Source organism: Phaeobacter sp. JH20_26 (genome assembly GCF_048056275.1).
Lineage (GTDB): Bacteria > Pseudomonadota > Alphaproteobacteria > Rhodobacterales > Rhodobacteraceae > Phaeobacter > Phaeobacter bryozoorum.
Window position 1 is genome coordinate 1 of record NZ_JAYMWL010000019.1, and the last position, 54339, is coordinate 54339.

Annotated in this window: 67 protein-coding genes, 1 tRNA gene and 1 pseudogene (1 of these 69 only partly in view); 53 read left to right on the top strand and 16 right to left on the bottom strand. The window is 60.0% G+C overall.

The window, feature by feature from the left end; genetic code table 11:
- Window positions 1-321 precede the first annotated feature (321 nt).
- The 11 genes from VWY60_RS15260 to rplP all read left to right on the top strand — a co-directional run bounded on the left by VWY60_RS15260 (window position 322) and on the right by rplP (window position 7953).
- Window positions 322-978 (top strand): hypothetical protein, encoded by a 657-nt coding sequence (locus VWY60_RS15260; RefSeq protein ID WP_416541066.1) that lies wholly within the window; start codon window positions 322-324, stop codon window positions 976-978.
- A 223-nt stretch (window positions 979-1201) separates the two neighbouring features.
- Window positions 1202-1516 (top strand): 30S ribosomal protein S10, encoded by a 315-nt coding sequence (rpsJ, locus tag VWY60_RS15265; RefSeq protein WP_008563081.1) that lies wholly within the window; start codon window positions 1202-1204, stop codon window positions 1514-1516.
- Between the two features lie 17 nt (window positions 1517-1533).
- Window positions 1534-2247 carry a 50S ribosomal protein L3 gene (gene rplC / locus VWY60_RS15270; RefSeq protein WP_102870588.1) on the top strand — a complete coding sequence of 238 codons (714 nt, stop codon included), beginning with the start codon at window positions 1534-1536 and terminating at the stop codon, window positions 2245-2247.
- The gene (gene rplD / locus VWY60_RS15275) at window positions 2244-2861 is read left to right on the top strand and encodes a 50S ribosomal protein L4 (RefSeq protein ID WP_340546591.1); all 618 of its coding nucleotides are present in this window, start codon (window positions 2244-2246) and stop codon (window positions 2859-2861) included. Before rplC ends, rplD begins: the two co-directional genes overlap by 4 nt.
- A complete protein-coding gene (locus tag VWY60_RS15280; protein WP_102849743.1) occupies window positions 2858-3154 on the top strand; it encodes a 50S ribosomal protein L23 in 297 nt (98 codons plus the stop codon). Before rplD ends, VWY60_RS15280 begins: the two co-directional genes overlap by 4 nt.
- A 164-nt stretch (window positions 3155-3318) precedes the next feature.
- The gene (locus tag VWY60_RS15285) at window positions 3319-5025 is read left to right on the top strand and encodes an ATP-dependent nuclease (RefSeq protein ID WP_416541067.1); all 1707 of its coding nucleotides are present in this window, start codon (window positions 3319-3321) and stop codon (window positions 5023-5025) included.
- Between the two features lie 286 nt (window positions 5026-5311).
- Window positions 5312-6154: a 50S ribosomal protein L2 gene (gene rplB / locus VWY60_RS15290; protein ID WP_008561157.1), complete on the top strand. Its 843-nt coding sequence runs from the start codon at window positions 5312-5314 to the stop codon at window positions 6152-6154.
- 3 nt (window positions 6155-6157) lie between these two features.
- Window positions 6158-6436 (top strand): 30S ribosomal protein S19, encoded by a 279-nt coding sequence (gene rpsS, locus VWY60_RS15295; RefSeq protein WP_005980699.1) that lies wholly within the window; start codon window positions 6158-6160, stop codon window positions 6434-6436.
- 3 nt (window positions 6437-6439) lie between these two features.
- Complete coding sequence (gene rplV, locus VWY60_RS15300) at window positions 6440-6820, top strand: 50S ribosomal protein L22 (protein ID WP_340546592.1); 381 nt, start codon at window positions 6440-6442, stop codon at window positions 6818-6820.
- The gene (rpsC, locus tag VWY60_RS15305) at window positions 6820-7527 is read left to right on the top strand and encodes a 30S ribosomal protein S3 (protein ID WP_024095828.1); all 708 of its coding nucleotides are present in this window, start codon (window positions 6820-6822) and stop codon (window positions 7525-7527) included. The genes rplV and rpsC overlap by 1 nt, the downstream gene beginning before the upstream one ends.
- Before the next feature lie 12 nt (window positions 7528-7539).
- Entirely contained in the window at window positions 7540-7953 is a 414-nt protein-coding gene (gene rplP / locus VWY60_RS15310; protein WP_008559969.1) for a 50S ribosomal protein L16, read from the top strand.
- A 120-nt stretch (window positions 7954-8073) separates the two neighbouring features.
- On the opposite strand, the gene VWY60_RS15315 is transcribed toward rplP, so the two are convergent.
- Window positions 8074-8541 (bottom strand): DM13 domain-containing protein, encoded by a 468-nt coding sequence (locus VWY60_RS15315; RefSeq protein ID WP_416541068.1) that lies wholly within the window; start codon window positions 8539-8541, stop codon window positions 8074-8076.
- Window positions 8542-8665: 124 nt separating this feature from the next.
- Here VWY60_RS15315 and VWY60_RS15320 point away from each other — a divergent pair, with 124 nt between their 5' ends.
- The 13 genes from VWY60_RS15320 (at window position 8666) to rpmD (ending at window position 14511) form a co-directional block, all read left to right on the top strand.
- Window positions 8666-9286 (top strand): TIGR02466 family protein, encoded by a 621-nt coding sequence (locus tag VWY60_RS15320; RefSeq protein ID WP_416535606.1) that lies wholly within the window; start codon window positions 8666-8668, stop codon window positions 9284-9286.
- Between the two features lie 287 nt (window positions 9287-9573).
- On the top strand, window positions 9574-9933 hold the full coding sequence (locus tag VWY60_RS15325) for a type II toxin-antitoxin system death-on-curing family toxin (protein WP_416535605.1): 360 nt from the start codon (window positions 9574-9576) through the stop codon (window positions 9931-9933).
- 209 nt (window positions 9934-10142) lie between these two features.
- A complete protein-coding gene (rpmC, locus tag VWY60_RS15330) occupies window positions 10143-10343 on the top strand; it encodes a 50S ribosomal protein L29 (protein WP_014876000.1) in 201 nt (66 codons plus the stop codon).
- Window positions 10344-10355: 12 nt separating this feature from the next.
- Window positions 10356-10586 carry a 30S ribosomal protein S17 gene (gene rpsQ, locus VWY60_RS15335; RefSeq protein WP_005621877.1) on the top strand — a complete coding sequence of 77 codons (231 nt, stop codon included), beginning with the start codon at window positions 10356-10358 and terminating at the stop codon, window positions 10584-10586.
- Window positions 10587-10686: 100 nt separating this feature from the next.
- Window positions 10687-11055: a 50S ribosomal protein L14 gene (gene rplN, locus VWY60_RS15340; protein ID WP_005621870.1), complete on the top strand. Its 369-nt coding sequence runs from the start codon at window positions 10687-10689 to the stop codon at window positions 11053-11055.
- A 2-nt stretch (window positions 11056-11057) separates the two neighbouring features.
- Window positions 11058-11369, top strand: a complete 312-nt coding sequence (gene rplX, locus VWY60_RS15345; protein ID WP_014875998.1) for a 50S ribosomal protein L24 — start codon at window positions 11058-11060, stop codon at window positions 11367-11369.
- Window positions 11362-11925 (top strand): 50S ribosomal protein L5, encoded by a 564-nt coding sequence (gene rplE / locus VWY60_RS15350; protein ID WP_340546596.1) that lies wholly within the window; start codon window positions 11362-11364, stop codon window positions 11923-11925. Before rplX ends, rplE begins: the two co-directional genes overlap by 8 nt.
- Window positions 11926-11943: 18 nt before the next feature.
- On the top strand, window positions 11944-12249 hold the full coding sequence (gene rpsN, locus VWY60_RS15355; RefSeq protein WP_008561382.1) for a 30S ribosomal protein S14: 306 nt from the start codon (window positions 11944-11946) through the stop codon (window positions 12247-12249).
- 13 nt (window positions 12250-12262) lie between these two features.
- Window positions 12263-12655 carry a 30S ribosomal protein S8 gene (gene rpsH, locus VWY60_RS15360; RefSeq protein WP_014875996.1) on the top strand — a complete coding sequence of 131 codons (393 nt, stop codon included), beginning with the start codon at window positions 12263-12265 and terminating at the stop codon, window positions 12653-12655.
- A 12-nt stretch (window positions 12656-12667) separates the two neighbouring features.
- The gene (rplF, locus tag VWY60_RS15365; RefSeq protein ID WP_340546597.1) at window positions 12668-13201 is read left to right on the top strand and encodes a 50S ribosomal protein L6; all 534 of its coding nucleotides are present in this window, start codon (window positions 12668-12670) and stop codon (window positions 13199-13201) included.
- 11 nt (window positions 13202-13212) lie between these two features.
- Complete coding sequence (rplR, locus tag VWY60_RS15370) at window positions 13213-13572, top strand: 50S ribosomal protein L18 (RefSeq protein ID WP_340546598.1); 360 nt, start codon at window positions 13213-13215, stop codon at window positions 13570-13572.
- A 171-nt stretch (window positions 13573-13743) separates the two neighbouring features.
- Complete coding sequence (rpsE, locus tag VWY60_RS15375) at window positions 13744-14310, top strand: 30S ribosomal protein S5 (RefSeq protein ID WP_340546599.1); 567 nt, start codon at window positions 13744-13746, stop codon at window positions 14308-14310.
- A 12-nt stretch (window positions 14311-14322) separates the two neighbouring features.
- A complete protein-coding gene (gene rpmD / locus VWY60_RS15380; RefSeq protein ID WP_008559881.1) occupies window positions 14323-14511 on the top strand; it encodes a 50S ribosomal protein L30 in 189 nt (62 codons plus the stop codon).
- Between the two features lie 207 nt (window positions 14512-14718).
- On the opposite strand, the gene VWY60_RS15385 is transcribed toward rpmD, so the two are convergent.
- Entirely contained in the window at window positions 14719-14937 is a 219-nt protein-coding gene (locus VWY60_RS15385) for a hypothetical protein (RefSeq protein WP_061049066.1), read from the bottom strand.
- A gap of 448 nt (window positions 14938-15385) precedes the next feature.
- Here VWY60_RS15385 and VWY60_RS15390 point away from each other — a divergent pair, with 448 nt between their 5' ends.
- The 18 genes from VWY60_RS15390 to VWY60_RS15475 all read left to right on the top strand — a co-directional run bounded on the left by VWY60_RS15390 (window position 15386) and on the right by VWY60_RS15475 (window position 32252).
- Window positions 15386-15601: a DUF1127 domain-containing protein gene (locus tag VWY60_RS15390; RefSeq protein WP_340546600.1), complete on the top strand. Its 216-nt coding sequence runs from the start codon at window positions 15386-15388 to the stop codon at window positions 15599-15601.
- A 662-nt stretch (window positions 15602-16263) separates the two neighbouring features.
- Complete coding sequence (rplO, locus tag VWY60_RS15395; protein ID WP_260089702.1) at window positions 16264-16734, top strand: 50S ribosomal protein L15; 471 nt, start codon at window positions 16264-16266, stop codon at window positions 16732-16734.
- A 110-nt stretch (window positions 16735-16844) separates the two neighbouring features.
- Entirely contained in the window at window positions 16845-18209 is a 1365-nt protein-coding gene (secY, locus tag VWY60_RS15400) for a preprotein translocase subunit SecY (RefSeq protein ID WP_340546601.1), read from the top strand.
- Window positions 18206-18853, top strand: a complete 648-nt coding sequence (locus VWY60_RS15405) for an adenylate kinase (RefSeq protein ID WP_340546602.1) — start codon at window positions 18206-18208, stop codon at window positions 18851-18853. The genes secY and VWY60_RS15405 overlap by 4 nt, the downstream gene beginning before the upstream one ends.
- A gap of 339 nt (window positions 18854-19192) precedes the next feature.
- Window positions 19193-19561 (top strand): 30S ribosomal protein S13, encoded by a 369-nt coding sequence (gene rpsM, locus VWY60_RS15410; RefSeq protein ID WP_340546603.1) that lies wholly within the window; start codon window positions 19193-19195, stop codon window positions 19559-19561.
- Between the two features lie 15 nt (window positions 19562-19576).
- Window positions 19577-19966, top strand: a complete 390-nt coding sequence (gene rpsK / locus VWY60_RS15415) for a 30S ribosomal protein S11 (RefSeq protein ID WP_014875982.1) — start codon at window positions 19577-19579, stop codon at window positions 19964-19966.
- 117 nt (window positions 19967-20083) lie between these two features.
- Window positions 20084-21100: a DNA-directed RNA polymerase subunit alpha gene (locus tag VWY60_RS15420; RefSeq protein ID WP_014875981.1), complete on the top strand. Its 1017-nt coding sequence runs from the start codon at window positions 20084-20086 to the stop codon at window positions 21098-21100.
- Window positions 21101-21233: 133 nt separating this feature from the next.
- Complete coding sequence (rplQ, locus tag VWY60_RS15425; RefSeq protein WP_340546604.1) at window positions 21234-21656, top strand: 50S ribosomal protein L17; 423 nt, start codon at window positions 21234-21236, stop codon at window positions 21654-21656.
- Between the two features lie 193 nt (window positions 21657-21849).
- On the top strand, window positions 21850-23247 hold the full coding sequence (locus VWY60_RS15430; protein WP_416541069.1) for a trypsin-like peptidase domain-containing protein: 1398 nt from the start codon (window positions 21850-21852) through the stop codon (window positions 23245-23247).
- Between the two features lie 2 nt (window positions 23248-23249).
- On the top strand, window positions 23250-24572 hold the full coding sequence (locus tag VWY60_RS15435; protein WP_416538159.1) for a replication-associated recombination protein A: 1323 nt from the start codon (window positions 23250-23252) through the stop codon (window positions 24570-24572).
- Between the two features lie 135 nt (window positions 24573-24707).
- The gene (gene crcB, locus VWY60_RS15440) at window positions 24708-25088 is read left to right on the top strand and encodes a fluoride efflux transporter CrcB (RefSeq protein ID WP_416541226.1); all 381 of its coding nucleotides are present in this window, start codon (window positions 24708-24710) and stop codon (window positions 25086-25088) included.
- Window positions 25085-26131, top strand: a complete 1047-nt coding sequence (locus VWY60_RS15445; RefSeq protein WP_416541070.1) for an RluA family pseudouridine synthase — start codon at window positions 25085-25087, stop codon at window positions 26129-26131. The genes crcB and VWY60_RS15445 overlap by 4 nt, the downstream gene beginning before the upstream one ends.
- Window positions 26132-26143: 12 nt before the next feature.
- Window positions 26144-26812, top strand: coding sequence for an HAD-IA family hydrolase (locus VWY60_RS15450; protein WP_340546607.1), 669 nt, complete (start codon window positions 26144-26146; stop codon window positions 26810-26812).
- 4 nt (window positions 26813-26816) lie between these two features.
- A complete protein-coding gene (locus VWY60_RS15455; protein ID WP_416541071.1) occupies window positions 26817-27524 on the top strand; it encodes an ATP12 family chaperone protein in 708 nt (235 codons plus the stop codon).
- Window positions 27525-27753: 229 nt separating this feature from the next.
- Complete coding sequence (locus tag VWY60_RS15460) at window positions 27754-28770, top strand: amino acid ABC transporter substrate-binding protein (RefSeq protein ID WP_340546609.1); 1017 nt, start codon at window positions 27754-27756, stop codon at window positions 28768-28770.
- A gap of 143 nt (window positions 28771-28913) precedes the next feature.
- Complete coding sequence (locus tag VWY60_RS15465; RefSeq protein ID WP_416541072.1) at window positions 28914-30146, top strand: amino acid ABC transporter permease; 1233 nt, start codon at window positions 28914-28916, stop codon at window positions 30144-30146.
- A 3-nt stretch (window positions 30147-30149) separates the two neighbouring features.
- Window positions 30150-31448, top strand: a complete 1299-nt coding sequence (locus VWY60_RS15470) for an amino acid ABC transporter permease (protein WP_416535598.1) — start codon at window positions 30150-30152, stop codon at window positions 31446-31448.
- A 12-nt stretch (window positions 31449-31460) separates the two neighbouring features.
- The gene (locus tag VWY60_RS15475; RefSeq protein WP_340546612.1) at window positions 31461-32252 is read left to right on the top strand and encodes an amino acid ABC transporter ATP-binding protein; all 792 of its coding nucleotides are present in this window, start codon (window positions 31461-31463) and stop codon (window positions 32250-32252) included.
- Between the two features lie 149 nt (window positions 32253-32401).
- Here the strand turns inward: VWY60_RS15475 and VWY60_RS15480 are convergent, their stop codons facing one another.
- The 4 genes from VWY60_RS15480 to argB all read right to left on the bottom strand — a co-directional run bounded on the left by VWY60_RS15480 (window position 32402) and on the right by argB (window position 35406).
- Window positions 32402-32863 carry a DUF411 domain-containing protein gene (locus VWY60_RS15480; RefSeq protein ID WP_416538244.1) on the bottom strand — a complete coding sequence of 154 codons (462 nt, stop codon included), beginning with the start codon at window positions 32861-32863 and terminating at the stop codon, window positions 32402-32404.
- 272 nt (window positions 32864-33135) lie between these two features.
- Entirely contained in the window at window positions 33136-33633 is a 498-nt protein-coding gene (locus VWY60_RS15485; protein ID WP_340546614.1) for a SixA phosphatase family protein, read from the bottom strand.
- Window positions 33630-34421, bottom strand: a complete 792-nt coding sequence (locus tag VWY60_RS15490) for a ferredoxin (protein WP_416541073.1) — start codon at window positions 34419-34421, stop codon at window positions 33630-33632. The genes VWY60_RS15485 and VWY60_RS15490 overlap by 4 nt, the downstream gene beginning before the upstream one ends.
- A gap of 124 nt (window positions 34422-34545) precedes the next feature.
- The gene (argB, locus tag VWY60_RS15495; RefSeq protein ID WP_416535594.1) at window positions 34546-35406 is read right to left on the bottom strand and encodes an acetylglutamate kinase; all 861 of its coding nucleotides are present in this window, start codon (window positions 35404-35406) and stop codon (window positions 34546-34548) included.
- Between the two features lie 229 nt (window positions 35407-35635).
- Here argB and VWY60_RS15500 point away from each other — a divergent pair, with 229 nt between their 5' ends.
- Complete coding sequence (locus VWY60_RS15500) at window positions 35636-36364, top strand: SDR family NAD(P)-dependent oxidoreductase (protein WP_416541074.1); 729 nt, start codon at window positions 35636-35638, stop codon at window positions 36362-36364.
- 94 nt (window positions 36365-36458) lie between these two features.
- Here VWY60_RS15500 and yihA read toward each other — a convergent pair whose 3' ends face one another.
- The 9 genes from yihA to rpmH all read right to left on the bottom strand — a co-directional run bounded on the left by yihA (window position 36459) and on the right by rpmH (window position 44550).
- Window positions 36459-37109 (bottom strand): ribosome biogenesis GTP-binding protein YihA/YsxC, encoded by a 651-nt coding sequence (yihA, locus tag VWY60_RS15505; RefSeq protein WP_340546618.1) that lies wholly within the window; start codon window positions 37107-37109, stop codon window positions 36459-36461.
- Window positions 37109-37861, bottom strand: a complete 753-nt coding sequence (locus VWY60_RS15510; protein ID WP_416541075.1) for an MOSC domain-containing protein — start codon at window positions 37859-37861, stop codon at window positions 37109-37111. The genes yihA and VWY60_RS15510 overlap by 1 nt, the downstream gene beginning before the upstream one ends.
- Window positions 37858-39675: a membrane protein insertase YidC gene (gene yidC, locus VWY60_RS15515; RefSeq protein WP_416541076.1), complete on the bottom strand. Its 1818-nt coding sequence runs from the start codon at window positions 39673-39675 to the stop codon at window positions 37858-37860. The genes VWY60_RS15510 and yidC overlap by 4 nt, the downstream gene beginning before the upstream one ends.
- Before the next feature lie 639 nt (window positions 39676-40314).
- On the bottom strand, window positions 40315-41859 hold the full coding sequence (locus tag VWY60_RS15520; protein WP_416541077.1) for a putative bifunctional diguanylate cyclase/phosphodiesterase: 1545 nt from the start codon (window positions 41857-41859) through the stop codon (window positions 40315-40317).
- Between the two features lie 66 nt (window positions 41860-41925).
- Window positions 41926-42813, bottom strand: a complete 888-nt coding sequence (ttcA, locus tag VWY60_RS15525; protein ID WP_340546622.1) for a tRNA 2-thiocytidine(32) synthetase TtcA — start codon at window positions 42811-42813, stop codon at window positions 41926-41928.
- A gap of 107 nt (window positions 42814-42920) precedes the next feature.
- Complete coding sequence (locus VWY60_RS15530; protein ID WP_340546623.1) at window positions 42921-43154, bottom strand: hypothetical protein; 234 nt, start codon at window positions 43152-43154, stop codon at window positions 42921-42923.
- Between the two features lie 386 nt (window positions 43155-43540).
- Complete coding sequence (gene yidD / locus VWY60_RS15535) at window positions 43541-43798, bottom strand: membrane protein insertion efficiency factor YidD (protein ID WP_340546624.1); 258 nt, start codon at window positions 43796-43798, stop codon at window positions 43541-43543.
- Window positions 43799-43939: 141 nt separating this feature from the next.
- Window positions 43940-44389: a ribonuclease P protein component gene (rnpA, locus tag VWY60_RS15540; protein ID WP_416541078.1), complete on the bottom strand. Its 450-nt coding sequence runs from the start codon at window positions 44387-44389 to the stop codon at window positions 43940-43942.
- A gap of 26 nt (window positions 44390-44415) precedes the next feature.
- Window positions 44416-44550: a 50S ribosomal protein L34 gene (rpmH, locus tag VWY60_RS15545; RefSeq protein WP_005980833.1), complete on the bottom strand. Its 135-nt coding sequence runs from the start codon at window positions 44548-44550 to the stop codon at window positions 44416-44418.
- Window positions 44551-44924: 374 nt separating this feature from the next.
- Between rpmH and VWY60_RS15550 the strand changes: the two genes are divergently transcribed.
- The 5 genes from VWY60_RS15550 to VWY60_RS15570 all read left to right on the top strand — a co-directional run bounded on the left by VWY60_RS15550 (window position 44925) and on the right by VWY60_RS15570 (window position 50572).
- On the top strand, window positions 44925-45728 hold the full coding sequence (locus VWY60_RS15550; protein ID WP_416541079.1) for a TVP38/TMEM64 family protein: 804 nt from the start codon (window positions 44925-44927) through the stop codon (window positions 45726-45728).
- Between the two features lie 2 nt (window positions 45729-45730).
- Window positions 45731-47152 (top strand): dihydrolipoyl dehydrogenase family protein, encoded by a 1422-nt coding sequence (locus tag VWY60_RS15555; protein ID WP_416541080.1) that lies wholly within the window; start codon window positions 45731-45733, stop codon window positions 47150-47152.
- 16 nt (window positions 47153-47168) lie between these two features.
- Window positions 47169-48557: a sensor histidine kinase gene (locus tag VWY60_RS15560; protein ID WP_416541081.1), complete on the top strand. Its 1389-nt coding sequence runs from the start codon at window positions 47169-47171 to the stop codon at window positions 48555-48557.
- A 120-nt stretch (window positions 48558-48677) separates the two neighbouring features.
- A tRNA-Arg gene (locus VWY60_RS15565) sits at window positions 48678-48754 on the top strand.
- Window positions 48755-49384: 630 nt separating this feature from the next.
- On the top strand, window positions 49385-50572 hold the full coding sequence (locus tag VWY60_RS15570) for a multidrug effflux MFS transporter (protein ID WP_416541082.1): 1188 nt from the start codon (window positions 49385-49387) through the stop codon (window positions 50570-50572).
- A 230-nt stretch (window positions 50573-50802) separates the two neighbouring features.
- On the opposite strand, the pseudogene VWY60_RS15575 reads toward VWY60_RS15570, so the two are convergent.
- A pseudogene (locus tag VWY60_RS15575) lies at window positions 50803-51205 on the bottom strand (IS5/IS1182 family transposase); the annotation flags it as partial.
- Here VWY60_RS15575 and VWY60_RS15580 point away from each other — a divergent pair.
- The 5 genes from VWY60_RS15580 to VWY60_RS15600 form a co-directional block, all read left to right on the top strand.
- Complete coding sequence (locus VWY60_RS15580) at window positions 51101-51346, top strand: hypothetical protein (protein WP_416592531.1); 246 nt, start codon at window positions 51101-51103, stop codon at window positions 51344-51346. The pseudogene VWY60_RS15575 and the gene VWY60_RS15580 sit on opposite strands and share 105 nt — an antisense overlap.
- Before the next feature lie 176 nt (window positions 51347-51522).
- The gene (locus VWY60_RS15585) at window positions 51523-52353 is read left to right on the top strand and encodes a class I fructose-bisphosphate aldolase (protein ID WP_416541083.1); all 831 of its coding nucleotides are present in this window, start codon (window positions 51523-51525) and stop codon (window positions 52351-52353) included.
- On the top strand, window positions 52350-53501 hold the full coding sequence (locus VWY60_RS15590; RefSeq protein WP_416541084.1) for a Gfo/Idh/MocA family protein: 1152 nt from the start codon (window positions 52350-52352) through the stop codon (window positions 53499-53501). Before VWY60_RS15585 ends, VWY60_RS15590 begins: the two co-directional genes overlap by 4 nt.
- 44 nt (window positions 53502-53545) lie before the next feature.
- Window positions 53546-54163 carry a D-lyxose/D-mannose family sugar isomerase gene (locus VWY60_RS15595; protein WP_416541085.1) on the top strand — a complete coding sequence of 206 codons (618 nt, stop codon included), beginning with the start codon at window positions 53546-53548 and terminating at the stop codon, window positions 54161-54163.
- A gap of 38 nt (window positions 54164-54201) precedes the next feature.
- Window positions 54202-54339 carry the 5' portion of a carbohydrate kinase family protein gene (locus VWY60_RS15600; protein WP_416541227.1) on the top strand. Its footprint extends 849 nt past the window's final position, so only the first 138 of its 987 coding nucleotides appear in the window; it begins with the start codon at window positions 54202-54204; its stop codon lies beyond the right edge, outside the window.

Below are 54339 nucleotides of genomic sequence, written 5' to 3' on the forward strand. Positions count from 1 at the left end.
GTCGAGTTCCCACCGGAAACTCTGGCCTGCGGTGACAGGTGGTTTTCCGCAGGGAAATCACCGAGAGCCACTCAGGTGAGAAAATAGAAAGGCCGCTCCAACCGGGGCGGCCTTTTTCTATGCGATGACATTTGAACAGGGCAGGGACCGGCCAGGGGCCGAAGGCCGTCTTGCAAAAGCTCCAGTGGAGATTTTGAGGGCGAAGGGAGCGATAGCTCCGGGTGCGATGCTGATCGCGCCTGTACTCCAGGCATGGAAACACTGTCCACGCCATGCTTATGTGCAGTAAGTAGATGATTTTTCAAACTAGGTGATTGAACGGTGCAAAAAAGCGAACATTCATCTGAGGACATATTGCCAGGCCTCCCGTTTTGGGTGGAAGAGGCAAGCGCAGCAAGAAAAGCTGCTGCATATGTTCGGTGCTATGTAGAGGTTCAAACCGGTTATCTGGAAGAGAAAGAGAAGTCTGGCGGCACACTTTCAGACCCACACAATAATCCAGTTGCGAGAGTAGCTTACGGTCGACTCTATACGACGTGGCGCGAATTGGTGCTATTCTCATGCCGTGCGATTCATGACAAGAGTGGCTATGGTCTACGCGGGATTAAGAATGACCTCTACAAATTGTGCAGTAGTGACGTATCCAATGGGATTGCTAGTCTCAAAATCGAGTTTAAGGATTTTGACCGACACAACAGAGAAAGACTCGATGAAATTGTATGTCTTCGTAAAAAGGCGGTAGCGCATTCAGATTTGGAGACCATTTTTAGAGAAATGGAAACCAACACAAAGGTGTCTGACGTCGTGGAGCTGGCTGAAGCTGTTGTAAGTCTCTTGGAGAAAATGTGTTCGGCATATCTCACTACGCGTAGTCTATCCTTCGAGGAAGCGCGCTCCTTGATCATTCACCATGAAGTGCATGCGGCCCATGATGCAAGAAAATTTTGGGAACATAATTTTTCACTTTGGGCAAAGTAGTTGCTCTTTCATCTCGACTTAACAAACCCCAAACCCACCACGTTCTGCAAACCCAACCATCCCCAGCCAAACCCCCTTGCCACACACGGCTATCAGGCGTATACGGCGCCATCCCGCACTGCGGGGCAAAGGCGGGGTGATTCCCGCCTTTTGGGTTCGATGAGGGTGCGCGGTGGTCGCTTGCCCTCCTCTCAACCCCAACGCCTGAAAAAAAGGCATGACTATGCAAAGCCAAAATATCCGTATCCGGCTGAAGGCATTCGACTTCCGCGTACTGGACGCCAGCACGCAGGAAATCGTGAACACTGCCAAGCGGACCGGCGCGCAGGTGCGCGGCCCGATCCCCCTGCCGAACAAGATTGAGAAATTCACCGTTCTGCGTGGCCCGCACGTTGACAAGAAATCTCGTGACCAGTTCGAGATCCGCACCCACAAGCGGCTCCTGGACATCGTTGATCCGACCCCCCAGACCGTGGACGCGCTGATGAAGCTCGACCTCGCCGCTGGTGTGGACGTCGAAATCAAGCTGCAATCCTAAGATCGGAGGGTAAACATATGCGCTCTGGTATTATCGCAAAGAAAGTCGGCATGACCCGGCTGTTCCTCGAAGACGGCAAGCAGGTTCCTGTGACCGTTCTTCAGCTGGACGGCCTGCAAGTGACCGCACAGCGCACCGAGGAAAAAGACGGCTACACCGCCGTTCAGCTCGGCGCAGGTTCGGCCAAGGTCAAGCGCGTCTCCAAAGCAATGCGCGGCCACTTCGCAGCAGCGAAGGTTGAGCCCAAGCGCAAGCTGGTTGAGTTCCGCGTGCCTGCGGACGCCCTGATCGAAGTGGGCGCGGAAATCTCCGCCGAGCACTTCCTGGAAGGTCAGAAGGTAGACGTGACCGGCACCTCCATCGGTAAAGGTTTTGCCGGTGCGATGAAGCGCTGGAACTTCGGTGGTCTGCGCGCCTCGCACGGTGTGTCGATCTCCCACCGTTCCCACGGTTCGACCGGTCAGTGTCAGGATCCCGGCAAGGTTTTCAAAGGCAAGAAAATGGCCGGCCACATGGGTGCTGCCCGCGTGACCACTCAGAACCTTGAAGTCGTCAAGACCGACGCCGATCGTGGCCTGATCATGATCAAAGGCGCCGTTCCCGGCTCCAAAGGTGGCTGGGTCACCGTCAAAGACGCCGTGAAAAAGAAAGCCCCCGAAGGTCTGCCTTTCCCGGCAGCTCTGAAGTCGGCTGCAGCGGAAGAAGTCTCCGCGGAAGGTGGTGAAGCATGAAACTTGATGTGATCAAACTGGACGGCGGCAAAGCCGGCGACATCGAGCTGGATGCAGAGCTGTTCGGCCTGGAGCCGCGCACCGACATCCTGCACCGTGTGGTGCGCTGGCAGCGTAACAACGCGCAGGCCGGTACCCACAAGGTCAAGACGCGGTCCGAGACCTCCTACTCGACCAAGAAGATCTATCGCCAGAAGGGCACCGGCGGCGCACGCCACGGTGACCGTAATGCGCCGATCTTCCGCAAGGGTGGTGTCTACAAGGGTCCGACCCCGCGTTCGCACGGCCACGAGCTGACCAAGAAATTCCGCAAGCTGGGTCTGCGCCACGCGCTGTCCGCCAAGGCAAAAGCGGGTGAACTGGTCGTTATCGAAAACGCCGATTCCGAAGGCAAGACCGCCGCTCTGGCCAAACAGGTCAAGGACCTGGGCTGGAAGCGCGCGCTGGTCATCGATGGTGCATCCGTGAACGAGGGCTTCGCCCGCGCCGCGCGCAACATCGAAGGTCTGGATATCCTGCCGACAATGGGCGCAAACGTCTATGACATCCTGAAGCGTGACACCCTGGTGCTCACCAAAGCAGGTGTCGAAGCACTGGAGGCTCGCCTGAAATGAGCGCGAAGGCAGAACACTACGACGTGATCCGCAAGCCGATCATCACCGAAAAAGCAACCATGGCATCCGAAACCGGTGCGGTGGTCTTTGAAGTGGCGATCGACTCCAACAAACCCCAGATCAAAGAAGCCGTTGAGGCGCTCTTTGGTGTGAAGGTCAAAGCGGTCAACACCACCATCACCAAGGGTAAGGTCAAGCGTTTCCGCGGCCAGCTGGGCAAGCGTAAAGACGTGAAAAAAGCCTATGTAACCCTGGAAGAAGGCAACACCATCGACGTGTCCACCGGACTCTGAGATCTGCCTTTTTGACAAGATTGAGAGGCCCTCGCGAAAGCGGGGGCCTTTTTCGTTGCCTGTAAGTGATTGACGACTGCGCTATTTTGCGAAATCAATTCAGGATTGAGTTGTGGGTAGTCCACGTGGACTGATCTGGGAGGGGGCGCGAAGGATGAGCATAATTGATTACTGAAGTACGAATTCAAAACTTCCTAAGGATCAGTGACCAGATACGTTTGCAGCTGTCGCCAATGACAGTATTGGTCGGGGAGAATGGAGCCGGCAAGTCATCCGTCTTGAAAGCCCTTCATTGGGCTATCCGATGTGCAACTCTTGCCGATACTGCCAAGAAAGTTACGTTGGAGCAAATGGACTATGTTCCCAGCAAGGACTTTCTTGACCTTGGGCACAAGCTAAAGCTCCAGAACGCTTCGGGCGGACGCAAAACCACAGTCACACTTATTGATGAAGACTTTCAGCCAACCACGATCTCGGTCAGTGCCGCGCGCAACGATGCAGGTGTTAAGGTTGAGATCAACGGTCCGCTCACTACAGAACTGACAAATGATAGCAGTCCTTCGACAGCATTCATTCCGGGGTTATCGGGGCTATCTGAAGAGGAAACCATCTTAGCAACTCCTGTATTGCACAGACGGGCCTCTTCTGGAGAGGGTGGTTCGGCGCTTCGCCAGGTCTTACTCCAGCTCTCCGGAGGCGCAGAGGGTACAGGCACAGAATACCGAGAACTGACCGACCTCTCACATTGGGTGGGCAAGGTTCTTCCCGGCGTACGCTTTTGGATCAAATTCGATCGGCTTAGGGATCGAAATATTGACGTCCGCTTCATGACGCCCGACATGAAGGTTTCTGGGCAAAGTGACCGAGTGGCATGGAAATCGATAGAAATGGCCGGCACCGGCTTTCTGCAGGTTGTACAGATCTTTGCCTACCTTCTTTATTTCAAGCCGAAGATATTACTCGTAGATGAACCGGATGCACATTTGCATCCAACCAGACAGCAAGCACTTTCAAGAGCGCTCTCAGAGGCGACCCATAGCTTTCCTAGCACCCAAATCATTGTCTCAACACATTCGCCAAGCTTGGTGCGATCGTTGCCAAGTGACACGCGAGTCCACTGGATTTTGGATGGAAAGGTAAAAGCCCAAGGCGATTTGGTCCGCGAAAAGATGGGATGGAGTGCATTAGATAAGGAACTGATCATCTTTTCGGAGGATGGGAACACCAAATATTTGGAGGGGATTTTAACGGCAAGGCCGAACCTACAAAACCGGTGTCTTATCTGGCCAACTTTTGGAAAGGACGCACTTCCCAACGGCCCAAAGGCGCGAAGCATAGCGAAAAGAATGGATGTACGCGTAGTTGTGCACCGAGACAGAGACTTTATGAGTGACGAAGATGTCGAAGCTTGGGCAGGGCTCAAATCATACGATGATTGTGATGTGAGATATTGGGTGCCTACGGGCTCTGATATCGAAAGTCAGTTTCTTTCGCCGGAACATATTGCGCGAACTCTGGAGGTTAGTGAGACGATCGCGCAGGAAATCATCAGGACTGCGTTCGAGACCTTTTCTGAAGAGACAGTAATGACAGAATTCTCAGCTGCTTATCAGGCTGCTGTATCCAAGTTGCCCAATGTTGAGGGACGAAACCCGATTGCTCGCTGGGCCGCGTTGGGCGGGTTTTGCCAACAAACCATAAAGGGAAAGAATTTTCTTGCGGCGGTCCAAAAAGCATGCGCGTCCGTTTTGCCTAACTATGGATTGGGAACAAAAATCGGTAACAGGAACAAGATTTGCCAATCATCCCCTGACAGTCTCGTAGCTGATGGCCTTCTAGACTTGTTGCAGAACTCGCTTGATGAAGTGTAACAGGTCGAACGATACCGGTGCGGTTGGTCGCGAAATCTATTGGATGAATCTGAGCCATTGCCACCTCCCTCAACCTCTGCTAAGCCGCACCAATCCTGACGACCCCGGATTCGCTCCGGGGTTATTACGTTTGTCAGGATGTTCGAACCTGGGGACCTTCGGGGCCCTATAATCTGGCCACCCTAGTAGGGCGTCTCATTGTGGGACAACCGGGCGGGGGGCTTACACATAGCGGGCCCAAGGACAAAAACCTAAGGGTCTGCACGCTAAACGGAAGACAGAAAGCATGGCACTCAAGTCGTATAAGCCGACGACGCCGGGCCAGCGTGGGCTGGTTCTGATCGACCGTTCGGAGCTTTGGAAAGGGCGTCCGGTCAAATCTCTCACTGAGGGTCTGACCAAATCGGGCGGCCGGAACAACACCGGACGGATCACTTCACGTCGTCGTGGCGGCGGCGCAAAGCGTCTCTACCGGATCGTTGACTTCAAACGGAACAAATTTGATGTCGCGGCAACCGTTGAACGGATCGAATATGACCCGAACCGGACCGCATTCATCGCGCTGATCAAATACGAAGACGGCGAGCAGGCCTATATCCTCGCTCCGCAGCGTCTGGCAGTTGGTGACAAGGTGATCGCATCCGCGAAGGCCGACATCAAGCCGGGCAACGCAATGCCGTTCTCGGGCATGCCGATCGGTACCATCGTTCACAACATCGAAATGAAGCCCGGCAAAGGCGGCCAGATCGCCCGTGCAGCCGGTACTTACGCTCAGTTCGTTGGTCGTGATGGTGGCTACGCTCAGATCCGCCTGTCCTCGGGCGAACTGCGCCTGGTTCGTCAGGAATGCATGGCCACCGTTGGTGCCGTCAGCAACCCCGACAACTCGAACCAGAACTTTGGTAAAGCCGGCCGTATGCGCCACAAGGGCAAGCGTCCTTCTGTGCGTGGTGTGGTTATGAACCCGATCGACCACCCGCACGGTGGTGGTGAAGGTCGTACCTCCGGTGGCCGTCACCCCGTGACACCCTGGGGTAAGCCGACCAAAGGCAAGCGTACCCGCAACAAAAACAAAGCGTCGCAAAAGCTTATCATCCGCTCGCGCCACGCCAAGAAGAAGGGACGTTAATCTATGTCTCGCTCTGTATGGAAAGGCCCCTTTGTCGATGCTTACGTGCTGAAAAAAGCCGAAGCAGCGCGCGAGTCGGGCCGCAACGAAGTCATCAAGATCTGGTCGCGCCGCTCGACGATCCTGCCCCAGTTCGTGGGCCTGACGTTTGGCGTTTACAACGGTCAGAAGCACATCCCCGTCAACGTCTCGGAAGACATGATCGGTCAGAAGTTCGGTGAATATTCGCCGACACGGACCTACTACGGTCATGCTGCGGACAAAAAAGCGAAGCGGAAGTAAGTCATGGGCAAGGCAAAAAATCCCCGCCGCGTGGCAGACAACGAAGCAATGGCAAAACTGCGCATGCTCCGTACCTCCCCGCAGAAACTGAACCTCGTCGCCGCTATGATCCGTGGCAAGAAAGTTGAGAAGGCTCTGACCGACCTGACTTTCTCCAACAAGCGGGTCGCACAGGACGTGAAGAAATGCCTTCAGTCCGCCATCGCGAACGCCGAGAACAACCATAACCTGGACGTCGATGAACTGATCGTTGCCGAGGCTTATGTGGGTAAGAACCTGACCATGAAACGCGGCCGTCCTCGTGCCCGTGGCCGGTTTGGCAAAATCCTCAAGCCGTTTTCGGAGATCACCATCAAGGTGCGTCAAGTTGAGGAGCAAGCCTAATGGGACATAAAGTCAATCCGGTCGGCATGCGCCTTCAGGTCAACCGCACCTGGGACAGCCGTTGGTACGCCGACACCAAAGACTATGGTGATCTGCTGCTGGAAGACCTGCGCATCCGTGATTTCATCAAGGAAGAGTGCAAGCAGGCAGGCATCGCCCGCGTGATCATCGAACGCCCCCACAAGAAGTGCCGTGTGACCATTCACACCGCACGTCCGGGCGTGATCATCGGTAAAAAAGGTGCTGACATCGAAGTGCTGCGCAAGAAGCTCGCCTCGATGACAGACTCGGAACTGCACCTCAACATCGTTGAAGTCCGCAAGCCCGAGCTCGACGCACAGCTGGTTGGCGAGTCCATCGCTCAGCAGCTGGAACGTCGTGTGTCCTTCCGTCGCGCGATGAAGCGTGCCGTGCAGAACGCCATGCGTATGGGCGCCCTGGGTATCCGGGTGAACGTTGCAGGTCGTCTGGGTGGTGCTGAAATCGCACGGACCGAATGGTACCGTGAAGGTCGTGTGCCGCTGCACACGCTGCGCGCCGACATCGATTACGCTCACTCCGAAGCCATGACCCCTTACGGGATCATCGGGATCAAAGTCTGGATCTTCAAAGGCGAGATCATGGAACACGATCCTCAGGCGCGTGACCGTAAAGCACAGGAACTCCAGGACGGTCCGGCACCTCGCGGTGCAGGCGGTCGTCGCTAAGGAGGAGATGACATGCTTCAACCAAAGCGTACTAAATTCCGCAAAATGCACAAAGGCCGGATTTCCGGCGAAGCAAAAGGCGGTTCGGACCTGAACTTCGGCACCTATGGCCTGAAGGCAACCACTCCTGAGCGTGTTACCGCGCGTCAGATTGAGGCTGCTCGTCGTGCCATGACCCGCCACATGAAGCGTCAGGGTCGTGTCTGGATCCGCATCTTCCCGGATACCCCGGTAACCTCCAAGCCCGTCGAAGTTCGTATGGGTAAAGGTAAGGGCTCCGTGGATTACTGGGCATGCAAAGTGAAGCCCGGTCGCGTGATGTTCGAGATCGACGGCGTCAATGACGACATCGCACGCGAGGCCCTGCGCCTGGCCGCGATGAAGCTGCCGGTCAAGACCCGCGTCGTGGTTCGCGAAGACTGGTAAGCTGCGGCGCTCTTGCGCATCCGATGAAAAACAAAAAGCCCCCGCCGAGCAATCGGTGGGGGTTTTCTTATGTGCCTTCGGCGTAGAATGATTTGTCCGCCCCGGCGGCGGGCGGTCAGGCTAGCGATATTTTGCGGCGGTGATGAACTCTCCGAAGGCCTCACACCAGATCACCACGGTGGTGTAATCCTCGATGTTGATCCCTTCGGGGATGGGCAGGATCAGCCCGTCGAACATCTTCACATCGCCAATCCGCGCCGACGCGGCCTTAATCGCCTCGAACCCGGCCTCATCGTCAACAAACTCTGGCGTCAGGTAGAGTTTGTAGTCCGGTCCCGGTGACAGCTCGCCCATATGGGTGATCTGCTGCGGCGACAGGCTGATGCTGCCGGTGCCCCAATGCAGGAAATCGCTGCCGGCCAGATCGCGGCTGAAACTGCCGGTAAAGCGTGCTCCCTTGGCGCTTTCGCTCAGGGTTGCGGCATCCGGGCTCTGCGGCGCGGTCAGGATTGGCAACATATAGATACCCAACGCAAATCCGAACGCCAGCGCGATCCCATGGCTCAGCAGTCTCAATATCCAGCGCATGTTCCGCTCCTCATCCTGGGTGAGGCCAGCTTATGGGCGGGCGCGGTGATAAGGGAAGGGGGCAGACCTATCTTGTCCGGCAAAGCATCTCGTACTCACCCTGATGTTGCGCTAAAGGACAGATATGGCACAGATAGATTCCCTCTTTGTAACCCGTCTCTACCGCGCAGCCCTGTCCGAACACGGACCAAAGGTTGATGCCGGTGAACTTGAAAACTCCTGCTTCGTGATCGCTCAGGATGATGAAGCCGGTCAGGATTGGTGCGAGGAGAACGGCTATCCCGGCTATACCTCCTATGCCTCGCTGACCGATCTGCCGTGGCGCTTCCCGATTTTTGCCGATCTGGTGAAGTCGCTTGATCTTCATGTCGCGGCCTTTGCCAAGGATCTGGAGCTGGATCTGGACGGGCGTGCGTTGGTTCTGGAGGATCTCTGGATCAACATCCTGCCCGAGGGCGGCACCCACGCCAGCCACATCCACCCTCATTCGGTGATCTCCGGCACGACCTATGTGTCGATGCCCGAAGGCGCGAGCGCGCTGAAGCTGGAGGACCCGCGCCACGCCATGATGATGGCGCATCCCCCGCGCATGAAGGACTGCCGCCAGGAGCTGAAGACATTTGTCTACCAGTCGCCCGCCGTCGGGGATGTGCTGCTGTGGGAAAGCTTCATCCGCCACGAGGTGCCGATGAACATGGCCGAAGACGAGCGCGTTTCGGTGAGCTTTAACTACCGCTGGGAGTGAGGCTCCGCAGAGATTTCGGTCTCTGCTAGCAGAGCTATGATGGTTCTCGAACTTGCGGTGAGGCGCGGTTTTGTGAGAGTGTTTGGATATGGCGAAATCTACTAACTCTGAAACTGTAAAAGGTGGGAAGATTGCTCGAAGCGCGAATACAGGGCGCTTCGTCGAGGTTCGCACGGCTAAGGGTACCAGTAAGGCGACGGAGAAAACGTTGGCTGTGGTCAAGGAGGCTTCATCGAAACGTAAGGACGCGATGAAGAGGCTGGTCAATCGGTAGGCGTCATTATGTCGTGACGCTGGCGGATGCTATCACTGCGCACGACGAGGCGCTGACATATGGTGGTCGATCGGGAATAAGTAGCCTTGATCTGATCGAATCTGCCATAGGGCGGCCATACTCTGGATACCATCGTCCAATTTACCGCAAAGCGGCCGCGCTGCTCGAAAGCTTGGTCGGAAATCACGGCTTTATCGATGGCAACAAGCGAACGGCGTGGCTTGTGACTGAAATTTTGATTGAGCGGAGCGGGTATTTCCTGGCCATACCGGACGACGCGCGGGTAGATGATTTGGTTGTCGGTATCGCAGACGGCTCGCTTTCATTTGGTGACCTCTGCAAGTGGTTCAAAGACCACTTGCAGCCTGCGTAGGAGCGATGGCGGCTAAAGCCCTCCAACCTTTCCCTTGCCCCCACCCTCTATCTCCTCTATAGGGACCCATCGCCTGACCCCTGTCCCGCGTGGATCCGGGGCTGGTGATTCTTTTTGCCGCGTCTTTCGGCGCGGTGTGACATAACCCACCAGGTTCAAAGGTGACCCATCTCGGGGCCTTCTGGTGCTTAGGACAAGGAACAAAGGCGATGAACGCCAATGATCTGCGCGAGAAAACCGTGGATGAACTCCGCGATACCCTCGCATCCCTGAAAAAAGAGAGCTTCAACCTGCGTTTTCAGCAGGCAACCGGTCAGCTGGAATCGACCGCAGGCATCAAGGCGGCCCGCCGCAATGCTGCACGCGTCAAAACCATCCTGAACGAAAAAGCTGCTGCTGCAGCTGAATAAGGAGCTTCTCGAATGCCCAAACGTATCCTGCAAGGCGTTGTGACCTCCGACGCTAACGCACAGACCGTCACCGTTTCCGTTGAGCGCCGCTTTACGCATCCGGTTCTGAAGAAAACCATCCGTAAGTCCAAGAAGTACCGGGCTCACGATGAAAAGAACGCTTTCAAGGTCGGCGATTCCGTACGCATCATCGAGTGCGCGCCGAAATCGAAAACGAAACGCTGGGAAGTTCTGGAAGCCTAAGAGTCTCATCTCGAGACTCCTGGCGACTAGACTTAACAGTTAGTCGAAACCCTGGGGGATTACGCCACGCATCGGCGCCCCAAAGGTCGGGAGAAACCACATGATCCAGATGCAAACAAACCTGGATGTTGCTGACAACTCCGGCGCTCGCCGAGTTCAGTGCATCAAGGTTCTGGGTGGTTCCAAGCGTAAGTACGCATCCGTTGGCGACATCATTGTCGTCTCGGTCAAGGAAGCCATCCCGCGCGGCCGCGTGAAAAAAGGGGACGTCCGCAAGGCCGTCGTCGTACGCACCGCCAAAGAGGTCCGTCGTGAAGACGGTACCGCAATCCGTTTTGACCGCAATGCAGCTGTCATCCTGAACAACAACAACGAGCCCGTAGGTACCCGTATCTTTGGCCCGGTTGTTCGTGAGCTGCGCGCGAAAAACTTCATGAAGATCATCTCGCTCGCTCCGGAGGTGCTGTAATCATGGCTGCGAAACTCCGCAAAGGCGACAAGGTCGTCGTGCTGGCCGGCAAGGACAAGGGCAAAGAAGGCACCATCGCCTCCGTTGACCCCAAAGCCGGCAAAGCCATCGTTGACGGTGTGAACATGGCAATCCGCCACACACGTCAGACCCAGTCTGACCAGGGTGGCCGTCTGCCCAAGGCACTGCCCATCCAGCTGTCGAACCTGGCCCTGCTGGACGCAAACGGCAAAGCAACCCGCGTTGGCTTCCGTATGGAAGGTGACAAGAAAGTGCGCTTCGCCAAAACCACGGGGGACGTGATTGATGCTTGATAACGCAACCTATACCCCGCGTCTGAAAGCTCTCTACAAGGAAACCATCCGTGGCGCCCTGAAAGAAGAGTTCGGCTACAAGAACGACATGATGATCCCCAAGCTGGACAAAATCGTTCTGAACATCGGCTGCGGCCGTGCTGCCGTTAAAGACAGCAAGAAAGCCAAGTCTGCTCAGGCTGATCTGACCGCAATCGCGGGCCAGAAGGCATTGACCACAGTGGCAAAGAACTCCATCGCCGGCTTCCGCGTTCGCGAAGGCATGCCGATGGGCGCAAAGGTGACTCTGCGCGGCGACCGGATGTACGAATTCCTCGACCGTCTGACCACCATCGCGATGCCCCGTATCCGCGACTTCCGCGGCGTGTCGGGCACGTCTTTTGACGGCCGTGGCAACTATGCCATGGGTCTGAAAGAGCACATGGTCTTCCCCGAGATCGACTTCGACAAGATCGACGAAGCTTGGGGTATGGACATCGTGATTGCCACCACCGCGAATACCGACGCGGAAGCAAAGGCGCTGTTGAAAGCTTTCAACATGCCCTTCAATAGCTAAGCGCGGGAAGGAAGAGACATGGCTAAGAAAAGCATGATCGAACGCGAGAAGAAGCGCGAACGCCTGGTGGCAAAATACGCCGCAAAGCGTGCCGAGCTGAAAGAAATCGCAAACGACGAATCTCGCCCGATGGAAGAGCGCTTCAAGGCGCGCCTCGACCTGGCGAAACTGCCGCGTAACTCGTCGGCAACCCGTCTGCACAACCGCTGCCAGCTGACCGGCCGTCCTCACGCTTACTACCGTAAGCTGAAGATCAGCCGTATCGCACTGCGGGAACTGGGCTCGAATGGCCAGATCCCCGGCATGGTGAAATCGAGCTGGTAAGGGAGAGACTGATATGAACGATCCTATCGGCGATATGCTCACCCGTATCCGTAACTCGCAAATGCGCGGCAAATCCACTGTCATGACACCGGCTTCCAAGCTGCGTGCATGGGTTCTGGATGTGCTGAAGCAAGAGGGTTACATCCGCGGTTATGAGTCTGCGACTGATGCAAAGGGCCACCCGGCTCTGGAAATCAGCCTGAAATACTTCGATGGCGAACCTGTCATTCGTGAACTGAAGCGGGTCTCTAAACCCGGTCGTCGCGTTTACATGGGCGTCAATGACATCCCGTCGGTCCGTCAGGGCCTGGGTGTGTCGATTGTCTCCACCCCCAAGGGTGTGATGTCGGACGCAAGCGCACGCGCAGCCAACGTTGGCGGCGAAGTGCTCTGCACCGTCTTCTAAGGAGGCCCCACGATGTCCCGTATTGGTAAAAAACCGGTCGAACTTCCCAGCGGCGTAACTGCTTCTGTGTCCGGCCAGACCATCGAAGTCAAAGGCCCGAAAGGCGCCCGCAGCTTCACCGCGACCGACGACGTCACCCTGACTGTTGATGACAACGTCATCAAAGTGGATCCCCGCGGCAAATCCAAGCGCGCGCGCCAGCAGTGGGGCATGTCCCGCACCATGGTCGCGAACCTGGTTGCAGGCGTGACCACCGGCTTCAAAAAAGAGCTGGAGATCCAGGGTGTGGGTTACCGGGCTCAGATGCAGGGCAACACCCTGAAGCTGAACCTGGGCTACAGCCACGACGTTGATTTCACTGCCCCGGAAGGTGTCACCATCACCGCACCGAAGCAGACCGAAATCGTTGTCGAAGGTAATGATCAACAACTCGTTGGCGAAGTTGCGGCCAAAATCCGCGACTGGCGTCGTCCCGAGCCCTACAAGGGCAAAGGCATTCGCTACAAAGGCGAGTTTATCTTCCGCAAGGAAGGCAAGAAGAAGTAAGGACCAGCAAAATGGCAAACAGCAAACGTACCCTGTTTCTGAAGCGCCGGCTGCGCGTCCGGAACAAGCTTCGCAAGGTCAACGCAGGCCGTCCGCGCCTGTCCGTACACCGTTCGAACAAGAACATCTCTGTTCAGCTGATCGACGACGTACGCGGTGTGACCCTCGCTTCGGCATCGACCCTGGAAAAAGACCTGGGTCACGTTGGCAAGAACAACGTCGAAGCAGCTACCAAAGTGGGTTCGGTTATCGCCGAGCGCGCCAAGGCGGCTGGCGTCACCGAGGCCTATTTCGATCGTGGCGGCTTCCTGTTTCACGGCAAGGTGAAGGCTCTGGCCGACGCTGCGCGTGAAGGCGGCCTGAAGATCTAAGGATCTGTGCGCCTCGGTTCCGGCAGTCGTCGGGTCCGGGGCACACACCCAAAGTCAAAGTGGGTGGCGTTCGCGCCATCCCGATGATCCGGGGGCGGGCCGATCCGGTCCTAACCCACCTGGATTGAGTTCAAGTCAGGCGCTTGTCGTCAGAATGAAAAGGATTGCCTCATGGCAGAACGTGAAAATCGCCGTGGCCGTGGCCGCCGCGAAGAAGAAACCCCGGAATTCGCCGACCGTCTGGTCGCGATCAACCGGGTGTCGAAAACCGTAAAAGGTGGTAAGCGCTTCGGCTTCGCCGCTCTGGTGGTTGTTGGCGATCAGAAAGGCCGTGTCGGCTTTGGTAAAGGTAAAGCGAAAGAGGTCCCCGAGGCCATTCGTAAAGCCACCGAGCAGGCCAAGCGTCAGATGATCCGCGTGCAGCTGAAAGAAGGCCGCACCCTGCATCACGACATGCACGGCCGTCACGGCGCAGGCAAAGTTGTCATGCGCACCGCACCGGAAGGTACCGGTATCATCGCAGGTGGTCCTATGCGTGCCGTCTTCGAAATGCTCGGCGTCAAAGACGTTGTTTCGAAGTCGATCGGTTCGCAGAACCCCTACAACATGATCCGCGCCACCATCGACGGTCTGAAAAAAGAGCAGTCGCCCCGTTCGGTTGCTCAGCGTCGTGGCAAAAAAGTCGCCGACATCCTGCCCAAGCGGGATGAAGCCCCTGCTGCTGAAGCAGAAGCGTAAGGAGACGGACACATGGCAAAAACCATCGTCGTTAAGCAGATCGGTTCCCCGATCCGCCGCCCCGCAGACCAGCGCGCAACCCTCGTTGGCCTGGGCCTGAACAAGATGCACAAGACCCGCGAACTGGAAGATACCCCTTCCGTACGTGGTATGGTCAACAAGATCCCGCATCTGGTTGAGATCATCGAAGAGCGCGACTAAGCGCTCTCTCGTATGAGCCAAACAAAAGAAAGCGCCCCGATTTCGGGGCGCTTTTTTGTTGCAGAGATCAATTTGGGAGGAGGGGGTATCTATCTGATCCGCCGGGAGAGAGGCCCCCGGCCATCTGGATTGTCGGTTTTCAACATCAGCGATGATCACCGGATCCGCGATGGCACAGACTAGGGGCGGCCAGCGGTGGTCGGTTGATCAGCCGAAGTAGGTGCGGGCGTCGTAGTAGGGCAGATCAGGGGCGGTTTCAGCCGCGTCCCGGCGGTCGATGATGGCCTGCAGCAGGCGGGTCGCCAGCTCGGCAGTCAGAGGGTAGAGAACCAGCAGCGCCACAACGGTGGTGGAGAGGCCGATAAAGCCGGTTGCGATTGCGGTGACGGTTGCGCTTGCGCCGATGAGAGTGCTGAAGAGTGCCATGATCGTGTTCCTTGATGCTGATGATTTCCTTGTCCTCAATGTGCCATTTGCCTCAAATTGCATCAATCACACGAAAGGATAGTTCGCGGTTCCGGAGGCTAGCCCAGGCATCCCTAGGGTGACGGAAAACGCCGTTGGAGCGCGGAAATACCGGTATCTGCGGTGGTGGGGCGCAATCGCGCCAGCATCCGGCCTGCCGCGCCCCCTCCAGATCAGCCTTGCGCCGAACCTCCACGATTCCCACTGCCGCAACGGCTGCGCGCCATCCGGCCCAGACTGGACGCCGGAGATTAATATCTCAGTCATCTCCTATGCTTGGCGTGCATAGCGGGCAGTCCGACCTGTCAGTTGTTTGCGCAAACATTTCCACCTATCTCTCGGGTGTCACTGAAACAGACATAACTGAGACCACCCGGAAATTCGTCCGGTCAGATAAAGGATCAACATTATGGCACATGTCATCAACACCACCGACACCGGCTTTAACCTCGCAGCGCGCCTGCGTGGCTTCGCAGAAGAGGTCAAGGACAGCTGGGCCCGTCGCGCCGAGTACAAACGCACCTTCGCCGAGCTGGACGGCCTGTCCAACCGCGACCTGGCGGACATCGGCGTGCGCCGCTGCGACATTCCGCAAATCGCCCACGCGCAGGCCTACGGCCAGTAAGGCGAGAGCCGCAACAGATTGTCATCCGGCGGGGACCGCAACGACGGCCCCCCTCGGATCGACCCAAGCTCCAGACCGTCTCTTTCTCCTCCCTCAGGGGGCGGGCTGGACACGCCTCCGCGCTGCGGGGGCGTTTTTGGTTTCTGCCGCGACGATGCCGATGGTCTGCCCGTTGCCAGCCAGTCGCTGGCCGTTGCCACCCCGGCGCCCGCCCGCTCCATCATCCGTTTATCCGCCCGTGGCATTCTGCACAGGATCGCGATCCCCGCCGGGCCTGACACCCCCGGCACCCATGACCAGGGCCCCGGCGTGGCAGCCGGGAAGCACGATAATGTTATCCACGCACGGGAGAGATCCCGTCCCAAATCCCCCGGCGGCGCCGCCACCCTTTATCGGTCGGCCACAGATGCAAAGGACACCGCAACAGACCTGCAATAGCAGCCACCGACAGGGCCGACACCCTGGCGGGCCTTGGTGCTTGACGGCTGTCCTGATCCGCTTTGGAACCCGGTGTCCGCCGCATATGGACTGAACCCTTGATCCGGCGCGGTATCGGGTCTATACGCCCCCGGTGGTCCTCTGGACGACAGAATCAGAAAACCAAGAAACGCCGTGTTTGCCCTAATCCGCTTCGGGGGCAGTTCCGGCAAAGGAGAAGCGATATGAAACTCAATGAACTGCGCGACAATCCAGGCGCCGCCAAGAAACGCACCCGCGTTGCACGTGGTCCGGGTTCCGGCAAAGGTAAAATGGGTGGCCGTGGTATCAAAGGTCAGAAATCCCGTTCGGGTGTTTCGATCAATGGCTACGAAGGCGGCCAGATGCCCCTCTACCAGCGTCTGCCCAAGCGCGGCTTCAACAAGCCGAACCGCAAGTCCTACGCTGTTGTGAACCTGGGCCTGATCCAGAAATTCATCGACGAAGGCAAGCTGGAAGCCGGTTCCATCACCGAAGACACCCTGATCTCGTCGGGTCTGGTACGTCGCAAGCTGGACGGTATCCGCGTTCTGGCAAAGGGTGACTTCACCGCCAAGGCAACCATCGCTGTGACCGGCGCCTCCAAGGCCGCCGTAGACGCAGTCGCAAAGGCCGGTGGCGCCCTGACCGTGGCAAACACTGCCGCAGCTGAGTAACAGCTTGTGAGCGGCGCCGATGCCGCTTACATAGACTTCAGTTTTCCATTAACGCCGCCCGAGCCGGAAAACGGCCCTGGGCGGCGTTTTCGCAAGAAGAGACCTTTTTTATGGTATCAGCAGCAGAACAAATGGCGGCGAACACCAGCTGGGCCGCTCTTGGCAAAGCCACGGATCTGCGCAACCGTATCCTGTTTACGCTCGGGCTTTTGATTGTCTATCGCCTGGGCACCTATATTCCCGTTCCGGGGATTGATGCGGATGCACTGCGCCAGTTCATGACCTCGGCAGGGCAGGGCATCGGGGGCATGGTGTCCATGTTCACCGGCGGCGCGCTTGGCCGTATGGGCATCTTTGCACTTGGCATCATGCCCTATATTTCGGCGTCGATCATTGTGCAGCTGCTGACCTCGATGGTCCCGGCGCTCGAACAGCTCAAGAAAGAGGGCGAGCAGGGTCGCAAGAAAATCAACCAATACACTCGCTACGGCACCGTGCTTCTGGCGACAGCGCAGGCCTATGGTCTGGCGGTCTCGCTCGAATCGGGGGATCTGGCGACCGATCCGGGGCTCTATTTCCGCCTCGCCTGCATGATCACCCTGGTGGGTGGCACCATGTTCCTGATGTGGCTGGGCGAGCAGATCACCCAGCGCGGCATCGGCAATGGTATCTCCCTGATCATCTTCGTTGGCATCATCGCCGAAGTGCCCGCCGCGATTGCCCAGTTCCTGGCCTCAGGCCGCTCCGGCGCGATCAGCCCGGCGGTGATCATCGCAGTGATCGTGATGATGATCGCCATCATCATGTTCGTGGTGTTCATGGAGCGCGCCCTGCGCAAGATCCATATCCAGTACCCGCGCCGCCAGGTCGGCATGAAGGTCTATGACGGTGGCTCCAGCCACCTGCCGGTCAAGGTGAACCCCGCAGGCGTGATCCCGGCGATCTTTGCGTCCTCGCTGCTGCTGCTGCCGGTGACCATCTCGACCTTCTCCGCAGGCAGCACCTCCGGCCCGATCATGTCCTGGCTGCTGGCCAACTTCGGCCCCGGTCAGCCGCTCTACCTGCTGTTCTTTGTCGGTATGATCGTGTTCTTCGCCTATTTCTACACCTTCAACGTGTCCTTCAAACCCGATGAGGTCGCGACCAACCTGAAGAATCAGAACGGCTTTGTTCCCGGTATCCGTCCCGGCAAGAAAACCGCCGAATACCTCGAATATGTGGTCAATCGCGTGCTGGTTCTGGGTTCGGCCTATCTCGCGGCTGTCTGTCTGCTGCCGGAAATCCTGCGTGGTCAGCTTGCAATCCCGGTTTACTTTGGCGGCACCTCCGTGTTGATTGTGGTTTCTGTTGTGATGGACACCATTCAACAGGCACAAAGCCACCTGCTTGCGCACCAATACGAAGGTCTCATTGAAAAGAGCCAGCTGCGCGGCCGCAATAAGAAACGGACACGACGGGGACCTGCACGCCGATGAGCAATATTATCCTTCTGGGCCCGCCCGGCGCGGGCAAGGGAACACAAGCACGCTACCTGGTTGAATCGCGCAATATGGTTCAGCTCAGCACCGGCGACATGCTGCGCGATGCGCAGGCGTCGGGCAGCGAAATGGGCAAGCGGGTTGCCGCTGTGATTGCCCGCGGCGAGCTGGTGACTGACCGTATCGTGATTGGGCTCATTCGCGAAAAGATCGAAGAAGGAGCCGAGGGCGGCTTTATCTTCGACGGTTTCCCGCGCACGCTGGCGCAGGCGGATGCACTGGCCGAACTGCTGAGCGAAACCGGCCAGAAGCTGGACGCGGTGATCGAGATGCAGGTGGATGACGCCGCGCTGGTTGCCCGCATCACCGGTCGTTCGACCTGTGGCGATTGCGGTGAAGTCTATCACGACGAGACCAAGCCCTGGCCTGCCGATGGCAAATGCGCCAACTGCGGCGGTACCTCGCAGAAACGTCGCCCCGACGACAATGAGGAAAGCCTGCGCACCCGGCTGATGGAATACTACAAGAAGACCTCGCCGCTGATCGGCTACTACTACGCCAAGGGCAACCTTCAGCGTCTCGACGGTCTGGCCTCCATCGAAGAGGTTCGCAAGAATCTCGGCTGGATCATGGGCGACTGAGCCGCAGCCTCTCCAGCACTGATAGATCATCGCCCCGCGCCTTTCTGGCCGGGGCGTTTTTGTTGCGGGGGAGGGCAATATGCAGATAAAACGTCACAAATGCTGCCGTTGACGGTTGACCTTGCGGGAAACTTCGGTCCCAGTCTTGTCGATGGGTTGACCATAGCACGATTTCCACATACGGAAGCCCATCCCTTCTGGGAATCATCACAGGTGCGCGCAATTTTTGCCTGCCCTGACCACCTCGAAATGCTGGACCCACGGGCGACACTGCCAAGGTCAAGCGTTGTGAAAAAAGGTTCCGGCGCTACGGAACCGCAACGAAAAGGAAAGTGACACGTGGCACGTATTGCCGGCGTAAACATCCCGACTGCAAAGCGGGTACCTATCGCCCTTACCTATATCACCGGCATTGGCACGACCTCTGCTCAAGCCATCTGCGAAGCCGTAGGCATCGACGCAACCCGTCGTGTGAACGAGCTGTCCGACGCTGAAGTTCTGGCCGTGCGTGAGCACATCGACGCCAACTACACCGTCGAAGGCGACCTGCGCCGTGAAGTTCAGATGAACATCAAGCGTCTGATGGACCTGGGCTGCTACCGCGGTCTGCGCCATCGTCGTAACCTGCCCGTTCGCGGTCAGCGTACCCACACCAACGCTCGTACTCGCAAAGGCCCCGCAAAGGCCATTGCTGGTAAGAAGAAATAAGGGAGGGTTTGATCAATGGCACGCGATAAGACTCGTACCAAGCGCAAAGAGCGCAAGAACATCGCCTCCGGCGTTGCACATGTGAACTCCTCGTTCAACAACACCAAGATCCTGATCTCGGACGTGCAAGGCAATGCGATTTCCTGGTCCTCCGCAGGCACCATGGGCTTCAAAGGGTCGCGTAAATCGACTCCTTATGCCGCTCAGATGGCTGCTGAAGATGCAGGCAAAAAAGCGCAGGAACACGGCGTTAAAACTCTGGAAGTCGAAGTTCAGGGCCCCGGTTCGGGCCGTGAATCCGCACTGCGCGCCCTGGCCGCAGTGGGCTTCAACATCACCTCGATCCGTGATGTGACCCCGATCGCGCACAACGGCTGCCGCCCGCCGAAGCGCCGCCGCGTCTAAGCGATACTGATTTTTTGCTGGGGCTTTGCGATTTCTGCAAGGCCCCAGTACGCCATTTGAAACCTCGGGCGTCTGTACCTTTCGGACATGAGGTACGGACAGGAATGGAGGGACCGCATGATCCACAAGAATTGGGCTGAACTGATCAAGCCGACTCAGCTTGACGTGAAGCCGGGCAATGATCCCGCACGCCAGGCCACCGTTGTGGCTGAACCGCTGGAACGCGGCTTTGGCCTGACACTGGGCAACGCGCTGCGCCGCGTTCTGATGAGCTCGCTGCAAGGCGCCGCCATCACCTCCGTGCAGATCGACAATGTTCTGCATGAATTCTCCAGCGTCGCCGGCGTTCGCGAAGATGTCACCGACATCATCCTGAACCTCAAAGGCGTGTCGCTGCGCATGGAAGTCGAAGGCCCCAAGCGCCTGTCGATCAATGCCAAAGGCCCCGCAGTTGTCACCGCCGGTGACATCTCCGAATCCGCTGGCATCGAAGTGCTGAACCGTGAGCACGTGATCTGCCACCTCGATGATGGTGCCGATCTGTTCATGGAACTGACCGTCAACACCGGCAAGGGCTATGTCTCTGCTGACAAGAACAAGCCTGAAGATGCGCCCATCGGTCTGATCCCGATCGACGCCATCTACTCGCCGGTCAAGAAGGTCTCCTATGACGTTCAGCCGACCCGTGAAGGTCAGGTTCTGGACTATGACAAGCTGACCATGAAGATCGAAACCGATGGCTCCATCACGCCCGACGACGCGGTCGCCTATGCGGCCCGTATCGTGCAGGATCAGCTGTCGATCTTCGTCAACTTCGACGAGCCGGAATCGGCAAACCGTCAGGACGACGACGACGGTCTCGAGTTCAACCCGCTTCTGCTGAAGAAAGTGGACGAACTGGAACTGTCTGTCCGGTCTGCAAACTGCCTGAAGAACGACAACATCGTCTACATCGGCGATCTCATCCAGAAGACCGAAGCAGAAATGCTGCGCACGCCGAACTTCGGCCGCAAGTCGCTGAACGAGATCAAAGAAGTGCTGTCGGGCATGGGTCTGCACCTTGGCATGGATGTCGAGGACTGGCCGCCGGACAACATCGAAGATCTGGCCAAGAAGTTCGAAGACAGCTTCTAAGAGATTGGGCGGCCTCTAGGGCCGCCCGAAATGCCCCGGTTGCGGGGGAAGACCCGGGCATCTGCCCCAAGGTGAGCGGCTGACACGCATCAGCCGCCTGACAAAGCAAAACGCGAAGTAAAGGATTGAAAAAATGCGTCACGCACGTGGTTACCGCCGCCTGAACCGTACTCATGAGCACCGTAAGGCCCTGTTCTCCAACATGGCCGGCTCGCTGATCGAGCACGAGCAGATCAAGACAACCCTTCCCAAAGCAAAAGAACTGCGCCCGATCATCGAAAAGATGATCACCCTGGCAAAGCGTGGCGACCTGCACGCCCGCCGTCAGGCCGCGTCCAAGCTGAAGGAAGACAAGGACGTTGCAAAACTGTTCGACGTTCTGGGCCCGCGCTACAAAGACCGTCAGGGCGGCTATGTCCGTATCCTGAAAGCCGGTTTCCGCTATGGCGACATGGCACCGATGGCGATCATCGAATTCGTTGATCGTGATCGCGATGCCAAAGGCGCCGCCGACAAGGCACGCCTGGCCGAAGCAGAAGCTGCTGCTGACGAATAAGAACTCCCGGTTTCGACCGGACCTGACCCCCGCTCTGGCAACAGGGCGGGGGTTTTTCGTTCTGCGCCGCCGTTTCGCGGCGCCCCCCGGTTGGGGATAGGGGCCAAAGTCGCGGATTTTCCCCGGTGAATCCTACCTTGTAAAAGACGGCAGCGGTCCGCATATCCTGTTCACAAGAACAATCGGAGTCGTCATGTTTCGTGCCATCCTGACCGCAGCGGGCCTGTTTCTGGCCACTCAGATCCCCTCCACACAGGCCTTTGCCGAAACCCGCGTGCCCCAGTCGCAGGCAGAAATCTCGCTTGGTTTTGCGCCTCTGGTGAAACAGGCGGCGCCTGCGGTGGTGAACATCTATGCCAAGATCGTGCAGGAACAGCGCCGCACGCCTTTTATGAACGATCCCTTCTTCGACGATTTCTTTCGCGGCCTGTCAAAGCCGCAGCCACGGGTGCAGAACTCGCTTGGCTCCGGGGTGATCCTGTCGGCTGATGGCATCGTGGTGTCGAACTACCATGTGGTTGGTATGGCGACGGATATCCGGGTGGTGACCACCGACCGGCGCGAATATGCCGCTCAGGTGGTGCTGGCGGATGAGGCCAGCGATCTGGCCATTCTCCAGCTACAGGACGCCAAGGACCTCCCCTTTCTGGAGCTGCGTGACAGTGACCGGGTAGAGGTGGGCGAACTGGCACTGGCGATCGGCAACCCCTTTGGGGTGGGCCAGACCGTCAGCAGCGGCATCGTCTCCGGGCTGGCGCGCTCCGGCGCGGCGACGGGCGAGGGGATCGGCTATTTCATTCAGACCGACGCGCCGATTAACCCCGGCAACTCTGGTGGGGCGCTGATTGATGTGAATGGCAATCTGATTGGCATCAACACCCGCATCGTCACCCGCTCCGGCGGCTCTAACGGGATCGGTTTTGCGATCCCGGCCAATCTGGTGCGGGCCTTCATGCGGCAGGCCCATGATGGTGCCGAGGAATTCCAGCGCCCCTGGGCAGGCATGATGGGCCAGCCGGTCGATGCCGATCTGGCGGCGTCGCTTGGGATGGAGCTGCCAGAAGGCATGGTGATCTCGGAACTGCATCCCGCCAGCCCCTTTGCCAAGGCCGGGTTCGAGGTGGTGGATGTCGTGCTCGACGTGGCGGGGGAGGCGGTGAATTCGCCCTCCGAAATGGTCTTCCGCATGTCGGTGGCCGGTCTGGGCGACAGCGCCGAGGTGACCAGGTTGCGCGGCACCGAGCGCAGCACGGTGATGGTCGAGATGATGCTGGCCCCCGATGATCCGCCCGCCGATCCGCTTACCCTGCCCGAAGGGACGCCGCTGCCGGGGCTGACCCTTGCGCGGATCAACCCGCAGTCGATTGTTCGTTTGCAGCTGCCGATGACCGCCACAGGTGTGGTGATCACCGACCCCGGCGCCTATGGCGGCCGTGTCGGTCTGCGTGCCGGTGACATTATCCTTGGCATCAACAATGAGGCCATCGAGACCCCCTCCGATGTCTCTGCCGTGCTGGCGGCGATTGGCCGCTGGATGAAGATTGATCTGAATCGTCAGGGCCAGCGCGTGTCGCTGCGTTACCGGCTCTGATCATGGCTGATCTCTTTGACAGCGGTGATGCCGCGCCCCGGCCAGATCCGACCGCCGAGCTGAACCGCCCGCTGGCGGATCGGCTGCGGCCTAAGACGCTGGCAGAGGTGATCGGCCAGACGCAGGTTCTGGGCGAGGACGCCCCGCTGGGGGTGATGCTGGCATCGGGCTCGCTGTCATCGCTGATCTTCTGGGGACCACCGGGCGTGGGCAAGACCACCATCGCCCGGCTGCTGGCCCGTGAAACCGATCTCCATTTCGTGCAGATCTCGGCCATTTTCACCGGCGTGCCGGATCTGAAAAAGGTGTTCGAAGCCGCAAGGATCCGCCGTCAGAACGGGCAGGGGACATTGCTGTTCGTGGATGAGATCCACCGGTTCAACAAGGCGCAGCAGGACGGCTTCCTGCCGCATATGGAGGATGGCACCATCCTGCTGGTGGGGGCGACCACTGAAAACCCGTCGTTTGAACTGAACGCCGCTGTGCTGAGCCGGGCGCAGGTGCTGGTGCTGGAACGCCTGTCTCTGGTCGATCTGGAGCGGCTGACCCAGCGCGCCGAGCAGGAGCTGGGCCGCGCCCTGCCGCTGACGCCCGATGCCCGCGACGCGCTTCAGGGGATGGCCGATGGCGACGGGCGGGCGCTGCTGAACCTCATCGAACAGATCGCCGCGTGGACCGTGGACAGCCCGCTGGGCCGCGAGGCGCTGGCCACCCGGCTGATGCGGCGGGCGGCGAAATACGACAAATCCGGCGATGAGCATTACAACCTGATTTCTGCCCTGCATAAATCCGTGCGCGGCTCCGACCCGGATGCAGCCCTCTACTGGTTTGCCCGGATGCTGGAGGGTGGCGAGGATCCGCGCTATCTGGCGCGTCGGCTCACCCGCATGGCGGTGGAGGATATCGCGCTGGCCGATCCGCAGGCGCAGGGCATCTGCATCGAGGCCTGGGAGACCTATGAGCGCCTTGGCAGCCCCGAGGGCGAGCTGGCGCTGGCCCAGGCGGTGATCTACCTGGCCCTCGCCCCCAAGACCAACGCGGGCTACATGGCCTATAAGGCGGCGCGACGGCTCGCGAAACAGACCGGCAGCGCGCCGCCGCCCAAACATATCCTGAACGCGCCGACCAAGCTGATGAAGTCGCAAGGCTACGGTGAGGGTTATGATTACGATCACAACGCCGCCGACGGGTTTTCAGGGCAGAACTATTTTCCCGACGACGTGCCGCGCCCGGTGCTTTATCAGCCAGTCGAGCGGGGCTTTGAGCGCGAGCTGAAGCGTCGGACCGAGTATTTTGCCAATCTGCGCGCCAAGCGGAACAGCTGATCCGGCTCTGCCGGGCAAAGCCGGGCCTGCGGCGCGAGTATTTCTGGAAAGATGACGGGCCTGCGCCGTGGCTGCAATGCTGCCATGCAGCGCGCAAAACTTGACATCACCGCGCCAGCCGGCGACAGACCGCAGATGGTTTTTTCGGTTCTATATGTGGCTCTGGGCGGCGCGATCGGCGCGGCCTGCCGCTATCTGGCCGGTTTGGGGATCCACCGCCTGTTCGGGGTGGGGGAGTTTCCGGCGGCGATCCTTGCGGTGAATGTGATCGGTTCCTTTGTTATGGGGCTGTTTGTGGTTGCGGCCGCCCATAAGGGGCTGACCCATCTCAGCCCGTTTGTGATGACCGGCCTGCTGGGCGGCTTCACGACGTTTTCGGCCTTCTCGCTTGAGACGGCCACCCTGATCGAGCGCGGCGCCCTGGGGCAGGCTGCGCTATATGTGCTGTTGTCCGTTGGCCTTTCGGTCGGCGGGCTGTTTTTGGGCCTGATGGCCGCCAGAGGAGTGTTCGCATGAGCGGCGTACAGATGATTACTGTCACTGAAGACGACGCAGGCCAGCGCATCGACCGCTGGTTGCGCCGCCTGTTTCCCCATGTGAGCCAGGGCCGCATCGAGAAGATGTGCCGCAAGGGCGAGCTGCGTCTGGATGGGGGCCGGGTCAAGGCCAGTTCCCGCGTCGAGGCCGGTCAGGTGGTGCGGGTGCCGCCGCTTGGCGCCAGCGATCTGAAACCGGCAGAGGCGCCGAGCTACCGGATTTCCGAGGCCGACGCCAAGATGATCCGGGGCTGCGTGATCTACAAGGATGATGCCGTCATCGTGCTGAACAAACCCGCGGGTCTGGCGGTGCAGGGCGGCAGCGGCACCACCAAACATGTCGACGGGCTGAGTGCCGCCTTGCAGTTCGACGCCGAGGAGAAGCCGCGTCTGGTGCACCGGCTGGACAAGGATACCTCCGGTGTTCTGGTGCTGGCGCGCACCCGTCTGGCGGCGCAGTCGCTGACGGCGGCGTTCCGGCATCGTGCCACGCGCAAGATCTACTGGGCGCTGGTGGCGGGCGTGCCGACTCCCTATCTGGGCGAGATCAAATGCGGGCTGGTCAAGGCGCCGGGCCATGGCAAAAGCGGCGAAGGCGAGAAGATGATCGCCATCCATTCCAACGAGGTGGACAGCACACCCGGCGCCAAACGCTCGCATACCCAATATGCCACGCTCTACCGGGTTGCCAGCCGGGCGGCCTGGGTGGCGATGGAGCCGATCACCGGTCGCACCCATCAGCTGCGCGCGCATATGGCCGAGATCGGTCATCCGATTGCGGGCGACGGCAAATACGGCGGCTCGGGGCAGGAGAACCTTGGCGATGGCTGGGGCGCGCAGCTGGGCGGCATCATCTCCAAGAAGCTGCATCTGCACTGCCGCCGCATGTCGTTTGAGCATCCGGTGACGCGCAAGACGCTGTCGATCACCGCGCCCTTGCCCGATCATATGAAGGACAGCTGGGACACCTTTGGCTGGTCCGAAGATCTGGCGGCAGAAGATCCGTTTGAGAGCCTGCAATAAGGGCGCGCGTGGATGAGCCGTGACCTGCGCCTGATCCTCTTTGATGTGGATGGTACGCTGGCAGACAGCCAGGGTGCCATCACCTCGGCGATGGCGGCGGCGTTTGCCGGGGTCGGGCTGGCCCTGCCCAGCCGGCAGGACATCCTGTCGATTGTTGGATTGTCCCTGCCGCAGGCGATGGCCGAGCTGGCGCCGGGGCAGAGCGCTGCCGTCCAGGCCGGCTTGGTCGACGGCTATAAATCCGCTTATAAATCGGCCCGTCTGGCGGCGGGCGCGGGGCATTCACCGCTCTATCCCGGGGCGGCGGAGGTGTTGGCGGAGCTGAATGCCGTGCCCGAATACCTGCTGGGGGTAGCCACTGGCAAATCTCAACGTGGATTGGATGCGCTGATCGAGGCGCATGAGCTGCGGTGTTTCGTAACCCGGCAATGTGCCGATCACCACCCGTCGAAACCGCATCCGTCGATGGTGCTGCGGGCGATGGCCGACACCGGGGTGGCACCTGCGCATACGGTGATGATTGGCGATACCAGTTTTGACATCGACATGGGGCGCGCAGCCGGGGTGCATACGATTGCGGTCAACTGGGGCTTTCACCCGGCCGAGCGCCTTGGGGCGGATCATATTATCGACAGTTTCGCCGCGCTGGCGCCGCTGTTGCAGGACATCTGGAAAGACTGACGACATGAGCGAGTGGAAACAGAAACGGTTTTGGAAAGAGGTCGCCGTGGCCGAGGTCGAGAGCGGCTTTGCCATCGAGCTGGACAGCCGCCGCGTGAAGACGCCGGCCAAGGCGCCGCTGATCGTTCCGACCCGTGAGATGGGCGATGCAATTGCCGCGGAATGGGACGCGCAGACCGAATCAGTTGACCCTTTGTCGATGCCTATGACGCGTTCTGCGAATGCTGCAATCGACAAGGTGTCGCATCAACATGGCGAAGTGTCGGATATGCTGGCGGATTACGCAGATTCCGATCTTTTGTGCTATCGCGCCGAAATGCCGGTCGAATTGGTGCAGCGTCAGGCCGAGATCTGGGACCCGGCGCTGGACTGGGCTGCGGAAGCGCTGGCGGCCCGGCTGCAGCCGCGCACGGGCATCCTGCATGTGCCCCAGGACCCTGAGGCGCTGCACCGTCTGCGCGGCTTAGTCCATGAAATGACACCCTTTCAGCTGGCGGCCTTCCATGATCTGGTGGCGATGTCGGGCTCTCTGGTGCTGGGGTTTGCGGCCGCACAGGGCTGGCGGCCGGCCGATGAAATCTGGGAAATGTCGCGGTTGGACGAGCTGTGGCAGGAGCAGCAATGGGGCCGGGACGACGAGGCTCAGGCCACCGCAGACCTGAAACGCACAGCGTTTTTGCACGCTAAGCGGTTCTACGATTTTTCCTGTTAGCGCAATATATTACCCAGATCGGGGCGCTGCCGCAAAAATCGTTCGCGACCGCAAAAATGTTCGCTATGCGCCCATCGAATTTCCTGATCCCACCCTTGACGTTTGTTGATGAATGCGCCCACACTCGGTCGCGAAATGGGGTCACCCTTGTTTCACCACCTATCTCCGGCATGGCTGGTGCCGGGCAAAAAGAGCCGCCAAATAGGCGGACAATCAGGAAGAGGTAAACATGAAGAATAAGGTAATTTTGGGTGCGCTGACTGTTGCTGGTCTGGCCGCCGGTGCCGCTGCGGCGGGCACGCTGGACGATGTCAAGGCCCGCGGCAAGCTGAACTGCGGTGTGACCACCGGTCTGGTCGGTTTTGCGGCGCCCAATGCCAATGGCGAATGGGAAGGTTTTGACGTTGCTGTCTGCCGCGCGGTTGCTGCGGCTGTTCTGGGCGACTCGACCGCTGTTGAATTCGTGCCGACCACCGGCAAAACCCGCTTCACCGCTCTGGCCTCCGGCGAGATCGACATGCTGGCCCGTAACACCACCTGGACCTTCAGCCGCGACGTCGACCTGAAGTTCGAATTCGTTGGTGTGAACTACTATGACGGCCAGGGCTTCATGGTTCCCAAGGAACTGGGCGTGTCCTCCGCGAAGGAACTGGACGGCGCGACCGTCTGCATCCAGACCGGTACAACCACCGAGCTGAACCTGGCGGATTTCTTCCGTTCCAACAACATCAGCTATGAGCCGGTTCCGATCGAAACCAACGCCGAAGCGCAGCAGCAGTATCTGGCTGGTGCCTGTGACGTTTACACCACCGACGCCTCCGGTCTGGCGGCAACCCGCGCGACCTTCGATGATCCTTCGGCACATGTTCTGCTGCCCGAAATCATCTCCAAAGAGCCGCTCGGCCCGCTGGTTCGCCACGGCGACCACGAGTGGGGCGATGTTGTTCGCTGGAGCCTGATGGCGCTGATCGCAGCTGAAGAGCTGGGCGTGACCTCCGCCAACATCGGCGAAATGGCCGCTGGCACCGAGAACCCGGAAATCAACCGTCTGCTGGGCGCCGAAGGCACCCTGGGCGAGATGCTGGGCCTGTCTGCTGACTGGGCGAAGAACGCAATTGCCGCTGGTGGCAACTACGGCGAAGTCTTTGCAAAGAACATCGGCGAAGACACTCCGATTGGGCTGGCACGTGGTCTGAACGCACAGTGGACCGAAGGTGGCCTGCTCTACGCACCGCCTTTCCGCTAAGATCTACTGAGGAAAGGGCGCAGGACCAACCTGCGCCCTTTTACCTCCCGACCTATCCTAACAAAAACGCTTAAGGTCTGGACGCGAGCAGGGACCCAACCCCGCCGAACAGTCGACCTATAAGCCACGGGGATCACACATTCATGTCAACTCTCACTGACCCTCCAAAGGCACAGTTTCAGCTGTCCATGTTGGTCAACGATACCCGCTATCGTTCGTTGACCTTCCAGGCGATTGCTGCGCTGGTTCTGGCCTTGGCCATCTGGTATCTGGGGAACAACCTTATTCAGAACCTGCGCGCCGCGGGTCTGAATATTTCATACGGGTTCCTCGGGGATCCATCCGGTTACGACATCAACCAGCGTCTGATCGAATACGACAGCCAGTCCAGCCATGCACGTGCTGCTGTGGTCGGCATTCTGAACACGCTGCTGGTGGCCTTTCTCTCCTGTATCACGGCCACCGTCTTTGGTGTGATCGCGGGTGTTCTGCGCCTGTCGAACAACTGGCTCGTCTCCAAATTGATGGCCGTTTATGTGGAAATCTTCCGCAATATTCCGGTGCTGATCTGGATCATCATCATTTTCACGATCATGACAGCCGTGATGCCCGGCCCGCGGGAATTCCGCGGTGACGATGCCACGTCGAGCATGGTGTTTGACCTCTTTGCCTTCACCAACCGCGGTGTCTACATCCCGATGCCCTGGTTCGAGAGCGGTCTGTTTGCCTCCACCACGATGAACTGGCTGGTGGTTCTGGCGGCACTGGCACTGTCCTTCTTCGTGATGCGCAAAGTCGAGATCAACGCGACCAAGACGCAGGAAGAAACAGGCGTGCGCCCCAATACCACATGGATTGGCCTGGGCGTCTGGCTGGTGCCGGTGCTCCTGGTGCTGTTCCTGATGGGTCTGTCCTGGGAAGTGCCGGAGCTGAAAGGCTTCAACTTCACCGGCGGTATCAAAATCGGTGGTCCGCTGATCGCGCTGTGGTTCGCTCTGTCGATCTACACCGGTGCCTTCATCGCGGAAAATGTGCGTGCGGGTATTCAAGCGATCAACAAGGGTCAGACCGAAGCCGCAGCGGCACTGGGTCTGCGTCCCGGCCGGATCATGAATCTGGTGGTGCTGCCGCAGGCGCTGCGCGTCATCATTCCACCGCTGATCTCCAACTTCCTCAACATCACCAAGAACTCCTCGCTGGCGATTGCCGTTGGTTACGCCGATATCACCGCGACCCTGGGCGGCATCACGCTGAACCAGACCGGCCGTGCAATCGAATGTGTTCTGCTGCTGATGCTGTTCTATCTCACCGCATCGCTGCTGATTTCGATGGTGATGAACGTCTACAACGCATCTGTGAAACTGAAGGAGCGCTGAGACATGAGCGATACACACTCTCAAACTATCGCCTTTGTCCGCGATACGGAAATCCCGCCGGCCCCGCCGCCGGCGCGTGAAACCGGTGCCTATAAATGGATGCGAGAGAACCTGTTCTCCAGCATTCCCAATTCGATCCTGACGCTGGCGGCGCTGGTGCTGATCTATCTGCTGCTGAGCACCACGGTTCCGTGGCTGCTGAACGGTGTATGGACCACCAACTCGCTTGCCGAATGTCGCGAGGTTCTGGATGGTAAGGTTGGTGCCTGTTTCTCGGTCCTGACCGAGCGCTGGAACCAGCTGCTCTATGGGTTCAAATATCCGGCCAGTGAATACTGGCGCCCGAATCTGGCCCTTGTGCTGCTGTTGATTGCGCTGGCACCGGTTCTGTTCTTTGACCTGCCGCGCAAGCTCTTGGCCTTCACCGCGATCTACCCCTTCCTGGCCTTCTGGCTGATCTGGGGTGGTTCCATTCTGGTGCCGATCGTTGCCTTGCTTGGCTTTGTTGCCGCCGGGTTCGTGTTCCAGAAATACGGCAAGGGCAGTTTTGCTCTGGGGTTCTTCGGCGCGATTGTTGCAGCGGTCGTGGTCTGGAATGTCGGTGGCTATCTGATCCCGGAAGGGGCGTCTGACACCGCGATGCTGTCAGCTGTACCCTCGCGCGATCTGGGTGGCTTCATGCTGAACATGATGCTGGGTGTGACCTGCGTGTCGCTGTCGGTGCCGCTGGGTATCGCGCTGGCACTGGGCCGTCAGTCCAACATGCCGCTGATCAAGTGGATCTGCGTCGTCTTCATCGAATTCGTGCGTGGCGTGCCGCTGATCACCCTGTTGTTCGTGGCATCGGTGATGCTGTCCTACTTCTTCCCGCCAGATGCCACCGTGGACCTGTTCCTGCGCGTGGTTATCATGATCACCCTGTTCTCCGCGGCCTATATCGCCGAAGTGATCCGGGGCGGTCTGGCCGCGCTGCCCAAGGGGCAGTATGAAGCAGCAGACAGTCTGGGTCTCGACTACCCGCAGGCCATGCGTCTGATCATCCTGCCGCAGGCACTGAAGATCTCGATCCCCGGTATCGTGAACGTGGCCGTTGGCCTGTTCAAGGATACCACACTGGTGTCGGTCATCTCGATGTTCGACCTGGTGGGCATGATCCGGGGCCCAATCCTCGCCTCCACCGAGTGGAACGGCGTCTATTGGGAACTCCTCGGCTTTGCCGCCTTCCTGTTCTTCATCGTCTGCTACGGCATCTCTCAGTACTCACAGTGGCTCGAGCGCCGTCTCGCCACCGATCACCGTTAAGGAGTTCAACATATGTCTGAACTTATGTCTGACCGCGCAATCGACCGCTCGAAAATGCAAGTGAGCGACGAGGTTGCCATTGAAATCAACAATATGAACAAGTGGTACGGCTCGTTCCACGTGCTGCGCGACATCAATCTGACCGTCAATCAGGGCGAGCGGATTGTTATCGCAGGCCCCTCGGGGTCCGGCAAATCCACCCTGATCCGCTGCCTCAATGCGCTGGAAGAGCACCAGCAGGGCAAGATCGTGGTGGATGGCACCGAACTGTCGAATGATCTCAAAAACATCGACAAGATCCGGTCCGAGGTTGGCATGGTGTTCCAGCACTTCAACCTGTTCCCGCATCTGACCATTCTGGAAAACTGCACCCTGGCGCCGATCTGGGTCCGCAAGACCCCCAAGAAGGAAGCCGAAGAACGGGCGATGCACTTCCTTGAGAAGGTGAAGATCCCCGAGCAGGCCAATAAATATCCGGGCATGCTCTCCGGTGGTCAGCAGCAGCGTGTGGCGATTGCGCGCAGCCTCTGCATGATGCCGCGCATCATGCTGTTCGATGAACCGACATCGGCGCTCGATCCGGAGATGATCAAGGAGGTCTTGGACACCATGATCGAACTGGCCGAGGAAGGTATGACCATGCTCTGCGTCACCCACGAGATGGGCTTTGCCCGTCAGGTGGCGAACCGTGTGATCTTCATGGATGCGGGTCAGATCGTGGAGCAGAACGAGCCGGAAGAGTTCTTCAACAACCCGCAGAGTGAGCGGACAAAGCTGTTCCTGAGCCAGATTCTCGGCCACTGAGCGCCGCACTAGTGTCAGAAGGCCAAGGCCGGGCAGATCTGCCCGGCCTTGGTCATTCTGGGTCGATGCAGGGGGCGCTGCCCCCTGACCCCCGGAGTATTTATCGGAAAGATGACAGGGGCAGAGATGCCAGGGCGCTGTGCCGCGCGTCAGCCGTGCTGGGCAAAGGCCTCGGTGCTGCCGTCTGCCCGGATCAGGAGCGTGGAGAAAGGCTCTTTGCTGTCGTCCATTTCCATCCCCGGTGAGCCAACAGGCATGCCCGGAACCGTGAGGCCCAGGGCATCAGGCCGCTCTGTCAGCAGGCGTTTGATATCGCTGGCGGGGACATGGCCTTCGATCACATAGGGGCCGAGGGTGGCGGTGTGGCAGGAGGCAAGATCATCTGAGATGCCAAGCCGGGATTTCATCTCCCAGAGCTGATCGTCAGGGATATTGCGGACCTCGGTCTTCAGGCCGGCGGCGGTGAGATGCTCCACCCATCCGGTGCAGCAGCCGCAGCTGGGGGATTTCATCACCTTAATCACCGGGTCGTTGGTGGCCGTTGCAGCCACCAGCGGTGTGGTGGCCAGCGGCAGGGTTGCAGCGGCGAGGAGGAAGGCGCGGCGGTTCATCTCAAAGGCTCCATTGCTGAGAATGCGGATCTTGGGATCATAGCGGATCTGCGGATGTTCGGCGGCATGGCTTCCCGCGTGGGAGCGACAGCATGTCACAGGATCATATCGCAGCCGCTTTTGTTGTCCTCTCACCTGCGGAGCGGCCGCGCCGCACCAGCGGCGCCATGCCCAACGGGAGCGGTTGCATATTCATGCGACCGCGGCGGGCGGGAGCGCTCGTGGTCTCCCCTGGTTGACGGGCCGCAGGAGGGCGCGCAGGCTGGCCCCTGTCACGCACCAAGCAATTCGCGGGGGACGGTGAATTCCGCCACCTTGCCGCTGCTCCACGTGAGATCGGCCCAGCTGTCGATATCAAAGCTTGCGATCAGTGTCGCGCCGGTTGGGAAATCGTCAAACCGTGAATGATCCGGTGGGTGGCGGACGATGGAATGGGCAAAGGCGGCAAGGCCGGGATTATGGCCCAGGATCAGCACCCGCTTGTGTTCGGCCTCGCGCAGCACCTGAAACAGGATGTCGGCACTGGCGTGATAGAGCCGTTCGATGAACACCGCAGGGGCACCCAATTCCATCAGCTCGCAGGTTTCACGGGTCCGCTGGGCGGAGGAGGAGATCACCTGATCAGGGATCATTCCGAGCTCGCGCAGCCAGGTGCCAACCGCTGCGGCGCAATGGCGGCCGCGGGTGTTCAGCGGGCGGGCGTGGTCACTGGGGGAGGAGGTGTCCCAGGCGGATTTGGCGTGGCGGGTCAGGATCAGCGTGCAGGTCATTTTATGTGAAAATACCTCATATGATGGGCGGATTGCGCCGGGATACGGTCAGCGCCTGTGCTCAGCGGGCAGGCGCGGCGGGCAAGGCAGCCGGTGGAGAGGCAGGGGGTTCCCTCGGTGCTCTCCAGGTGCCTGTGGCAGGCTGCCAGATCATAGGGGCCGCCCTCTTTCAACGCCGTGACGGGGCAGCGGTTCAGGCAGGGGCGATCCTCACAGCCAAGGCAGGGGGCCAGGGCCAGCGGGGGGGGCGGAAGATCAAAGTGGTGCGCGAAATAGAGGGCGCCGCGAAAGGAAATCATCATGCCATAGCGATCATGCACCAGCATTTGCGACGGCGATGTGAAACTGCGGCCCGAGGCCAGCGCCCAGTCGACGAAGGGCGCATAGGGGGGGCCGGTGAAGGGGTAGGCCGGGATTGCGCCCCAGCTTTGCGCCAGATCACCGATGACCCGGCTGGACCAGCGGTCGACCGGGTCTGCCCTGCCATCGTGATATTCCGGGCTGGTGACAAACCCCGGCCAGAAGGAGGGGGCGGTGCCCAGCAGGATCAGCGTTCCCTGTGGGCCGCTGTCGGTTTCGCTGCCTGTTGCGATGTCCGGTGCCGCCGCTGCGATAAAGCCCTGAAGCTGTCCGGCTGTTGGGTGAAATCCGCCATAGATATCCAGCCCAAGTGCCGCAACAGACCGTTGCAGCCTGTCATAGGTCGGTGGGGTTTCGACAGGGGTGGAGACAGGCACCGATGCAGAGCGGTCTGCAAGGTCCCTGTCCGGGTTTAGGGGGCGGATCATAGGGACAGTCTAGCGCAGGTTGGCGCGTTTCCCTATGGGGATTTCGCAGCCGTAAACCCGTCGCAAAGCGAGACAGCTGGCCCGCGACGGGTGAGATCCGGCCGGTTGGCTGATGTCTGCCGCCTCAGGGACGGATCATCGAACCGGCGCCGTGATCGGTGAAGAGTTCCAGCAGCACGGCATTGGGTACCCGGCCATCAACGATGGTACAGGCCCGCACACCGCTGCGCACGGCGGAGAGCGCGGTTTCCGTCTTCGGGATCATGCCGCCGAGGATCACGCCGTCGCGGGTCATCGCTTCGACATCGGCGGCCTTCAGCTCGGTCACGACATCGCCGTCGCTGTTCTTTACGCCAGACACATCCGTGAGCAGCAGCAGCCGGTCAGCCTTGAGCGATGCGGCGATGGCGCCGGCGGCGGTGTCGCCGTTGATATTGAACGTCTCGCCGTTGGGGCCTGCGCCGATGGGGGCGATCACCGGGATCATATCCTGTTCAAAGAGATGGTTCAGCACGCTTGGATCCATTTCAGACGGGGTGCCGACATAGCCCAGATCCGGGTCGGTCTGGGTGCAGGTGATCAGATTGGCATCCTTGCCGGACAGACCGACAGCAGCGCCGCCCTGGCGGTTGATGGCCTGCACGATACGTTTGTTCACCACGCCGGAGAGCACCATCTCCACCACTTCCATCGTGGCGGCATCGGTGACCCGCTTGCCGTTCACGAAATCGGATTTGATCTGCAGCTTGTCGAGCATGGCATTGATCATCGGGCCGCCGCCATGGACGATCACCGGGTTCACCCCGACCTGACGCATCAGCACGATGTCGCGGGCAAAGGTATCCATGGCCTCGTCGCTGCCCATGGCGTGACCGCCCAGCTTGATCACGACGATGGCGCCGTCATAGCGCTGCAGATAGGGCAGGGCGCTTGAAAGGGTCTCGGCTGTGGCAATCCAATCGCGGTTCATGTCTTGTTTCTTCATCGTTGCAATCCCTGGGACGGGCCGTCCGTCGCAGACGGCGCAGGCGGCTGTGCCATGGGGATTGTGTTACGCGGTTCTGGGCGCGGTGCCAAGCGCCGGCCCTGCATTCGCGGCATTGCAGCTGTCGCAAAGGCTGCTAGGGTCGCCGCGACAGATACCGAAACGGGGCCTGCGGGCTGTGAGGTCAGAGCGGCCTCCGACACGGGCCTGAGGCCAAGGAATGGTAGCCATGCGTAAGAAAACCCTGTTGCTGACCGGTGCAAGCCGCGGCATTGGCCATGCGACGGTGCAGCGGTTCAATGCCGAAGGCTGGCGGGTGATCACCTGTTCGCGCCAGCCGTTTCCGGCGGAATGCCCCTGGGGCGGAGGTGAGGAGAATCACATACAGGTGGACCTGTCCGATCCGACCGACACGATAAACAAGGTGGGTGAAATTCAGGACCTCTTGGGTGGACAGCTGGATGCGCTGGTCAACAATGCGGGCGTGTCCCCCAAGGGTCCGGATGGCGCGCGGCTGAACACGCTGGACACAGATCTGATGACCTGGGGCAAGGTGTTCCACGTGAATTTCTTCTCCTCTGTCGTGCTGGCGCGGGGGTTGAAGGACGAATTGGCGGCGGCCAAGGGCTCGGTTGTCAATGTGACCTCGATCGCGGGCAGCCGGGTGCATCCGTTTGCGGGCGCGGCCTATGCCACCTCGAAGGCGGCGCTGGCGGCGCTGACCCGCGAAATGGCGCATGATTTCGGCCCTCTGGGCGTGCGCGTCAATGCGATTGCGCCGGGCGAGGTGGAGACCGCGATCCTGTCGCCGGGCACCGACAAGATCGTCGAGAAACTGCCGCTGCAACGGCTGGGTCAGCCGGAGGAGGTGGCGGCCGCGATCTATTTCCTGTGTTCGGGCGAAAGCTCCTATATCTCCGGTGCGGAGATTGAGGTGAATGGCGCGCAGCACGTCTGATAGCGGCTCTAATGCAGCTATCAGAGACGAAAACGCCCCCGGGATCGGCTGATCGCGGGGGCGGTTCCATGTGGCGGGCTGCGCAACAGCTGCGTTATTCCAGACCCGCGATGATCGAGCGCAGCGTGGCGATGCCGTCGCCTTTCTCCGAGGAGGTCAGCACGATCTCCGGGTAGGCTGCCGGGTGTTTGGACAGCGCCTTGCGGACCTGCTCCATGATTGCGGCGCGGTCCTTGTCCTTGACCTTGTCGGCTTTGGTCATCACGCATTGAAAGGTGACCGCAGAGCTGTCGAGCCGGGTCATGATCTCGTCATCGACGGCTTTGATGCCGTGACGGCTGTCGATCAGCACAAAGGCACGGCGCAGGGTCTGGCGACCGGAGAGATATTGTTTCAGCAGGCGCTGCCATTTCTCGACAATCGGCAGCGGCGCATTGGCGTAACCATAGCCCGGAAGGTCGACCAGATAGAGATCGGGGCCTTGGGTGAAGTAGTTGATTTCCTGCGTACGCCCCGGCGTGTTGGAGGCCCGCGCCAGACCTTTGGTCCCGGTCAGCGCGTTGATCAGGCTGGATTTGCCCACGTTGGAGCGGCCCGCGAAACAGACCTCGATCCGGTCGGCGGGGGGCAGGCCGGACATGGCGACCACGCCTTTGACAAATTCCGACTGGCCGGCAAACAGCTTGCGGCCTTTTTCGGTCATGATTTCATCTGGCGATTCGGCCAGGGGGAACGGCATCTGCATCAGAGCACCTTTATACTATCGCCGACGCGGATCGCGCCGTCTTTGATGACCTCTGCATAGACAGCAAAGTCCTGGTGACCCCAGGTGTCGCGCAGCGTCTTGAGCGTATCTGCGTCACGCTCGCCGGTCTCGGGGTTGGTTGTGGTGGCCAGACAGCGCACGGTGCGTTCACGGACGGTCAGCACCGCCTCGCCGATCTGCACGTCGCGCCCGATCCAGGTGTTTTCTTCCCAGGCGGTGCCGGTGTCAAACCAGATGTTGCCGCGCCAGCGCTGCGGCGACAGCCCATGGCCAATGGCGGTTTCCACCGCGCGGTGAGACGCCCAGTTGCACAGGCTGATCGACGGGAAATCGCTGTCGGTCATGCCACGGCCCGGAACCCGCAGAATGCGGGCCGAGGCGGCGCGGTCCTCTGGCATCAGGGGGCGCACCCAGTCCAGAAACCGCGGCAGATCCGCCGCGTCATCGGGGCTGAAGCTGAGGTTGTCCAGCTGCGGGTGGCTCAGGGTGACCTGGTCCGTGGCCTCGTCATAGCGGGCTTCAAGCGCCATCAGCTGCGGTGCCTTGGCGACACGGCTGAAATTGGCGCAGGGCGCCCAGGCGCTGCCGTCAGCCTTGGAGGCCTCATGCGCAACCGCCCAAACGCGATCGCCGGGCAGACACTGCCCGGCGACCAAAGAGGCGCTCTCTAGCGGCTCCCGACCATGTGATTTGATCGGATGCCGCCAGATATGAGTTATGCCTTCGCTCATTTCTTTTCAGCCTTTGGCGTTTTCTTGAAGCCGGATTTGATATTGCCGAAGACATCCGGCTTGTAGCCGTGGCTGCGCATGATCAAATACTGCTGCGTGAAGGTGATGGTGTTGTTCGCGATCCAGTAGACCACCAGACCGGAGGCAAAGCCGCCCAGCATGAACATGAAGACCCACGGCATCCAGGCAAAGATCATCTGCTGGGTCGGATCGGTGGGTGCCGGGTTCAGTTTCTGCTGCAACCACATCGAGATACCGAGAAGGATCGGCAGAATCCCGATGAAGATCGTCGCCATCAGCGTGCCCTCGACCGGAGCGGCAAACGGCAGCAGGCCAAAGAGGTTCATGATCGAGGTCGGATCCGGCGCGCTCAGATCCTGGAACGGACCAAAGAAGGGCGCGTGACGCAGTTCCAGCGTCACAAAGATCACCTTGTAGAGCGAGAAGAAGATCGGGATCTGGATCAGGATCGGCAGACAGCCGGCGGCCGGGTTGACCTTTTCCTTCTTGTAGAGCGCCATCATCTCCTGCTGGAGTTTCTGACGGTCGTCGCCCGCCTTCTCCTTGATCTCCTCCATCCGCGGCTGCAGCTCTTTCATCTTCGCCATGGAGGCGTAGGATTTATAAGCCAGCGGGAAAACGAGGAGCTTGATCAGCACGGTCAGGCCGATGATCGCCCAGCCCATGTTGCCAATCAACGCGTTCAGCCAGTGCAGAACCGCAAAGATCGGCTTGGTCAGGAAGAAGAACCAGCCCCAGTCGATGCTGTCGAGGAAGCCCTCGATGCCGTCTTTCTGGTAGCCGCGAATGGTCGCCCATTCCTTGGCACCGGCAAACAGCATGGTGGTGGCTGCGCTGGTTTCGCCATCGGCGACGGTGACGGTCGGCAGCACGATATCGGTCTGGTAGATGTCGCGGCGCTCATCGAATTTGGCGATGGAGCGGAACGGCTGGCCGGGATCCGGCACCAGGGTCGACATCCAGTAATGATCGGTGAAGCCGATCCAGCCGTTGGTCTCGACCGCGGTCACGGCGGCGCGGGCGCCGGTGCGGGGGTCGATCTCGAAATCGGTCATGTCGTCATAGTCGATTTCGGCCAGGGTGCCGTCGGCCATGCCGATCACGCCTTCATGCAGGATGAAGAAATTCTTCAGGTCCTGCGGCTCACCATGGCGCGCCAGGGTGCCATAGGGCGCCAGCGCCACGGTCGCGCCGGAGGCGTTGGTGACCGACTGGGTGATGGTAAAGAGGTAATCCTCATCCACCGCGATGGTGCGGGTGAAGGTGAGCCCCTTGCCATTATCCCAGCTGAGCGTGACCGGGGTGTCCGGGGTCAGGGTTGCCTCGGTATCGGCCTGCCACAGGGTGTTGGCCCCGGGCACGTCGTCGGGACCCAGCCCGGCACCGGGCGCCCAGCCGTAAAGGGCGTAATAGGCATTGGGATCACCGGCGGGGGACAGCATCTTGACGATGGCGGCACCCTCTTCCAGCGAGACGCGGTAATCCTTGAGAGACAGATCGTCGAGACGCCCGCCTTTCAGGGAAATGCTGCCGGAGACGCGCGGCGTGTCGATGGTGAGACGCGGCGCATCCGCAGCGGCCTCAGCTTCGGCGCTGACATCAGCGCCATGGGTTCCGGCCGCAGGATTGGCCGCAGCAGGCGCGGTCACGACATCGCCTGTGGCGGTTGTCTCCGCGACCACGGCGTCCGGCTGGATCTGCGGCTCTGGTGGGGGGAAAAAGATATACCACCCCAGAATCACCAGGAAGCTAAGCGCGGTTGCGAGAAGAAGGTTCTTGTTCTGATCGTCCATTGGGGACTGCCACCTCGTGTATGGAATGACAGGGTGTGGTTCAACAGAGATGCCCCCCAAAGGTCAAGCGGAATCGCCCCCATCGTGTCCTTGCGACGCGGTTGAAGGGGGATTTCGTCCGATCCCTGGCGCAATTGCCGGATCAGGGCGGCATGTCGCGACCCGTCGGGCGCGGCGCGCGGCCTACGACAGCAGATCCATGTCGCGGTGGATCAACCGGCGGTGCAGGCCGCCCCGGGTGGGAGCGAGGAGGCGGCAAGGCTGCGGGAGGGCGGGACTGGGAACGGGGAGCTGGGAACGGGGAACGGGCGGGGCTGGGAGCGGGCGGGATTGAGAACGGGCGGGAGTGGGCAGCGCGCGTGACTGGACCGCAAGAGACCGCGCGCCAATGATGCCCGCACGCATAAGGCACAAGACCCTCAGCGGCCGAGGGCGCTCGTTTTGCTGTGCCGAACCTGCCGAGGTCGAGCCGGTCGCCGGGAGTTCCTGCGCAGAACCGCCGGATCGCTGCGCCAGGCCGAAGCAGAACCCGTGACTGAGCGGCGCGCGCAGACAGGGGGCAACCGAAACCAACCGGAACCAACCGGGGCCGATTGCATAGGTGGTCGCCGAAGGGCGGGGGACTGGGATGTCAGCGGATCAGCTGCTGTGGCGCCCGATACTGGGGGCCTCCTGCAGCTTTGCCTCATGGGCGGCGATCCAGTCGAGAGTCTGATCAAAGGGCATCGGACGGCCAATGCCAAAGCCCTGCACGTGATCGCAGCCCAGCTGGGACAGGAGGGCATGTTCGCCAACGGTCTCCACCCCTTCGGCGAGGGTTTCCAGCTCCAGCCGTTCGGCCATGGTCAGGATGGCGGCAATCAGCTTTTGCTGTTCGGGGTCGCGGTCGGCCTTCATGACGAAGGAGCGGTCGATCTTGATCCGGGATACGCGGAACCGCTGGACCGCCGCGATGGAGGCATGGCCGGTGCCGAAATCATCCAGATCAATGCCGCAGCCCAATTCGCCAAGGGCGGCGATATTGCGGACGATCATGTCATCCGGGCGGTCGGTCATCACGGTTTCGAGGATCTCGACGCAGAGCCGGTCCGGGGTGAGGCCAAAACGCTCAAGCTCCCATTGAATACGCTCCACCAGATTGGCGTTGCGCAACTCGTCGGTGGCGAAATTCACACCGACCGAGGGGACATGCAGGCCGGCGGCATCCCAGGCTTTGAGCGCGGTGAGCGCGTTGTAGAGCATGATTTCGCTCAATCGTTCCATCAGCCCGGCGCTCTCCAGATAGGGCAGGAAGGACATGGGCGCGATCATCCCGCGTACCGGATGGGACCAGCGGGCCAGCGCCTCAAACCCGGAGACACGGCCGGTGTCGGTGCAGATCTGCGGCTGGAACCAGGCCTGGATCTGACCGTTTTCCAGTGCCTCGGTCACCTCGTCGATCATGTCTCCGCGCGCCTTGCTGCGCTGATCCATTTCGGGGGAGAAGGCGCGAATGCCGGAGGGGCCATTGTTCTGCGCGTCCAGCAGGGCCGTGCAGGCGGCGCCCATCCAGTCGCTGCCTGCCGGTTTCGGGCTGCGGCTATGGAGGCAGAATCCGATGGAACAGGAAATATAGAGAGAGGCACCATCAACCGAAATTGGCTCTTCGATGGCGGCCTGAAGCCGTCCGGCCATCTGGATCGAGAGTTCCAGATCCATTTGCAACACCGGTGTGAGGCAGATGGCAAACCGAGAATCGCCAATCCGGGCGACATAGTCCTGCGGGCGCAGGATGGAGATGATGCGGTCGCCACAGCGGTTGACCAGCTGATCGGCGGTTTCCTGGCCGTGGCGCTGCGCCAGCTCCTTGAAGTCATCAAGCTCAAGCACAAACACGGCCGAGCGCAGGCCGGTATCCGCGGCGCTGTCATAAACTTCCGAGACGATTTCGCTGAACCCGTCGCGCATCATCATGCCGGTCAGGCTGTCGCGTGGCATGGCGGGGCGGCGGAAATAGGAAAAGCCACCGGAGGCGACAAGAACCAGCGGCAGGCCAAGAGCAACGGCCAGCAGCGCCACCTCGCCACCCATCCAGAAAGTTGCCAGTGTGAGGGCCGGCAAAAACGCAAGCAGCGGCGGCCCCAGCAGCACCGGGGCAATCCGTTTCCTGACCTGTGTCAGCGTCTGCGACAGCATTTTTGTCATCTGTAGACCTTTCACCTACGGCATGTGGTGCTGGCTACAGATTAAGGTCGCGGTCTGACCGGCAAGTTAACGCAAATCGGGAATTTCGTCCGAATCCGTCCCCAAATCAGGTTTTTTCAACATAAGAGCGGAAAAATCGAACAGCTTGGGGTCCAGAAGATGCGAGGGACGGGCATTCATCAACGCCCGGAACATCACCTGACGGCGTCCGGGGCTGTTTGATTCCCACTGATCGAGGATCTGTTTCACCTGCTGGCGCTGCAACCCGTCCTGGCTGCCGCAGAGATCGCAGGGAATGATCGGATAATTCAGAGCCTTGGCGAATTTTTCACAGTCCACCTCGGCGACATGGGCGAGGGGGCGAAACACGAACAGATCGCCCTCTTCATTGACCAGTTTCGGCGGCATGGTTGCCAGACGACCCCCGTGGAACAGGTTCATGAAGAAGGTTTCCAGAATGTCGTCGCGATGATGGCCGAGCACCACCGCAGAGCAGCCTTCCTCGCGCGCGATGCGGTAGAGGTTGCCCCGGCGCAGGCGCGAGCAGAGCGCGCAGAAGGTGCGGCCCTGCGGGACCTTATCCATCACGATACTATAGGTGTCCTGATATTCGATGCGGTGCGGCACGCCCATCTTTTCCAGAAACTCCGGCAGCACGGTGGCCGGAAAACCGGGCTGGCCCTGATCGAGGTTGCAGGCCAGGAGATCAACGGGCAGCAATCCCCGCCACTTCAGCTCATAAAGCACCGCCAGCAGGGTATAGCTGTCCTTGCCGCCCGACAGGCAGACCAGCCATTTCGGCGTGCTGCCGTCCTCGCGCCGCTCGACCATGCCATATTGGTCTATCGCCTCACGGGCGTAGCGCACGATCCGTTTGCGGAGTTTCTTGAACTCCGTCGTCGAGGGGGCGCCGGCAAACAGCGGGTGGATATCGTCCAGATCATCATCAAGCATGGGCGCGCCCTAGCCGAGGATCGGCGTTTTGCCAAGGAAAAAAGGTGATCCCGGCGGGTAGCAGGCTTCTGCCCGCCGGGATCGTCAACCGGGATCGTCAGCCGGGATCAGAAATAGGGGCGCGACGATGGCAGCCTGTCGGCGAGCGGTGGCAGGCCAATATCCCGGCGCAGATGGTTGCAGATCGGCAGCGTGCTGGCGCGTCTGCGCGGCGGGCTTTGTGCGGCAATCATCTGACGCAGGATCGCCGTCAAGGTCCGGCGCAGACCAAGATCGGCCAGAATCTGCGCCAATGCGGCATGGGGGTCGCGGAGCGGGGTGGGAAATTGTGTAGATGTCATGCGTGTTTCCGGCTGCATGCAGACGGGTCCTTTGTTGTGAAAGATGACAGATGTGCCCAGACCGTGCAGCAAAGACGGGGTCGAAGACCGGATCAAAGACAGGCGTCGACGATGGCTTCGCTAGGGGTGGTCTGGGATGGTACGATCAGATCGGGCGCACATCAGTGCTGAGCCGCGATCAAGGCAGACTGGATCAGGCGCGTGCCTGTCCTGTACAGCCCGCAGGAGCACGTCGCGATTGAACAAACTTATTCATGAACAGCCCTCCTGCATCTATAGGTTGATCGTTTCAGAGCCTTAGCACGGCCCGACTGCCCCGGTTATACCGGTATTCCATACTGTGGCAGAAATGGCGCGCAGCTTTGGCGGGCATCGGCCCGGACCGGTTATCGTCGATCTGCGGTCTTGTCATGGCTGTGGTCACAGCCCGGCACCGGGTCGTAGCCATCGCCGCCAAACGGGTGGCAGCGGCCGATCCGGCGCAGCGTCAGCCATGCCCCACGGAGGGCACCGTGTTTCTCCAGTGCCTCAAGCGCATAGGCCGAGCAGGTGGGCTGATAGCGGCAGTTGAAGCCGACCCAGGGGCTGAACAGCAGCCGATAGGCGCGCACGGGCAGGGCAAGGAGATGGGCCAGCGGGGTCATGGGAGTTAGATAGGCAGAGTTGAGCGGTATGGCAATCAGGACCGCGCCTGAGTGCGGGGGGAGAGCGGAGCCGCCTTCCCGTGGGGAGAGGGGCCGTGTGCTGCGCCAGTTCCCTGCCGGGCAAATCGCCTTCGGAAACGATTACTTGCCGTGGATTTTCTTCAGCGCGTAGATGAGATCGTTTTGCAGATCTTCAAAGGGGCGCTCGGCGGTCTCTGTCGCGCGCCCGATCAGGACATAGTCCCAGCCGGACCGGCCATGCAGGGGCAGAATCAGCCGGGCGACTTCGCGCAGGCGGCGTTTGGCGCGGTTGCGGGCCACGGCATTGCCGACCTTCTTGGAGCAAGTAAAGCCCATGCGGATGGCATCGCCGCCGGCTTCGCTGTCCTGGCGGCGTTTGCGACCCTGCACCATCATTCCCTTGGTGCCCTGACGGCGGGCGCGTGCCGCCGCGAGAAAGTCGCGGCGTTTGGCGATCACCTCCGGGCGGGGCAGTGGGCGGCCCAAGGTATCAGATACGCAAACGGACACCGCCGGAGACCTGGTCCCTTGGGCAGCTGAGCCGTCCTTGGGGGTCTCCGGCGGTGTCATGTCCGTCTGAACAGTGCTGGGCGCGATTACGCGCTCAGCGACTTGCGACCGCGTGCGCGGCGTGCGTTCAGGATCTTGCGGCCTGCCTTGGTGGCCATGCGCGCACGGAAGCCGTGGCGGCGTTTGCGAACCAGGTTCGAAGGCTGATAGGTGCGTTTCATCGCTCCGGTCTCCAACTGTTTACATCGGGACGGCGCGGAATCGGCCACCCGGGGGTCTATCTCGAAGCCCGGTCTCTAGAAGGGAATGACCGGCGAGTCAAACCCCAAGGCGGTTGTTTTCTGCACGAAATGCAACATTTCCATGAAAACCGGGCGCTGAAGCCCCTTTAGCAGAAGATATTTGTAACAGACAGAGGGGCGCGCGCTGTTTGGCTCACTTTTTTGCAGGCAATGATCAAGCGGGCGTGAAGATATCGCCCGTGGTCTCGTACCGGGGCCATTTAGCAGGTAGCCAGAGACACAGACCCGCCGCGTCTGCGGTGCCGACCATGACCGGCCAGCCACTGGCCCAAGACAGCAGGATTTGACCACCGATGCCAGATCATCCCGAGCAGCCCGATATCGCGGAGCATTCTCCGGCCCAGCCCACCGCAGCCGAATCGCGTGACAGGGGAGAGAAGAAACCGGCGCTGACCCGGTTCCTGCCGCTGGCCGTGGTGCTGGTTGTTGCGGTGATCGGGGCGATGACGCTGGGCGATTACCTGACGTTTGAGACGCTGCGCGACAATCGGGTGGCGCTGATGGCGTTTCGCGATGAGAATTATCTGGGCCTCGTTGGCCTGTTTGTGCTGGCCTATGTGACAATTGTTGTCTTCTCGTTGCCGGGCGCCGCTGTGGCCTCCGTCACTGGCGGGTTCCTGTTTGGTCTGGTGGCGGGCACGCTGTTCAACGTGCTGGCAGCCACCATTGGTGCGGTTGGCATCTTTCTGGCGGCGCGCTGGGGGCTTGGAGCGATGCTGACCCACCGGCTGGAAGCGGCGGAGGGGCGCGTGCGCATCCTCAAACAGGCCCTGCGGGGAAATGAGATCGAGGTGCTGCTGCTGCTGCGGCTGGTGCCTGCGGTGCCGTTTTTTGTCGCCAATCTGCTGCCCGCGCTGGTCGGGGTGAAGCTGGTGAATTTCCTGTGGACCACGGCGGTGGGGATCATCCCCGGCGCCATCGTCTTTACTTGGATTGGTGTGGGCCTTGGTGCGGTGTTTGACCGGGGCGGGACACCTGATCTGTCGCTGTTGTGGGAGCCGTTTGTGATCGGGCCGATCCTTGGCCTGTGCGTGTTGGCGGCGCTGCCCATGCTGCTGAAGAAACGCCGTCCCGCGGCCTCCGGAAAGGACCAGTGACCATGCAAGAGCTAACCTGCGATCTTCTTGTGATCGGCGCCGGGTCGGGCGGTCTCTCTGTTGCGGCAGGGGCAAGTCAGATGGGCGCCGACGTCGTGCTGCTGGAAGGGCACAAGATGGGCGGCGACTGTCTGAACTATGGCTGCGTGCCGTCGAAATCGCTGCTGGCCAGTGCCAAGGTGGCCTATGGGCAGGCCCATGCCAGCGCCTATGGTGTCGCCGATCAGCTGCCGGTGGTGGATTACGCCGCCGCCAAGGACCACGTGCAGGACGTGATCGCGACCATCGCCCCGGTCGACAGCCAGGAGCGGTTCGAAGGGTTTGGTGTGCGGGTGATCCGCGCCTATGGACGGTTTGTCGATGATCGTGTGGTCGAGGCCGGGGAGCACCGCATCACCGCCCGGCGCATCGTGATTGCCACCGGATCCTCGCCCCTAGTGCCCCCAATCGACGGGCTGGCCGATGTGCCCTATTATACCAATGAGACGCTGTTTGACCTGCGCGAGCGGCCCGATCACCTGCTGATCATCGGCGGTGGTCCGATTGGCATGGAGATGGCGCAGGCGCACATCCGGCTGGGCAGTCAGGTCACGGTGATCGAGGGCGACAAGGCGCTGGGCAAGGACGACCCGGAGCTGGCGGCCATCGTGCTGGACCAGCTGAGCGAGGAGGGCGTCGAGATTGCCGAAGGCGCGCAGGCGGAAACTGTCGCCTCCACCGAGGATGGCGGCATTCGCGTCACCGCGAAGGATGGCCGGGTGTTCGACGGCAGCCACCTCCTGATGGCGGTGGGGCGCAAGGCCAATATCGACCGGCTGAATCTGGAGGCCGCCGGTGTCGAGACCAACCGCGCGGGCGTGGTGGTGGACGACAGTCTGCGCAGCAGCAACCGCCGGGTCTATGCCATTGGTGATGTCGCGGGCGGGATGCAGTTCACCCATGTGGCGGGCTATCATGCCAGTGTGATCATCCGGTCGATCCTGTTCGGCCTGCCGTCGAAAGCCAAGACCAGCCATATTCCCTGGGCCACCTATACCGCGCCCGAGCTGGCGCATGTCGGGCTCACAGAGGCGCAGGCGCGCGAGAAACATGGTGACCGGATGGAGGTGGCGCGGTTCGACTATCACCACAACGACCGCGCGCTGGCCGAACGTCACAGCACCGGCCTGATCAAGGTCATGGTGGTCAAGGGGCGCCCGGTCGGCGCCTCTGTCGTGGGGCATCAGGCGGGGGAGCTGGTGGCGCTGTGGTCGATGGCCATCGCCAATAACCTGAAGATGAGTGGGGTCGCGGCAATGGTGGCGCCCTATCCCACCATTTCAGAAGTGAATAAACGCGTCGCAGGGGCCTATTTCTCGCCACGGCTTTTTGATAGTCCAATGGTGAAACGAGTGGTGCAATTTGTGCAGCGCTGGCTCCCGTAACGCCGGAAGGGGCTGAATGCTCAATACGCTTTCAGGCAGATTCCTGATCCTGACCACGGTCTTCGTGATGTTGGCCGAGATCCTGATCTTTGTGCCCTCCGTATCCCGGTTCCGTCTCGATTATCTGGCCGACCGTCTGGAGCGGGCGCAGATCGCGTCGCTGGCGCTATTGGCGGATGACATGCTGGACACCGAGCTGGAGGCGGAGCTTTTGGAGAATGCCGGTGTCTTCAACGTGGTTCTGCGGCGGGACGAAGTGCGCCAGCTGGTGCTGTCTTCACCGATCCCGGCGCCGATTTCGGGCACTTATGATCTGCGGATGAGCAGCCCGTTTGCACTGATCGGCCACGCCATGCAGCGGCTGGTCACGTCGGAAAACCAGATCATCCGGGTGATTGGTGCGCCGGTGCGCGACGCTGGTCTTCTGATTGAAATCACGATTGAAACCAAGGGTCTGCGCGATGCGATGATTGATTACGGGCTGCGTATTCTGCTGCTCTCGGCGGTGATCTCGATCTTTACTGCCGTTCTGCTGTTTGCTGCGGTGCGCCGGTTCATGGTGAAGCCGATCAAGGGGGTCATCGGCTATATGCAGCGCTATGCGGCGGCGCCGGAGGATGCCCGCGGGATCATCCACCCCAGCGCCGGTGTGCGTGAGCTGCGCGAGGCCGAAGAGGCGCTGATGCAGTTGCAGACCGAGCTGACCCATGCGCTGAAACAGCGCGAACGGCTGGCCCAGCTGGGCGGCGCTGTTGCCAAGGTCAGCCATGATCTGCGCAATATCCTGACCTCGGCGCAGCTGTTCACCGACCGTATCGAGATGAGCGAAGACCCCCTGGTGCGGCGCCTCGCGCCGAAGCTGGTGAATTCGATCACCCGCGCGGTCTCACTCTGTGAGGGGACATTGGCCTTTGGCCGGGCAGAGGAGCCGGCGCCTACCTTTGGCCGGGTTGCACTACACGGTCAGGTGGAGGACATCCTGGAGAGCGAGAGCCTGGCCGGCGGAGCGGAGGGGCGTGTCACCTTCCGCAATGAGGTGCCCGTCGATCTGAGCCTGCGGGCGGATCCCGAGCAGCTGTTCCGCATCGTGATGAACCTGGTGCGCAATGCCCGTCAGGCGATCGAGGCCAGCGGTCAGCCGGGGCAGATCACCCTGTCGGCGCGTGAAGATCACGAGGCCTGGTGGATCTCCGTCACCGATACCGGCCCCGGCCTGCCGGTGAAAGCGCGGGAGAATCTCTTTACCCCGTTTCAGGGCGGCATCCGCAAGGGCGGCACCGGCCTTGGCCTTGCCATCGCCGACGAACTGGCCCGTGGCCATGGCGGCATGGTGGTCCTGCGCGACACCGGTCCTGAGGGCACGGTATTCGATATCTGTCTGCCCAAGGGCGACGGCACTCTTTGACGCCGCCGTGCCCGCAATCCGCGCGTCGGAACGCCCCAATCGCAAAAAGAAGAAAACCTGCGGCAATCTGACATTTTGGACTTGCACCCCCGCGCCGCTACGCTTAAACCCCGCCGCAGTGGACCGATAGCTCAGCTGGATAGAGTACTTGACTACGAATCAAGGGGTCGGGGGTTCGAATCCTCCTCGGTCCGCCACTTCCCTCTTTATGAGACGTCAGATTTCGAGCGTCAGATCTGTTTGACTTTTCCGTCACATCATTGACCTGACGTGCGATAACTGCCTGCGTTCCATGCTGGTGCAAAATATGCGCTGCAGCATTGTGCCAACATGCGGCAGGCCACAAAACAGCAGCTCAATCGGCATCAACGCCTCTGGGCCGATCTGCGCGTTCGGGGAGGTTCCTGGGACAAGACGCCCGAGAATTCGGCCTCGCAGGCTCTGCTGTCACCTTGGCAGGTATGGCGTAGCGCCGATCTGGAAGGACCGAGCAAGCTGTGGCCGCCGCTTTGCAATACCACTCCAGAGCAGCTTTTCCCTGATCTTTGCTTAGAGACCTAGGGCGGCCGTCCATGGGCGACGCAGCGAAAGCGGGCAGTTAGTCCGGATTGACCGATGCTGCGCTGTGTATGGGTGGCAGCTTTGCGTGTTGCCAGGGGCAACGATCCTTACTACGCTTGATCCCAAAGGAGTGAGATCATGACCTTCAAATTCGTCATCGATGTAGCAAGCAAGAGGCGCATGGTCCGATAGGGTTCTCCATATCCGTTTCCATGCGCCCCCGACATTCTCGGGGGCTTTTTTGTTTTTATTGCTCAGAGCATCAGATGAACCGCGCAAGAACACCTCCGAATTTGATCACATTGATCCTGTTGACTGGGTTTTCGCCCATGTCGCTCAACATGTTTCTACCCGCTCTGGCTAACATCGCTGTCGATCTCAATACCGACTACGGTACCGTGAGCTGGGCGGTGTCCGGATATCTGGCAATAACGGCAGTTATTCAGTTGATCGTTGGGCCCTTGTCAGACCGGATCGGCAGACGACCGGTCCTTCTGGTGGTTTTGTTTGTTTTTGCTTTCGCCTCTGTGGGGTGCGCTTTTGCTCCAAACATCGTGGCTTTTCTGTTCTGCCGGATGCTCCAAGGCGGCATCGTCGGCGGTTACGCGCTTTCTCTCGCGATCGTTAGGGATACGAGAACGGCACGGGAGGCTGTAAGCCTGATCGGCTATATCGGAATGGCGATGGCGATTGCTCCAATGGTCGGCCCCATGCTGGGAGGGGTGTTGGACACCTTATTTGGGTGGCGGTCCGTCTTTGGTCTCTATGCTGTAGCGGGCTTCGGATTACTGCTGCTTTGCTGGTTCGACCTCGGAGAAACGAGGCCTCAAAGGGCAACAGATGCCAGCACTCCGGCACCTGGCACGATGATGCTTATCCGTGAGCCCCTGTTCTGGGCTTATGCACTCTGTGGTGCGCTTTCTGTCGGCGCATTCTACATCTTTCTGACAGGCGCACCTCTTGTTGCGCAGTCCGCTTTCAATGTCACAACCGCTGGACTTGGATTCTATATCGGGACCATCACAGTTGGCTTCATGATCGGCGGGTTCTTGGCCGGTCGGGTTGGAAAACACTTCGAACCAACAACCATGATGATTGCGGGCCGGGTCATGGCGTGTAGTGGTATTGTGGGCGGTTTGCTGTTGCTCGCATCGGAGATCATGTCAGCGGAGATTTTCTTTGCGAGCACGATCTTCGTTGGTTTAGGGAACGGCATGACCATGCCGGGATGCATTGCCGGTGCGATGTCGGTTCGACCAGATCTCGCCGGAAGCGCTGCCGGGCTGAGCGGCGCTCTCATAGTTGCAGGCGGTGCGGTTGTTACCACAGTGACGGGCAACCTCGTATCACAGACGAACGGGGCACAAACGCTGCTTATGCTTATGCTAGCTTCAACGGGACTGGCGTTGGCATTTGCCATTTGGGCAGCATGGTTGAGTAAGAATAGGGTCTAGTCTCAAAACAATAACGGCCGTCGGGCCAGGTGCAGACAAAGCGGTCCTTGAAAACGGGCGCTATTGGCGGAGCTCGAGAATGTCAGAGTTTTCCTATGCGGAGTGCGGCGCGGTACAGGATTTTAGTCATTGATGGCGTGGCCGCTTTGGACCGATTCTGAAAATAGACCGGTTCTCTGGTGCAGAATATCGCCCCCTGAAAAGGGTCGAGAGTGCCTTTCTTGTCTGGCTTATTGCGGTTGCTGCGGCGCAGGATAGTTTGTGGCCAGTTTCTGGAGATTGTGGGCGGTTGCGGCGAGGAGAAATTCGTCATTTGCGCCGCATGACCCATGTAATAGGAGCCGGTTCAGGTTCCTCGCCGGTTGATCGACTGGAAATCCATATTCTGGCGGCAGCGCGCCTGTGATGGGCGGCCTGACACGTGTGCTTCAAACACTGCTATATGGCGATGCCCCTGCCGGTCGGCCTGCGGTTCGGATCGGACCAGTTCCGGGGGAATTGCTTCACCTCGTGCCCTTCAGGGCAGATGTGTTGATTGTTCTCGGCGTCGCACTCGAAGTCGGCTCGGGTCCGGGTCCAGTCACTGCGCTCAGATTTGTCGAAGCACGAGATGTGCGGGGCGATCTGTCGATCGCCTGCCAGCATTTGGCTGACGATTTTTTGCTCGCGGCGGCGGCACTTTCGAAAAGCGATGAAGACAGGCCGATCACGGGCCAACACCCTTTCGAGCGTGCTAACGCGCTGGGCGAACTGCCCTGCATTTCGCAGTCATGAACCGAAGATCTAGTACGAGGATCTCGGGGGGCTCCACTCCGTGCGCCTATAACCGTATGTTTTAGAACATAAAAAATTCGCGAAGAAATTTGTTGACAAGATGTTGATGAAGAACGAACCTTTTATTTGGAAACGTTTCCATAATCTTTTAGGGAAATTCCACAGGAGGGACGCAGGTGAAATCCGCACGTATGAACAGACTGTTCGGTGTTTCGGGAAATTGCTTTGACGTGGCAATCGACCACGGCATGTTCAATGAAAGCGCCTTCCTTGGCGGGATTGAGAACATGCAGGCCGCGATCACGATTGTGGCGAGCGCGGCACCGGATGCCATTCAGCTGCCACCGGGGACGGCGCCGATCCTGCAGGCAATCCCCGGCAAGGACCGTCCGGCGCTGGTGTTGCGGACCGACATTGCCAATGTTTATGGCAATCCGTTGCCACGGTCGCTGTTTTCAGAAGTGATAGCCGACCCGGTTGAGCAAGCTGTGGCCCTCGATGCGGCCTGTGTGGTGGTGAATCTGCTGATGCTGCCCGGTCAGCCCGAAGTGCATCAGGCCTGCATTCAGAACATCAACCGGTTGAAGCGCGCCTGCGATCTGGCAGGGATGCCGCTGATGGTGGAGCCGCTGGTGATGCAAGACAACGCCAAGGCCGGTGGTGGTTACATGGTGGATGGCGATCTGGCAAAGATCCTGCCTTTGGTGCGTCAGGCCGTGGAACTGGGCGCGGACATCATCAAGGCGGATCCTTGCGACGATGTTTCCCAGTATCACCGTGTGATTGAGATTGCCCAGGACGTACCCGTGTTGGTGCGCGGTGGCGGCAAGGTCTCTGACAAGGAGATTCTGACACGGACCGAAGCTTTGATGAAACAGGGCGCCCGCGGTATCGTTTATGGCCGCAATGTGATCCATCACGACGACCCGGCAGGCATGACCAAAGCGCTGATGGCGGTGGTGCATAACGGCGCCTCCGTGGCTGATGCCCTGGGGATGATCGCGTGAGCCGCGTCGTCAAATTCGGCGTCATTGGCTGCGGGCTTATGGGGCGCGAGTTTGCCTCGACTGCCGCCCGCTGGCTGCATCTGACCGAAACAAAAGCGCGGCCAGAGATTGTCGCGGTGTGCGACACGAACACGGACCTGATGGATTGGTTTTCGCACAATCTGTCCAGCGTGACGCAAAAGACAACCGACTACCGAGAGATGCTCGACAATCCAGAGGTCGAGGCGATCTATTGCGCGCTGCCGCATGTGCTGCATGATCAGGTTTATCCGCAGATCATGGCTGCCGGGAAACACCTGTTCGGCGAAAAACCGTTTGGTATGGATGGGGCCGCAAACGCCCGTATTCAGGCGGCGATTGATGCGCACCCTGATGTGATGGTGCGGTGTTCATCCGAGATGCCGTACTATCCCGGTGCGCAAAAGGTCATCAATCTTGTGCGATCCGGTGATCTGGGAGAAATCATCGAAGTTGAGGCCGCGTTCCTGCATTCCTCGGACCTTGACCCGGACAAGCCGATCAACTGGAAACGCATGGTTGAGGTAAATGGCGCCTACGGCTGCATGGGCGATCTTGGCATGCATGTGCTGCATGTGCCTTTGCGACTGGGGTGGCGCCCGACCCATGTATCGGCGTCGTTGGTCAACCGGTTTCGGACCCGTCCGGATGGCAAGGGGGGGACCGTACCCTGCGAGACATGGGACAACGCCACCATCACTGGCCATGTCGAGGATGCCGGGGGCGGCTTTCCTCTGGTGCTGAAAACCTGGCGTATATCGCCCGGAGATTCCAACAGCTGGAGCCTGCGCGTTCTTGGGACCAAAAGAAGCGCCTATTTCACCACCAAGAACCCGCGCCAGTGGCAGTGGATGGACTATAGCGGCGGGGATCAGGTCTGGCAGGTGCAGGACATCGGGTTTCAAACCCTGTTCCCGGCCATAACGGGGGCCATTTTCGAATTTGGTTTCCCGGACGCCCTGCAACAGATGTGGGCCGCCTTTCTGGATGAGCTGGCCGGAGGCGATGCGCGTGGATTTCATTGCGCAACACCCGCAGAAGCGGCGGACCACCACGCCGTGCTGACCGCAGCCCTGAAGGCAGGCACCGAACACAGGGTCGTCACTGTCGACTACGGGGCGGAAACGTGAAGCGCTCCGAGATCAATCAGGCCATCCGCGCCGCCAAGGACCTATTGCAGGCGTTTCGCTGGTCGTTGCCGGCATGGGCAGATTGGGATGTCGCAGAATTTGCAGCCAATCCCGACTTGGGCGACTGGTTGCAGCTTCATCAGATGGGCTGGGATGTGACGGATTTCGGCTCGGGCGATTTTGCGCGGCGCGGTCTGGTGTTGTTCTGCCTGCGCAACGGTATCCAGTCTGACGCGACAAGTCTGCCCTACGCTGAAAAGCTGTTGTTCGTCGGGGAAGGGCAGGAAACTCCGTTTCATACCCACAAGATTAAGCTGGAGGACATCATAAACCGTGGCGGCGGGGATTTGATGATCGAGTTCCGCCAGCCTGACGGTGTCGATGATCCAATTGTTCTGCGCTGTGATGGCTTTGTCCACCGGCTGGACCCGGACGAACCGCTATGCCTGAAACCCGGATCAAGTGTCACGATTCCATGTGGTCTTTATCACCGCTTCTATGCGCGCGCAGGCAGCGGCATGGTGCTGGGCGGTGAAGTGTCTCAGGTCAATGATGACGGATCGGACAACTATTTTCTGGAGCCTCTGGGGCGGTTTTCTTCCATAACGGAAGATGCCCAACCCGTGCATCCCTTGTGGAATGAAGTGGGGTCGACCCCGTGACCACGCGCGAAGGCATAATTTGTGCGGGCAACTGGATCGTGGATCTCGTACACGAGATTGCGCATTGGCCCGCTGAGAGCGATCTGGTTCGCATCGACGGGCAAGACAAGGGCGTGGGTGGCGGTGCGGCCAATGTTGTGACGGCGCTGACCAAGCTTGAAACCGGGCTACCGCTT

Bases quoted from the DNA above. Each gene is read 5' to 3' on its own strand.
- rpsJ (WP_008563081.1), top strand. From the start codon at position 1,202: ATGCAAAGCCAAAATATCCGTATCCGGCTGAAGGCATTCGACTTCCGC.
- rplC (WP_102870588.1), top strand. From the start codon at position 1,534: ATGCGCTCTGGTATTATCGCAAAGAAAGTCGGCATGACCCGGCTGTTC.
- rplD (WP_340546591.1), top strand. From the start codon at position 2,244: ATGAAACTTGATGTGATCAAACTGGACGGCGGCAAAGCCGGCGACATC.
- VWY60_RS15280 (WP_102849743.1), top strand. From the start codon at position 2,858: ATGAGCGCGAAGGCAGAACACTACGACGTGATCCGCAAGCCGATCATC.
- rplB (WP_008561157.1), top strand. From the start codon at position 5,312: ATGGCACTCAAGTCGTATAAGCCGACGACGCCGGGCCAGCGTGGGCTG.
- rpsS (WP_005980699.1), top strand. From the start codon at position 6,158: ATGTCTCGCTCTGTATGGAAAGGCCCCTTTGTCGATGCTTACGTGCTG.
- rplV (WP_340546592.1), top strand. From the start codon at position 6,440: ATGGGCAAGGCAAAAAATCCCCGCCGCGTGGCAGACAACGAAGCAATG.
- rpsC (WP_024095828.1), top strand. From the start codon at position 6,820: ATGGGACATAAAGTCAATCCGGTCGGCATGCGCCTTCAGGTCAACCGC.
- rplP (WP_008559969.1), top strand. From the start codon at position 7,540: ATGCTTCAACCAAAGCGTACTAAATTCCGCAAAATGCACAAAGGCCGG.
- VWY60_RS15315 (WP_416541068.1), bottom strand. From the start codon at position 8,541: ATGCGCTGGATATTGAGACTGCTGAGCCATGGGATCGCGCTGGCGTTC.
- VWY60_RS15320 (WP_416535606.1), top strand. From the start codon at position 8,666: ATGGCACAGATAGATTCCCTCTTTGTAACCCGTCTCTACCGCGCAGCC.
- rpmC (WP_014876000.1), top strand. From the start codon at position 10,143: ATGAACGCCAATGATCTGCGCGAGAAAACCGTGGATGAACTCCGCGAT.
- rpsQ (WP_005621877.1), top strand. From the start codon at position 10,356: ATGCCCAAACGTATCCTGCAAGGCGTTGTGACCTCCGACGCTAACGCA.
- rplN (WP_005621870.1), top strand. From the start codon at position 10,687: ATGATCCAGATGCAAACAAACCTGGATGTTGCTGACAACTCCGGCGCT.
- rplX (WP_014875998.1), top strand. From the start codon at position 11,058: ATGGCTGCGAAACTCCGCAAAGGCGACAAGGTCGTCGTGCTGGCCGGC.
- rplE (WP_340546596.1), top strand. From the start codon at position 11,362: ATGCTTGATAACGCAACCTATACCCCGCGTCTGAAAGCTCTCTACAAG.
- rpsN (WP_008561382.1), top strand. From the start codon at position 11,944: ATGGCTAAGAAAAGCATGATCGAACGCGAGAAGAAGCGCGAACGCCTG.
- rpsH (WP_014875996.1), top strand. From the start codon at position 12,263: ATGAACGATCCTATCGGCGATATGCTCACCCGTATCCGTAACTCGCAA.
- rplF (WP_340546597.1), top strand. From the start codon at position 12,668: ATGTCCCGTATTGGTAAAAAACCGGTCGAACTTCCCAGCGGCGTAACT.
- rplR (WP_340546598.1), top strand. From the start codon at position 13,213: ATGGCAAACAGCAAACGTACCCTGTTTCTGAAGCGCCGGCTGCGCGTC.
- rpsE (WP_340546599.1), top strand. From the start codon at position 13,744: ATGGCAGAACGTGAAAATCGCCGTGGCCGTGGCCGCCGCGAAGAAGAA.
- rpmD (WP_008559881.1), top strand. From the start codon at position 14,323: ATGGCAAAAACCATCGTCGTTAAGCAGATCGGTTCCCCGATCCGCCGC.
- VWY60_RS15385 (WP_061049066.1), bottom strand. From the start codon at position 14,937: ATGGCACTCTTCAGCACTCTCATCGGCGCAAGCGCAACCGTCACCGCA.
- VWY60_RS15390 (WP_340546600.1), top strand. From the start codon at position 15,386: ATGGCACATGTCATCAACACCACCGACACCGGCTTTAACCTCGCAGCG.
- rplO (WP_260089702.1), top strand. From the start codon at position 16,264: ATGAAACTCAATGAACTGCGCGACAATCCAGGCGCCGCCAAGAAACGC.
- secY (WP_340546601.1), top strand. From the start codon at position 16,845: ATGGTATCAGCAGCAGAACAAATGGCGGCGAACACCAGCTGGGCCGCT.
- VWY60_RS15405 (WP_340546602.1), top strand. From the start codon at position 18,206: ATGAGCAATATTATCCTTCTGGGCCCGCCCGGCGCGGGCAAGGGAACA.
- rpsK (WP_014875982.1), top strand. From the start codon at position 19,577: ATGGCACGCGATAAGACTCGTACCAAGCGCAAAGAGCGCAAGAACATC.
- VWY60_RS15420 (WP_014875981.1), top strand. From the start codon at position 20,084: ATGATCCACAAGAATTGGGCTGAACTGATCAAGCCGACTCAGCTTGAC.
- rplQ (WP_340546604.1), top strand. From the start codon at position 21,234: ATGCGTCACGCACGTGGTTACCGCCGCCTGAACCGTACTCATGAGCAC.
- VWY60_RS15430 (WP_416541069.1), top strand. From the start codon at position 21,850: ATGTTTCGTGCCATCCTGACCGCAGCGGGCCTGTTTCTGGCCACTCAG.
- VWY60_RS15435 (WP_416538159.1), top strand. From the start codon at position 23,250: ATGGCTGATCTCTTTGACAGCGGTGATGCCGCGCCCCGGCCAGATCCG.
- crcB (WP_416541226.1), top strand. From the start codon at position 24,708: ATGGTTTTTTCGGTTCTATATGTGGCTCTGGGCGGCGCGATCGGCGCG.
- VWY60_RS15445 (WP_416541070.1), top strand. From the start codon at position 25,085: ATGAGCGGCGTACAGATGATTACTGTCACTGAAGACGACGCAGGCCAG.
- VWY60_RS15450 (WP_340546607.1), top strand. From the start codon at position 26,144: ATGAGCCGTGACCTGCGCCTGATCCTCTTTGATGTGGATGGTACGCTG.
- VWY60_RS15455 (WP_416541071.1), top strand. From the start codon at position 26,817: ATGAGCGAGTGGAAACAGAAACGGTTTTGGAAAGAGGTCGCCGTGGCC.
- VWY60_RS15460 (WP_340546609.1), top strand. From the start codon at position 27,754: ATGAAGAATAAGGTAATTTTGGGTGCGCTGACTGTTGCTGGTCTGGCC.
- VWY60_RS15465 (WP_416541072.1), top strand. From the start codon at position 28,914: ATGTCAACTCTCACTGACCCTCCAAAGGCACAGTTTCAGCTGTCCATG.
- VWY60_RS15470 (WP_416535598.1), top strand. From the start codon at position 30,150: ATGAGCGATACACACTCTCAAACTATCGCCTTTGTCCGCGATACGGAA.
- VWY60_RS15475 (WP_340546612.1), top strand. From the start codon at position 31,461: ATGTCTGAACTTATGTCTGACCGCGCAATCGACCGCTCGAAAATGCAA.
- VWY60_RS15480 (WP_416538244.1), bottom strand. From the start codon at position 32,863: ATGAACCGCCGCGCCTTCCTCCTCGCCGCTGCAACCCTGCCGCTGGCC.
- VWY60_RS15485 (WP_340546614.1), bottom strand. From the start codon at position 33,633: ATGACCTGCACGCTGATCCTGACCCGCCACGCCAAATCCGCCTGGGAC.
- VWY60_RS15490 (WP_416541073.1), bottom strand. From the start codon at position 34,421: ATGATCCGCCCCCTAAACCCGGACAGGGACCTTGCAGACCGCTCTGCA.
- argB (WP_416535594.1), bottom strand. From the start codon at position 35,406: ATGAAGAAACAAGACATGAACCGCGATTGGATTGCCACAGCCGAGACC.
- VWY60_RS15500 (WP_416541074.1), top strand. From the start codon at position 35,636: ATGCGTAAGAAAACCCTGTTGCTGACCGGTGCAAGCCGCGGCATTGGC.
- yihA (WP_340546618.1), bottom strand. From the start codon at position 37,109: ATGCAGATGCCGTTCCCCCTGGCCGAATCGCCAGATGAAATCATGACC.
- VWY60_RS15510 (WP_416541075.1), bottom strand. From the start codon at position 37,861: ATGAGCGAAGGCATAACTCATATCTGGCGGCATCCGATCAAATCACAT.
- yidC (WP_416541076.1), bottom strand. From the start codon at position 39,675: ATGGACGATCAGAACAAGAACCTTCTTCTCGCAACCGCGCTTAGCTTC.
- VWY60_RS15520 (WP_416541077.1), bottom strand. From the start codon at position 41,859: ATGACAAAAATGCTGTCGCAGACGCTGACACAGGTCAGGAAACGGATT.
- ttcA (WP_340546622.1), bottom strand. From the start codon at position 42,813: ATGCTTGATGATGATCTGGACGATATCCACCCGCTGTTTGCCGGCGCC.
- VWY60_RS15530 (WP_340546623.1), bottom strand. From the start codon at position 43,154: ATGACATCTACACAATTTCCCACCCCGCTCCGCGACCCCCATGCCGCA.
- yidD (WP_340546624.1), bottom strand. From the start codon at position 43,798: ATGACCCCGCTGGCCCATCTCCTTGCCCTGCCCGTGCGCGCCTATCGG.
- rnpA (WP_416541078.1), bottom strand. From the start codon at position 44,389: ATGACACCGCCGGAGACCCCCAAGGACGGCTCAGCTGCCCAAGGGACC.
- rpmH (WP_005980833.1), bottom strand. From the start codon at position 44,550: ATGAAACGCACCTATCAGCCTTCGAACCTGGTTCGCAAACGCCGCCAC.
- VWY60_RS15550 (WP_416541079.1), top strand. From the start codon at position 44,925: ATGCCAGATCATCCCGAGCAGCCCGATATCGCGGAGCATTCTCCGGCC.
- VWY60_RS15555 (WP_416541080.1), top strand. From the start codon at position 45,731: ATGCAAGAGCTAACCTGCGATCTTCTTGTGATCGGCGCCGGGTCGGGC.
- VWY60_RS15560 (WP_416541081.1), top strand. From the start codon at position 47,169: ATGCTCAATACGCTTTCAGGCAGATTCCTGATCCTGACCACGGTCTTC.
- VWY60_RS15570 (WP_416541082.1), top strand. From the start codon at position 49,385: ATGAACCGCGCAAGAACACCTCCGAATTTGATCACATTGATCCTGTTG.